The following is a 57671-nucleotide window of genomic DNA, read 5'->3' as shown; positions in this document are numbered from 1 at the left end:
TGTTCCGATCGGTTGGCAAGCAGCAATCGACCAGTCACCGCACGGCCAGAATGTGGCGTGAGGGGCGAGGAATTTCAAGCTGCGGCTTGCCTGAATCAGCCCGGGAATCGCATAAGAGGGCTCCGAACGGGAGTTTCCGATGTCGTTTCCGAGTATGCACGGGCGTCTGCTTGTTCTGATATTGCTGTATCTTGGCGGCTTGGCGGGCATCGCCATTGCGCAGGAAGCTGCGCCCCCGAGCGTCGAGGCAACTGCAGCCTCTGCGCCGCCACCGCTGCTGGATTCGCGGGTGACCGCAACGCAGGACCGGGCGCGCCTGGTGCTCGATCTGGGAACACCTACGGATTTTGCAGTACATACAGAAGCGGATCCTTTGCGGGTGGTCGTGCAATTGCGCGCCCAGGCCGGCGACAGCATCGAAACCCAGCCAGCCGGAGACGGACTGGTCACCGGGTATCTGGTGGAAGCACCCGCACCCGACCGTGTGCAGGTGACACTGACGCTGGCAGGTCCAGCACAGGTGCAACAATCCTATGTTCTCGAAGCCTTCGAAGATCAGCCCGCCCGGCTGGTGATCGATCTCGTGCCGGACACGGCGGAAAATTTTGCCGCCAAATTGCGCGACGCAGCAGCAGAGGAGGCAGACATTGCCTCGTCCGCAGTTCAATCGGAACTGGATAGCCAGCAAACGGCGCCCGGGGAGATAGCAACAGCAAGCGATACGGTGCGGCCATTGGTGGTTATCGACCCCGGCCATGGCGGCGTGGACGGCGGCGCCCGGGCCACCAATGGTCTGGAGGAAAAGACCATAGTTCTGGCATTTGCCTTGAAATTGCAGAGCCTGCTGGTCGAGACAGGCCGCTTCGATGTAGCGCTGACGCGGGATACCGACACCTTTCTAACTCTGTCTGACAGGCTGGCTCTGGCCCGGCAGAACCAGGCTGATCTGTTTATCTCGCTGCATGCGGATTCGTTCGATCAGCCGGATGTACGGGGCGCGTCGATCTATACGCGCGGCGATCTGGCAACCAGCGATCTGGATCGGATCCTGGCGGAGAACGAGAACAAGGTGGACCTGATTGCCGGATTTTCACCGCCCGAGGACGAGGGAGCCATCGACGTGCTGGTGGATTTCCTTTCCCGGGAAACGCGGCGTCAGTCCTATCTTGCCGGGCAGGAATTGATCGAGCAGCTTGAGCCTTCGGTGCAGCTCAGGCGGTTTCCCTTGCGGCAGGCGGATTTTTTCGTCCTCAATTCGCCGGATATCCCCTCTGTTCTGATCGAGCTGGGTTTCCTGTCCAATTCCGACGACACGCAGAACCTGACCACCGACGCGTGGCTGGATCGGGTCGCGGCGGCACTGGCGCGGGGCGTCGCGGTTTATTTTGACGGACGTTCCTGAGTCAGCGACACACGCTTTTGATAGGCGCAACGGCGGTTCCCGCGTACACGTGGCGCGGAGTCTGATAGTTTATCGCAGCGGGATTCGGCGTGAAGCGCTCGGCGCATATCCGTAAGAGAATTGAATGTTTCGACTTTTGAGCTGGCTCTTCGGTTTTGGCGTCTTTTGCGGCGTGATCGTGCTCGGCGTCGTTGGCTATTATGTCTGGCTGCTGAGCGAAGACCTGCCTGATTATACGGTGCTCACCGATTATCAGCCGCCCGTCACCACCCGCGTGCATGCCGCCGATGGCGTGCTGCTGGCAGAATTTGCCCGCGAGCGGCGGCTGTTCCAGCCGGTAGAGACCATCCCTCCGATGGTGATCGAAGCGTTCCTGTCTTCAGAAGACAAGGATTTCTACACCCATTTCGGCATCGATATTTCGGGCGTATTCCGGGCCGTTCGGGACAACGTCCAGCAGATAATTGACGGGAGTTCGGGCAACCTTTCGGGTGCTTCGACCATAACCCAACAGGTCGCGAAGAACTTTCTGCTGACCGCCGATCAGACCTGGGATCGCAAGATCAAGGAAGCCCTGCTGGCGCTCCGGATCGAAAATACCTTTTCCAAGGACAAGATTCTCGAACTTTATCTCAACGAAATCTACTTGGGCCTCAACTCGTATGGGGTTGCAGCGGCCGCGCTCAATTATTTCGACAAAGCGCTATATGAGCTGACCTACGCCGAGGCTGCCTATCTGGCGGCGCTGCCCAAGGGGCCCTCCAACTACCATCCCTTTCGCCGTCCGCAAGCGGCTATCGACCGGCGCAATTGGGTGCTCGATCGGATGGCCGAGAATGGATACATTTCGACAGAGGCCGCCCGAACCTACAAGGCCGAAAATCTCGACGTGATCCCGCGTCAAGGCGGCTCCCAGCTCTACTCGGCGGAATATTTCACCGAGGAAGTCCGGAGACAACTGGCGTCGCTCTATGGCGAGGATACGCTTTATGGCGGCGGCATGTCGGTGCGGACATCCCTTGATCCCCAGATGCAATTGCATGCTCGTAAAGCGCTGATGGACGGGCTGATCGCCTATGACCAGCGGCGGGGCGTTCATGCCGTCGAAACAACCATCGATGTGAGCGAGGATTGGGGGCAGGCGCTGGCAGCCGTTTCGCCCCTGAGCGATGTTCCGGAATGGACACTGGCGGTCGTTCTCGAAATGGAGTCCAACTCCGCGCGCATTGGCCTGCGCCCACTGATCGACATCGATGGGCGGGTGAGTTCAGCCCGGATCACAGGAACGCTGCCCGGATCAGCGGTCTCCTGGGTCAGCCAGCAACTAAGCCAGGTGCTCAGCGTGGGCGATGTAATCTATGTCGAGCCGGTGGCTGGGCAGGAGGGGACTTATATCCTGCGTCAGGTGCCCGATGTCGAAGGGGCGATCGTGGCGATGGACCCGCGAACCGGGCGCGTGCTGGCGCTGGTAGGCGGATTTTCCTTTGCCGAAAGCGAATTCAATCGCGCGACCCAGGCCATGCGCCAGCCGGGCTCCTCGTTCAAGCCGATTGTTTATGCCGCTGCGCTGGACAATGGCTATACGCCAGCGTCGGTCATTCTCGATGCGCCGCTGGAAGTGGTCAATGCCGATGGATCAGTCTGGCGACCTGAGAATTACGCACGGCAGTTCTACGGACCGCAGACCCTTCGACGGGGGATAGAGCTCTCGCGGAACGTCATGACCGTTCGGCTGGCCAAGGATCTAGGCATGCCAATGATCGAGGAATATTCGCGATTGTTCGGTGTTTACGATGACATGCCCCATGTGCTGGCAATGGCGCTGGGGGCCGGCGAGACCACCGTCATGCGCCTCACCGCGGCCTATGCGACAATGGCCAATGGCGGGCGCAAGATCACACCCACGTTGATCGATCGCATTCAGGACCGCTATGGCCAGACCATCTATCGCCACGATGAACGTATCTGCGAGGGATGCCAGCAGGCTGACTGGCATGGACAAGGCGCGCCGACGATCATCGACAGTCGCCCGCAGGTGCTCGATCCCATGACCGCCTATCAGATCACCTCGATGATGGAGGGCGTTGTGCAGCGCGGCACAGGGACGGCAGCGCGCAGGGCAGGGCGGCCGGTGGCGGGCAAGACCGGAACCACCAATGACTACAAGGATGCCTGGTTCGTGGGCTTTACGCCGGAACTAGCGGTCGGGGTCTATGTGGGTTACGACATCCCGCGCAATCTCGGATCGAACTCGACCGGCGGCGAGTTGGCCGCTCCAATCTTTGCCGATTTTGTTTCCGCAGCCCTTGAGGGCGTGCCGCCGACCCAGTTCCGGATGCCTGCAGGGATGCACACCGACTGGGTTGATATTACCACTGGCGTGGCCGGCGGGTCCGGAGTGCTCGAAGCGTTCAAGCCGGGCACTGGCCCTAACCCGATGACGTCGGTGATCGGGCTCAATTCCCAGGCCTTTGACACCATACGCTCTGACCCAGGCCGGCAGCCAATGTTCGGGACCGGCAGCCTTTTCTGACCAGGGCAGTGGTTGATTGTCGCTTTCAATATCGCTAAGTCACCTCGAAAGATCGAATTTGCGGAAAGAACGATGCGCGCAGAAGTTCTGAAGACTGTCGACGAAATCAAGCAGGTCCTAAGCCTGCTGAGGAGGCATCTTTGACTGGGATACAGCAGAAAGACGCCTCGACGAACTGAATGCCCGGACCGAGTCGGGGGAGTTGTGGAACGACCCCGAGGAAGCCCAGAAGGTGATGCGCGAGCGCCAGACGCTCGAATCGGCGATCGCCAACGTGCATTCCCTGGAAACAGGCCTCAATGACAATGTTGACCTGATCGAACTCGGCGAAGCCGAGGGCGATGCGGAAATCGTCACCGAAGCCGAAGAAGCGCTGGGCGCGCTCCAGGCCTCCGCTGCACGCATGCGCGTGGAAACCCTGCTTTCGGGCGAAGCCGACGCGAACGACTGCTATCTCGAAGTCCATTCGGGCGCGGGCGGCACCGAGAGCCAGGACTGGGCTCAGATGCTCTTTCGCATGTACACCCGGTGGGCCGAGCGGCGCGGCTTCAAGGTCGAAACCATCGAGTACAGCGCTGGCGAAGAAGCGGGCATCAAGGGCGCAACCATCGTCATCCGCGGACACAACGCCTATGGCTGGCTCAAGACTGAAAGTGGCGTGCACCGGCTGGTGCGCATCTCGCCCTATGATAGCCAGGCGCGCCGACATACCAGCTTTTCAAGCGTATGGGTCTATCCCGCGATCGACGATACGATCGATATCGATGTCAGCGAATCGGATGTGCGGATCGATACCTACCGGGCGTCGGGTGCGGGCGGGCAGCACGTCAACACGACCGACTCGGCGGTGCGCATAACTCACATTGCAACGGGCATCGTGGTTCAATGCCAGAACGAGCGCAGCCAGCACAAGAACCGGGCACAAGCCTGGGACATGCTGCGCGCCCGCCTGTACGAACTCGAATTGCAAAAGCGCGAGGAAGCGGCCAACGCCGAGGCAGCGTCCAAGACCGAGATCGGTTGGGGACACCAGATCCGCTCCTATGTTCTGCAGCCCTATCAACTGGTCAAGGACCTGCGGACGCAGGTTGAAAGCACATCGCCGTCCGATGTTCTCGATGGCGATCTCGATCAGTTCATGGAGGCCTCGCTGGCCCAGCGGCTCAATACGGAGGCCGCTGAAGGCTAGCCGCGTTCGGGATTTTTTTTCCGATGGTGTCGGATCGATAAAGGGCGGTGCGTCTTTTCTCTGCAGAACACCAGAAGGAGAAACGCCATGGCCTATATCGAAGGGTTTGTTGCTGCGGTGCCAACCGCCAACAAGGACAAGTATCTCAAGCATGTCCAGGAGGCCGCCGCTTACTTCAAGAAGCTGGGGGCAACTCGCTATGTGGAATGCTGGGGCGATGACGTGCCAAAGGGCACGCTCACCGATTTCTACAAGGCCACCCAGGCAAAGGATGACGAAACCCCGATTTTGAGCTGGGTTGAATATCCTGACAAGGCGACCCGGGATGAAGCCAATCGAAAGATGATGGAGGACCCGGACATGGACAACATGACCCTGCCTTTCGATGGTGCCCGCATGTTCTGGGGCGGTTTCATACCGATTCTTGACGAGTAGCGTTTCCGGTCAGGATCGCTCCAGCCAGCGCTGCGGAACGGCAATCAGAGATGGGAAGAGAGCGTCCGTCCGGTAGCGATGAACCGCGACGGATCGATGGCACTGCCGCCCCGGCGCACCTCGAAATGCAGGTGCGGCCCCGTTGACCGGCCGGTCGAGCCGGAGAGTCCGACTCGTTGGCCGCCCAGGATAGATTGGCCTGCCGTAACGCCGATCTGGCTCATATGCGCATAGCGCGTGGTCAGGCCATTGCCGTGGTCGATTTCCACCATTTTTCCATAGCCGCCATTTGTGCCGGCAAATACGACTTTCCCGCCAGCTGCCGCAAAGACCGGTGTGCCGGTGGTGACGCGAAAATCGATTCCCGAATGAAAAGCCGTGCGATTGAGGAAAGGATCCTTGCGGTTTCCGAAGCCCGAACTGAGGACACCGGAGCCCGGAACGGGTATTCTTATCGGTGCCGCGAGCAGCGCAGTTTTTGCCGAATGGTACCGGGCCAGCGCGTCGGCAACGGCGTTTGCTTCGTCGATGATCGATTCGCCGCTGCCACGTGCCGGGATGAATGGTCCGCCGATACCGGTCTCGGCAACCTGTGGCTCAAGACCGACCCCGCGCAGGCCGTCCAGAATTTCATTGGTCGACAGGGTTGCCGCGTCCGAGAGCGACACCAGCGCCATGCGCGTTTCATGCTGCATGGTCGAAATGCTGGCAGCCAGGGCAACGGTGTCGCTTCCGGAAAGATGCGGCTGCGGAGCAATGCTGCCGGTGATCACCGGATCGGTTGGAGTTTGGGGACTGGCAATACCCATGTCGCGGGCCATGTCGGTGAGGGCCCTGACATATTCATGCTGCTCGGACAGAACCTCCTGCTGCTGCACAAGTTCGTGCATTTGCAGGTTCATGTCGCCCATCTGGGCGTATTGGCGCGAATGCAGGCGGTCCACTTCGAGGCGCAACTCGGTAATGCGCTGCTCATAGGCATGGCTGAGCGCTGAATTGTCCTTGCGCATCAGACCGTTGATCTCTGGAGCGAAATAAAGCGCGAGGCCGGTGACTGCGTTAGTGCCGAGCAAAAGGGCGACCGCACCGGTCAGCAGCAGATATGCCGCAGAGCGATGCCGCTGTCGGGGCTGCTGCCGCCCCAGCCCGATCACGCGTTCGTCCGATTTCACCGTCACGCCCCCAGCCTCAACGATCATGTTTATGCGTTTGGGGGAACTATGCGTTTTGTTGGTTAATGGTGCGCTAACCAAGCGCCTTTATGAGTCGATCGACGTGGCCTTTGGCGCGAATGTTGGGCCATATGTGCTCGACATCGCCGTCCGGGCCAACGAGAACCGTGGAGCGGATCAGCCCCTCATAGGTTCGGCCATAATTGCGCTTTTCACCCCAGACACCAAAAGCGCTAATGGCTTTGTGTTCGGGGTCTGAGAGGAGGAGAGGCGAAAGGCCGTAATCAGCCCGGAAACGCGCCAGTTTCTCGACGCTGTCCGGTGAGATGCCAACCAGCACGATATTGCGCTGGGCGAACCAGTCGGCATGAGCGGTGAAAGCCAGATTCTGGTCGTTACACGCTGGGGTGCCAGCCTGGGGATAGAAATAGAGCAGTACCGACTTGCCTTTCTGATCGGAAAGGGTGAACTGCTCGCCTGAATCCGTAAGAAGGGTAAAGTCCGGGGCGGGCCGGCCAACAGCCAGTTCAGTCATGATTATTGCCTTTGTCGTGTATTTCGTTCTCGCCTGTGATCGGGCAGGCTATCTGTGCCATATTCAAGCCGATATGGTCAGCAACAGACAGCGTCAATAGCCGATTCTTGCGCTTTTTTCCGACGCGACTTGCATGGGACCCGCACCTGACTGTGAGTGAAACGACCCGCCCCAGGCAAGCCATTTGGGGGCCGAAGCGGCAACTGGCAATCAAGGCTTTGGCGTGGATCTGTATCGGGATCCTGATGGTCATGGCGCTGCTTTACGTTCGCCTGCTGTTTGGGCCGATCTCGCTCGGCTTCGTATCGGACAGGGTGAAAGAAGCGGTTGCCGGCATCGTCGAAGACAATTTCGCTGTTGACTGGAGCGATTTCGGACTGTCGCTGACCGGGCCGTTCAGTGTCGGATTCCATCTGTCTGCGGTCACGCTGACCGAGCCGCTGACCGATGCGGTCATTGAAATGGAAGCCCTGGAAATCGAACTTTCGCCAATAGGGCTCGCCCTGGGGCGTCCGAATGCGCGGGTCATCCTGATCGAGCCGCGCTTCCAGACGCTGCAAAGCCTGCTGGGGCCCCAACTTACTCGTTTCGAACTGCTCGATGATGAACAGACCGGCGAAGCTGTGGTCCGGATCATGGAAGGCGGAGAGCAGGCGCCGGCGGTCCAGATCGGTGATGAGGGACTGTTGCTGGACGGGCTCGTTGGCGGCGAGATCGGGCTGAAATCGGACAATGACTGGCTGGTTCTCAATGTAGAGGCGCTCAATCAGGTCCTCGCGCAACTGTCGGACCAGGCGATGGCAGGGCAAATTCGGCGGCTCGACATCCGTGACGGGGCGGTCGGGGTGCTCGACACAGTGTATGGGCTCTACAAATCGTTTGAACATGTCGATCTCGCCATAAGAGCAGGGAGGATCGACGGGCGTATCTCTGCGTCGTTTTCAGCCGAAATTGGCGGACAAACCATGGAAGGCGAAATCATACGCCGCCTCACCGGGGACGGGGCAAGCATCACCGCCGATATCCGCAACATCGATTTTTCAACCGTCGCGCCGTTCCTGGACGATGCCAACAGCCTGGCGGCCTTGCGGGGCGCGGGGCGGTTGGGGCTGGCTGTGGATTTCGAATCTGGCGAGGGCGGTGCGTTGAAAGGGGGGCGGTTTACTGTCGACATTGACGGCACCAAACTTCGCCTCAACAACGATCAATTTCGGATCGCGGCCGAACCGTTCGACATCGAATGGCTGCCTGCCCAGTCGCGCTTTAGCGTTTCCGATGTCGATTTCGTCATCGGCCAGAGCCGCGGCACGCTCGACGCCGATATCGTCATGGGATTTGATACACAGTTCGGCCCAACCCTGGGTATGTCTGTGCGCGGACGGGACCTGTGGCTGCATCCCGACGATCTGGATGCGCCTGCCGAGCCGTTCGATGACGTTCATTTCGAAGGGTGGTCCGCCCCGCTCTATGGCGCCATCGGCATCGACCGAATGGTGGTTGCCAAAGATGAAATGGGCATCGTGATGCAGGGACGCATCGATATGGTGCGCGACGGGGTGGGGCTGGACGTCACCCTGAGCGGGCGGGGCGCCTCAGCCGACGACATCAAGCGCCTCTGGCCGTATCTGTTTGCCCGGGAAGGGCGCGAGTGGTTCACATCCTATGTGTCTGATGGACGGGTCAGCGCGGCGGATATGCGTTTCAGGTTTCCTGTGGGCAGTATTTCCCTCGATGGGGAACAGCGCCCCATGCCACAAGGCGCCATGCAGATCGATTTGAAAGGCAGCGACGTTCAATTGCTGCCTCTCGATGGACTGCCGGAATTTCAGGTGGATGGCGAAGCGCAACTGACCATGCGCGACAATCAACTGACCATGGCGTTCGAGCGCGCCAGAGTTCCTGAATTCGGCGCTGCCATCGCGATCGAAAACGCGGCCTATATCAACCAGGATGTATCGGCCACCGAACAGATTTTCGAAGTGTCGGGGGATGTTTCCGGTCCCGTTCCGGCCATTCTGGGCGCGGCCAGCGGCGATTCGATGACTCTGCTGGATGATTTCGATACGGACATCGATCTCGCGCAACTCGCCCGGGACCTGTCGGGGCAGGTAGCGACAACCGTGATCGCCACCATCGCGACAGACGATACCGGGCGGCTGGTAAGCACCGATTATGCGCTCAACGGCGTCATCAGCAACCTGGCCAGTGTAAGGCCCATCCAGGGATTCAGCTTTTCTGATTCCAGCCTTGCCTTCACCGCCTCGCAGGAAGGATTTCGCGTCCTGGGCGACGCCAATGTGGGAACTCAAGGCGTCGGCGAAGCCCGGATCGAGATCGAAGCGGCGCAATCGGGCGATGCGGCCCCGCAATTTGTGATCGGCTCGACGCTGAACGTGGCTGATGCTGCCGCGTTCGGGATAGACCTTTCGGAATTCATGCAAGGCAGCGTGAGGGTTACCGCGCGTCCCGTTGCTGACGGACGCATCGAACTCGCTGCCGATCTGGCCGACACAGCGCTGACCATCAGCGATATCGGCGTTTCCAAACAACGCGGGACCAGCGGGCAACTCGATGCCGTGATAAGGCTCGATGACTCGGAAATATCGGTATCCGACCTGTCTCTGGCATTTGGCACGGTCCGGCTGCAAGGCGATATGCTTTTTGGAACAAGCGGCGATCTGCGCTCCGCCAGTTTTTCCAATTTCCAGATCAGCCCCGGCGACAGCGCCCGCGTCAGCATGAGCCCCATCGATGGGGGATATGCGTTTGCTGTGCAGGGCGAACAGCTCGACATCAAGCCGGTGCTCAAGCGCTTCTTCAACCTGGAAGGCGACACCACGGCGGCGGCGAGCACCGATCTGCAGGACCAGATTTTCAATGTGCGGGTCAATCTGGACCGGGCACTGGGATATTACGGAACGGCAGCCTTCAATGTCGACCTCGATATCTCGGTGCAAGGCGAGCAACTGCGGCGGATCAATTTGGCGGCCCAGTTCGGCGGCGACCGATCCGCTTCCGCAACCACCAATCCGCTGTCTTCAGGACGGGTGATTTCCTACGCCACCAATGATCTGGGGCAGACGCTGCGGTTCATCGGCGTCTATCCACGCCTCGCGGGCGGGGAAGGCAGCATGGTGATGCGCTATAACCCGGCGACCAATACGGACACGGGCGAATTTGCCGTCCGCAATTTTGCCATCGTCGATGAAGGCAATCTCGGGGTGATCATCGGCTCACACGATGAATCGCGGCAGGCGGTCGGCGGCGCATCGGCAATCGAGTTCGATTTCGGCCGGGCGGAATTTGTGCGCTATTCCGACCGCATCGAAGTGGTCGATGCGCTGGTTCACAGTGATATGGTGGGGGGCACCATACGCGGAAATGTACTGACAGAGGCGGGCCGTTACGATCTGGCTGGAACCTATGTGCCGCTGTTCGGGCTGAACAATTTCTTCCAGAAAATCCCGCTGCTCGGACCCTTGTTCGGCGGACGGGAAGGCGAGGGGCTGATCGGAGTGACATTTGCTGTGCGCGGGCCGCTCGACGATCCTCAATTGCTGGTCAATCCGGTGTCCATTCTCGCGCCGGGCGTTTTCCGCACCCTGTTCGAGTATCGGGCCGCCAACCAGGGCGGCCCGTAGATGCTCTAACGGCCGTCACACAGGCTTGAGCAGCACGTGGCGCTTCCGGCCGACCGAGAGCTTGATGACGCCTTCGGCAAGCACGTTGGCTTCACCGAGCGTCATTTTTTCGTCGGTGACAACGTCGTCATTGACCCGAAGTGCCCCGGCCTGAATGTGCCTGCGAGCCTCGCCATTGGAGCCGGCCAGGCCAGCCGTTACCGTGGCTGCAAGAATGCCGAGGCCGCCCCGTAGCGCTGACCAGCCGATCTGGATCGTGGGCAGGGACAGATCGATCTGCCCAGCTTCAAAGACGGCGATGGCTGTGGCGGCGGCGTCATCGGCAGCCTGCCGTCCATGGACCAACGCCGTCACTTCGGTCGCCAGGATCTTCTTGGCCTCATTGATGTCGGTCGCCATGCCGCCGACGATGCGGGCGATCTCGTCGAGGGGGAGAGTCGTGAAGAGTTTCAGGAACTTTTCGACGTCATCGTCCTCGGTGTTGCGCCAGAACTGCCAGAATTCATAGACTGACAGCGCGTCGGCATTCAGCCACACGGCGCCGTTGGCGGTCTTGCCCATCTTCTGGCCGGATGCGGTCGTGAGCAGCGGCGAGGTGAGAGCATAGAACTGGGTGCCAAGCATGCGATGGCCCAGATCAAGGCCATTGACGATGTTGCCCCACTGGTCCGAGCCGCCCATCTGCAACGTGCAGCCATAGCGCTGGTTGAGCTCGACGAAGTCGTAAGCCTGCAGGATCATGTAGTTGAATTCGAGAAAGCTCAGCGACTGTTCGCGGTCCAGCCGTGTCTTGACCGATTCGAAGCTCAGCATGCGGTTGACCGAGAAGTGCCTGCCCACGTCGCGAAGAAATTCGACATAGGAAAGGCCGAGAAGCCAGTCGGCATTGTTGGCCATCACAGCGTGTTGCGGACCGTCGCCGAATTCAAGAAAATTGCTGAACTTGAGCTTGATGCCTTCGATGTTGGCGGCAATGTCGTCAATCGTCAGCAGCTTGCGCGCTTCGTCCTTGAAGGACGGATCGCCAATCATGCCGGTGCCGCCGCCCATCAGGGCGATGGGCCGGTGTCCGGTACGCTGCATCCAGTGCAGCATCATGATCTGCATGAGGTGCCCGACATGGAGACTGGCCGCTGTCGGATCGTAGCCGATATAGCCAGTGACGACCTCGGTCGAAAATTTCTTGTCCAGAGCTTCAGGATCGGAAATCTGGTGGATGAACCCGCGTTCCGACAAGGTGTGGAGGAATTCTGATTTAAACTGCGTCATTGGTCTTGATTCCAGAGCGTTGGGGCTGCCCGGCAAGGCTTGCCGGGCTGGTTGGGCTCGAAATCATCCCGTTTCTCAGGCGCCCTTGCCGCCCAGGATGAGCTTCGCCGGGGTGCTGATCGGCACCCCAATACGATCGCAGGGTATTAGCGTCCGCCGCCGGCGGCGATCTCGGCCCGGCGACGGTCGAGATACTCGCCGCAAGCCCCGATCAGTTCATCGACGCGGTCTTCATAGAAGTGGTTGGCCCCTTCAACGATCTGCTGCTCGATGGTGATACCCTTCTGAAGCTTGAGCTTGTCCACAAGCTTTTGAACGGCCTCGGGCGGAGCCACACGGTCCTTGTCCCCATGGATAATCAGGCCCGAGGACGGGCAGGGGGCCAGAAACGAAAAATCATACAGATTTTCAGGGGGCGACACGGAAATGAAGCCTTCGACTTCGGGCCGCCGCATCAGCAGCTGCATGCCAATCCAGGCGCCGAACGAAAAGCCGGCGATCCAGCAGCCACGGCTTTCGCGATTGAGCGCCTGCAGCCAGTCGAGCGCGGCAGCGGCGTCAGACAACTCGCCAACACCATGATCGAAGATGCCCTGAGAGCGGCCGACGCCGCGCGAATTGAAGCGCAGGACCGCAAAGCCACGCTCAACAAACATATAGAAGAGATTGTACACGATCTGATTGTTCATCGTGCCGCCAAACTGGGGGTGCGGATGAAGCACGATCGCAACGGGCGCGTTGGGCTCCTTGCCCGGCTGATACCGGCCTTCTATGCGCCCTTCGGGTCCGTTGAAAATCACTTCAGGCATCTACTCTTACCTTTACGCTAAAGCCGATCGCTGCCGAATCAGGCAGACTTGGGCTGCTCTTTCCTGTACGGTAGCGCTGCTGAAAAGGAGGCGCTTTCGCCTCCATCTCGCGGCGTTCCGCATGAGCGGGCCGCAAGGGAGCCATGTGACGGCGGACGCTGGCTTGACGAATGGGCCGGGTGTCCATAAAACTGACCGTCATACCAGTTTAGAACTGTTCCAAACGGGTTTTCGAGCCGGCTCCCCGGCGATGTTGAGCGCTCCTTTTACTTAAGGAGTGAGTCGAATTTCAAGGACTGTTTGCTGTAGGGCCCTCCAAACCGGCCTGTTGCAGCCAGGTTGATGGATCGATGAGCACATATCTCGACCATAATGCTTCGGCGCCGCTGTTGCAGCAAGCGGGCGCAGCGATACAGGCCGCGCTTGCGATGACGGGCAATCCGTCGTCGGTGCACGGCCAGGGGCGGGCCCTGCGTGCGCTTATCGACACTGCTCGCGAGACAGTGGCGGCACGGACGGGCGCGGACGCCAAACAGGTTGTGTTCACCGGTTCCGCAACAGAAGCGATCACGCAAGCCATCGTAGGCGGCGTAAAGGCTTTCGGCGTTGACGGTGTCGCGGTCTGCGCGACGGACCACGCCGCTGCACTCCGGGCTGCCGAAGAATGTGGCGTTCCAGTCCACTCGATCGGCGTCGATTCCGAGGGGATCATTGACCTTGCGGCGCTGCTGACCTTGATCGATAGGGCGGATGCCGCCGGGGAAAAGCTGCTGGTGACGATCGCCTGGGTGAACAACGAGACCGGTGTAATCCAGCCCCGGTCGCGCATCGAGGCGATGGTGGGGCCCTCCCCTCATATTCTTGTCATCGATGCAGTGCAGGCTTTGGGGAAACTGGCTCTGGACTTTGCCGCTTCACCTACCGATATGATGGCTATATCAGCCCATAAGATCGGCGGCCCGGCGGGCGTTGGCGCGCTCCTGGTAAAAGGACATGCCGACACCGTCAGGCTTGTGCCGGGTGGCGGGCAGGAACAGGGGCGGCGTGGGGGCACGGAATCGGCAGCATTGATCGCTGGTTTCGGCGCAGCGTGTGATGCTTTCCCTGCAGCCTTTGACGCTGAGCGCGTTGCGGGGCTGGTTTCGGAATTTGAAACGAGATTGCTGGCTGCGGCACCGGATGCGGTGATTTTTTCCCGCGCGGCCGAGCGAATCGGCACCACCGTCAACTTCGCGGTGCCCGGGATCAGAAACACGGTGGCGATGATGGGGCTCGATCTGGCCGGCATCGCCGTTTCGTCAGGCTCGGCGTGTTCGTCGGGCAAGGTAGGACGCTCCCATGTGCTCAGCGCAATGGGTGTGACGCCTGAATTAAGTGAGTGCGGCCTGAGGGCCAGCTTCGGCTGGTCGTCGCGGGCCGAAGATATCGACGCCTTCTTCATGGCGTTTGAAACCGTTCTGAGCCGTCATCACCGCAACGGCGCGGCGGCTTAGTACCAGGAGACCTTTATGTCCGACTATGACATTCCGACCCTCAAGGAAAACATCGACCGTGCCACGGTTGACCAGGTGCTTGCGCTCGATGTCGACAAGTACAAATACGGGTTCGAGACCATTGTAGAGACCGAAAAGGCGCCCAAGGGCCTCGACGAGGACACGGTGCGCTTCATCTCGGCCAAGAAGGGCGAGCCCGAATGGATGCTCGAATGGCGTCTGGAAGCGTTTCGCCGCTGGCAGACGCTCGACGAGCCCACCTGGGCCCGGGTGTCGTATCCCGCGATCGACTTTCAGGATCAGTATTACTACGCCGCGCCCAAGAGCGTAAAAGGGCCGATGAGCCTCGACGAGGTCGATCCCGAGCTTTTGCGGACCTATGAAAAGCTCGGCATTCCGCTCTCGGAGCAGAAGATCCTTGCTGGTGTTCAAGAGCCGGAAGGAACGCCCTTCAGCGGCAACGTCGCCGTGGACGCAGTGTTCGACTCGGTGTCCGTCATCACGACGTTCCGTGAGGAATTGGCCAAGCACGGCATAATCTTCTGTTCGATTTCGGAAGCAATCCGCGAATATCCCGACCTGGTCAAAAAGTACCTCGGCTCGGTGGTTCCGGTAACCGACAACTTCTACGCGACACTCAATTCGGCGGTCTTTACCGACGGGTCCTTCGTGTACATCCCCAAGGGTGTGCGGTGCCCGATGGAGCTTTCGACCTACTTCCGCATCAACGAGCCCAATACCGGCCAGTTCGAGCGCACGCTCATCATCGCCGAGGAAGGCTCCTATGTGAGCTATCTGGAAGGCTGTACCGCGCCGATGCGCGACGAAAACCAGCTTCACGCCGCCGTTGTGGAGCTGGTCGCGCTCGATGATGCCGAAATCAAGTATTCGACGGTTCAGAACTGGTATCCCGGCGACAGCGAAGGCAAGGGCGGAATTTACAATTTCGTGACCAAGCGCGGCGAGTGCCGGGGCAAAAATTCCAAGATCAGCTGGACGCAGGTGGAAACCGGTTCGGCGATCACCTGGAAGTACCCGAGCTGCATCCTCAAGGGTGACGGCTCGCGCGGTGAATTTTATTCCATCGCGATTTCCAACGGCAAGCAGCAGATCGACTCGGGCACCAAGATGGTCCACCTGGGCAAGAACACCTCGTCGCGCATCATCTCCAAAGGGATCGCGGCCGGTCGTTCGGAAAACACCTATCGCGGCCAGGTCTCGTCCCACCGCAAGGCGACCAATGCGCGAAACTTCACCCAGTGTGACAGCCTGTTGATCGGCGATCGCTGCGGGGCGCATACGATTCCCTATATCGAGAGCCGGAATTCCTCGACGGTCTTCGAGCACGAAGCGACGACGTCCAAGATTTCCGACGATCAGATGTTCTACTGCACCCAGCGCGGTCTGTCGGAAGAGGAGGCCGTGGCGCTGATCGTCAATGGGTTCGTCCGCGACGTGCTGCAACATCTACCCATGGAATTCATGGTGGAGACGCAGAAGCTTATCGGGATTTCGCTGGAAGGCAGCGTGGGCTGACCCAACCGGCGCGGCGCAAATATCGGCCCTTGCAGCAAGCGGCCGGTATCGGCGCACGAACATCCCGTCTGGACCTATATGGGTCGTGACGCTGCAAGACGGCGTCTATTGAATTGAAAAGAACACAGACCGTCTCGATCCGTTCGAAGACGAAGAAATCGGAGAAGCCAAATGAGCACCCCGTTGCTTGAGATCAAGAACCTGCACGTGCGTGTCGAGGACAATGAAATCCTCAAAGGCGTCAATCTGACGCTCAATCCCGGTGAGGTTCACGCCATCATGGGCCGCAACGGCTCGGGCAAGTCGACATTGTCGTATGTTCTCGCCGGCAAGGATGATTATGAGATCACCGAGGGCCAGATTCTGTTCGGCGGCGAAGACCTGCTGGAGATGGATTCGTCCGAACGGGCCGTGGCCGGCCTGTTCCTCGCCTTCCAGTACCCGATCGAAATTCCTGGCGTTTCGACCATGACCTTCCTCAAGGCGGCAATGAATGCGCAGCGCAAGGGCCGCGGCGAAAGCGAACTGACCACGCCCGAGTTCATGAAGGCGATCAAGGACGCGTCAGCTCTGCTCGAATTCAAGCAGGACATGCTGCGCCGCCCGCTCAATGTCGGCTTTTCCGGTGGTGAGAAAAAGCGCGCCGAAATTCTCCAGATGGCGCTGCTTCAGCCGAGCCTGTGCATTCTCGACGAAACCGATTCCGGGCTCGACATCGACGCACTCAAGGTGGTTTCCGATGGCGTGAACAAGCTGCGTTCGCCCGAACGTTCGATGTTGATCATCACCCACTACCAGCGTCTGCTCAACTACATCGTGCCTGACGTGGTGCACGTGTTCTCCGATGGCCGTATCGTGGAAACGGGCGACAAGGATCTTGCCTTGCAGCTTGAAGCCAAGGGCTATGCCGATTTCGATGAGACCAACGCAGCCTGAGGATTGATGCCGTGAATATTCAAACGCCGGTTCGTCTGAGCGGCGCCGAGGAGAGTCTCGTCGCCCAACTCGAAAGCGTCGGGGCGACCGATGCTGCCGAGCGCCTGCGGGGTATCGGCTTGCCGACCCGCAGGATAGAAACCTATCACTATACCGATCTCAAGACGCTGCTTGGGAAGATTCCGCCGCTGGCCGGGGCCGCTGAGGCAATGAGCGCACCTGCAATCGATATTCCGGGATCGTACCGGATTGTCGTTGCCAATGGCGTCGTGCAGTCGGCCTCGACCGCGCCTGCGGGCATCATCGTGGGCAAGGTCGCTGGATCGGTGCTCACCACCCGGGACGATGCCCTGGTGCGCCTCAATGCTGCACTTGCTTCGGAATCGCTCAATCTGGAACTTTCCGGTTCCGTCGATCCGGTCATCCATGTGGATCATCGCATGGAAGGCGACGCCGTCCATGTGCAGTCTGGCACCAAGATTCACGTAGCGAGCGGCTCAACCGCAACCATCATCGAGACGGTTTCCGGGAGCAATGCCGCCCATATGGGCAATCTTGGCAGCTACGTATCGCTCGGCGACCATGCGGAAGTGACTCATATCCTGGTCGATCTTTCGGCAGAGGCTGCCACCCATTTCGCAACTGTGGAATACAGGCTCGCCGGGAGCGCGCAACTGCGGTCCGTCGTCATCAATGCCGGCGCGCATCTGGCCCGCACCAATGTTTACGCCGAATTCGCCGGCGAATTGGCCCATGGTGACTTTTTCGGCCTCAACGCCGTCGACACCGATGAGCACAAGGACATCACCATCGACATCACCCACGCGGTGCCCAACACCACATCCACCGAGTTGTACAAGCAGGTGGCGCGTGGCCGGGGCAGGGCGGTCTTCCAGGGCAAGATCAACGTGGCCCAGGATGCACAGAAGACCGACGCCAAGATGATGACGCAAGGGCTGATGCTCTCGGAGGAATCCGAGATTCTCACCAAGCCCGAACTGGAAATCTTCGCCGACGACGTTGTGTGCGGACACGGGGCTACCTGTGGCGACCTCAACGAGGACTGGCTGTTTTATCTCATCAGCCGAGGCATTCCGCGGGACGAAGCGGAAACCATCCTCATTCGTGCTTTTCTTGAGGAAATCGTTGAAGCAGTGGAAAACGAATACGTCGCCGAAGCCCTTTCTGGTGTCGTTGAAGGCTGGCTGAAAAAGGACGTCTGATGGCTTTGGATCTTGCAGCGGTACGTGCAGACTTTCCCATTCTCAAGGAAATGATCCACGATCGACGACTGGTGTATCTCGACTCCGGCGCGTCGGCACAAAAACCGCTGCGGGTCCTGGAGCGTATGGATCATGCCTATCGGCATGAATACGCCAACGTCCATCGCGGGCTGCATACGCTGGCCAATCGGGCGACTGACGGGTTTGAGGGCGCGCGGGAAAAAGTGCGCGCGTTCCTCAATGCGGAGCGGGTTGAGGAAATCATCTTCACCCGCTCGGCGACGGAAGCCATCAATCTGGTTGCCTCGTCCTTTGTCGGCCCCAGCATCGGCGAAGGGGATGAAATCGTCATTTCGATTGCCGAGCATCACTCCAACATCGTTCCTTGGCACTTTCACCGGGAACGCAAGGGTGCGGTGATCAAATGGGTCGATGTCGCCGATGATGGCAGCTTTGACCTCGACGCCTTTGCTGCATCGCTGACAGACCGGACAAAGTTTGTCGCCATAACCCATATGTCCAACGTTCTGGGCACCATCACCCCTGCCAAACAGATCGTCGAGGTCGCCCATGCAAAAGGCATCCCGGTGTTGATCGACGGCACTCAGGCCGTGGTTCACAGCAAGGTCGACATACAGGACATCGGTGCAGACTTTTACGTCTTTACCGGGCACAAGCTCTACGGTCCGACCGGGATCGGGGTTCTGTACGGAAAATATGACCTTTTGGCCGAGATGCAGCCCTTCCTGGGGGGCGGGGAAATGATCGAGGAGGTGACGATGGAAACCGTCACCTACAACGAGCCCCCGCATCGACTGGAGGCAGGAACGCCGCCAATCGTGGAAGCCATAGGCCTGGGTGCAGCCATCGATTACGTCGAGGCGCTGGGCCGCGATGCCATCGTGGCGCACGAGCAGGACGTGGTTGCATACGCTGCAGAACAACTGTCCCGCATCAACACCTTGCGTATGATCGGCACGGCGCCGGGCAAGGGCGGGATATTTTCGTTTGTTATGGAAGGCGCTCACGCCCACGATGTATCGACCATCCTCGACCGGTATGGGGTAGCGGTGCGGGCCGGCACCCATTGCGCCATGCCTCTGCTCCAGAGATTTGGGGCGACCTCTACATGTCGGGCTTCTTTTGCCCTATATAATGGCAAGGACGACGTGGACGTGCTTGTCGAGGCGATCGAAAAGGCCCGTTCCTTCTTTTAAGGCTGGATAGTCATGACTGAAAGCGCATCGAAAAATAATCAGGTCGAAACTCCACAGACGGTCAGCGCTCTTCCGCCCGAAGAGGTCGAGCGCATCACCAGTGACCTGATCGCGGCGATCAAGACCGTTTATGATCCAGAAATCCCCGTCGACATCTACGAACTGGGGCTGATTTACCGGATCGATCTCGATGATGATCGCAAGCTGACCATCGACATGACGCTGACGGCTCCCGGCTGTCCGGTAGCGGGGGAAATGCCCGGCTGGGTTGAGAACGCCGCGCGGACGGTCGAGGGCATTCAGGACGTCGAGGTGAACATGGTCTTTGATCCCCCATGGGGGCCCGATCGCATGAGTGAGGAAGCGCAGGTTGCGCTCAACTGGTGGTAAACATGCCGTTTGCGATTCTGCAGCTCACTGAAAATGCAGCTGAGCGCATCAAGGAAATCATCGAAGACAGCGACAAGCCGGTGATCGGCGTGCGCGTCGGCGTGCGCAATTCCGGCTGCGCCGGCATGGCCTATACGCTCGACTATGTAACCGAAGCGATTGCCGGTGACGATCATATCGCCGCCAAAGGCGTCGAGGTCTGGATAGACCCCAAGGCCACGCTGTTCCTGCTCGGAACCGTGATGGATTTTGAAGAAACCAAGATGTCCTCAGGGTTCACCTTCAACAATCCCAATCAGGAAGGGGCCTGTGGCTGTGGCGAAAGCGTTCAGCTAAAGCCTGCTGATCTGGCCGAACTGGCAAAGGCCCGGTCTTCGATCGCCGTATAACTGCGATCTGGTTCGGTCAGGCCTCTGATCGCCGTTTATCGGCGGCTCTCACTTCGTTCCAATAGCTATCGAGGCGGACCAGCCCCGCCTCGGCAATCTTGATGTCATCTTCGCGGCAACGGGCTTCAACATGCTCGAACCTGCGGACAAATTTTCCGTTGGCATCGCGCAAAGCTGCCTCTGGATCGATCCCCGCGTGGCGGGCGAGATTGGCGACGGCGAACAGCAAATCGCCAATCTCTTCGGCTTGGGAAGCTGCATCGTCACCGCTCAAAGCCCCTTCAGTCTCGGTGAGTTCTTCCCGGACTTTTTCGAGAACGGAAGCGGTGTCGGGCCAGTCAAACCCCACCCGCGCAGCGCGTTTGGCGAGCTTGCCGGCGCGTGTCAGCGCGGGAAGACCTACCGGAACATCATCAAGCAGGGACGGGGGCTTTTCTCCACCGCGTTGGCGGGCCTTATTGGCGCGTTCGCCAGCCTTGATGGCCTCCCAGCGCTGCTCGCTGGTTGCGGATGTGCCCGCTTCATCCTCACCGAAAACATGGGGATGGCGCCGGATAAGCTTTTCCGTCACCGCATAAATCACATCACCGATGTCAAACAGCCCCGCTTCGGCTGCCATCTGCGCGTGATAGACAGGCTGCAAGAGCAGATCGCCGAGTTCATCACGCAAATCCTCGTAATCCTCACGCTCTATGGCGTCCGCCACCTCGTAGGCCTCCTCAATGGTATAGTGGCGGATCGATCGGAAATCCTGCTCGATATCCCACGGGCAGCCGGTTTCAGGATCACGCAGGCGCGCCATGATTTCGATGAGATGAGAAATATCGCGAGAGGGCTGCATGGCGTAACTTTCGAAAAATGGGGCTTCTTGACTTCGGACAGTCGGATCATCCCGCCTTGATAAGCGGGATCGCAAGGTCTTTGCGGAAAACGTAGAGGAGGGTCCGTATGGCCTCACCTTCGGGGCCTTTGAGCCCCGGATTGCGCTCCAGCGCCGAGCGGGCATCCTCGTGCGCCATTTCGAGGAGATGGCGGTGAACGTCCGGGACGGCGATGCGATATCCAGGCATCCCGGACTGACGGGTCCCGAGCAGATCGCCCTGTCCCCGCAGTTCGAGGTCTTTTTCTGCGATTTCGAAGCCGTCATCAGTCTTGCGGATGGTTTCCAGGCGTTGCTGGGCGGTTTCGCTCAACGGATCGGAATACAGCAGCAGACAAGCCGACCGGGCCGATCCGCGCCCCACGCGTCCGCGCAGCTGGTGCAATTGGGCAAGGCCGAACCGCTCGGAATGTTCAATAATGATGATGGTTGCATTGGGAACGTCGACGCCAACTTCGATCACAGTGGTCGCGACGAGTATCTGGGCTTCTCCCGATTGGAAGCGGTCCATGGCCGCTTGTTTATCAGCAGCGCTCATTCGCCCGTGAACGAGCGCCACCTGATCACCGAAGGTCGTCTTCAGGTCGGCAAACCGGTCTTCGGCGGCGACCACATCGAGAATTTCACTCTCTTCAACGAGCGGGCACACCCAATAGGCCTGCGCTCCCTCTTCAAGCCGCGCCATGAGCCGGGCGATCACCCGGTCATACTCGGAAATGGGCAGGATCGCCGTGTCGATAGGCTGGCGTCCGACGGGCTTTTCGCGCAATACTGAGACATCCATGTCGCCAAAATGGGTCAGCACGAGCGTGCGGGGAATGGGGGTGGCGGTCATCACGAGCAGATCGGACCGGACACCTTTGTCTGAGAGAGCCAGCCGTTGGTGGACCCCGAAGCGATGCTGCTCGTCAACCACCGTGAGCCCAAGATTGTGGAAATCCACGCCGCCCTGGAACAGGGCATGGGTGCCCACGGCAATCGAAATGGAGCCATCCGCCAGCCCGGCCAGCGCTTCCCGCCGCTCGGCGGCCCGCATCTTGCCCGTGATCAGCGCTATACCGAGCCCCGCCTTTGCGGCCAATGGCTGGAGCGTGCGAAAATGCTGGGTCGCCAGCAGTTCGGTCGGGGCCATCAGCGCCGATTGCGCCCCGTCTTCCGCCATCATGGCCATGGCCATCAGCGCAACAACGGTTTTGCCCGACCCCACATCTCCCTGAAGCAACCGCGACATTCGCGTCGGTTTTTCCAGATCGGCACGAATGTCTGCAATCGCCGCGGATTGCCCCTCGGTAAGCGCAAAGGGAAGCGCCGCCTGTACGCGAGGAACGATTTCCCCGGTGAACGCGCGGGCCACTCCTGTGGCCTTGGTCATCGAGGCCCGGATGAGATTGAGCGCAAGCTGTCCCGCAAGATATTCGTCATAGGCCAACCGCATGCGCGAGGGGGAGACAATATCGCCCTCGCTCGGGCGCTGCGGCGCGTGGATGTGCCCCAATGCCTGCGCAAAACCGGGCCAGTTCATGATGGCGAGGCGGTCGCGAGGGATCCACTCGGGGATAATCGGGACGCTATCGAGTGCCTCCGCTATCACCTTACGCAGGATTTTGGACGAAAGCCCATGGGTGAGCGGATAGACCGGCTCGACCATCGGCAGACTGGAAAGCTTGTCGGGCTCGACTATATAGTCGGGATGGGTCATCTGCTTTTCCCGCCCGAAAAACCCGATCTCTCCGGACACATAACGAATTTCCCCCAAGGGGAGTTGACGTTCAACCCAGCCACCACGGGCGCCAAAAAAGATAAGCGTGATGTCTCCGGTTTCGTCGTGCGCCCGGATGCGCAATGGCGAACGGCTGTTGCGCGGCGGCACGATGTGCTCATCGATATGGAGCTTGAGTGTCGCAATCGACCCCACCTCCGCGTAGGCGATCCCGTTCTGGGCCCGCCGGTCAATCACCCCGGAGGGCATGTGCATGAGCACATCGAGTACGATGGCATCCTGTCCCTCAGGAGCACCGAAAAACTTCGCAAACAGCGCGCCAAGCTGCGGCCCGACGCCTTTGGTCGATTTGAGAGATTTGAATAGGGGGGTAAGCAGATCGGGACGTGGCACGACTCGAAACCGGCAAGTATGAACGGAAACAGAACGATAACCGCTTCAGTGCGCGGGCAAAAGGCTGACAGGCGCGCCGAATGCATCTATTAACGGCCATCTCCAACCCGATTAAGCGAATAATGACCGAAAAACACGATCTCGAAACGCGGCGCAAGCGCGCGCTGTACCGCGCCCAGCATCGCGGCACACAGGAAATGGACATCCTGATTGGTGGCTATGTCGCCGCACATCTGTCCGGTCTCGATGCAGCCATGCTGGATCGGCTGGAGACGCTGATGGATCACGAGGAAACCGATCTACAGGCCTGGTTGATGGGACAGCGCGATATCCCCGGCGATGTCGACCGGGGGTTGATCGACGCAATCCGCGACCACAAGCTCGGACAGGTATAGTTTTATGGACTCGATGCGCGACAGACCGCAGCGGATACTGGCCAACCTGCCGGACGGGATGCAGCCAGCCGTTTTGGCCAAGGAAATCGAAAAGCGATTGAAGGAGGCGCCGGAAGCGCCTGTTTCGATTGCGTTTGTTGCGCGCGATGGACGGCGGCTTCTGCGGCTGGGTGAAATCCTGGAGGCCATGCTTCCCGGCCATCCTGTGCTGGTTTTTCCCGCCTGGGACTGTCTGCCCTACGACCGCGTGTCACCAAACTCAGTGACGATTTCCTCGCGCATGTCGACACTGGCCCAATTGGTCGATCCCCAGATCAAGGGCGCCGTGGTGCTCACGGCGGTCAATGCGCTCATCCAGCGTGTCGTGCCGCGCGATGTGGTCGAGGCAATGACGTTTTCGGCAGCGGCGGGACGCGTCATCGATAGCGACCGTCTGGTCGCATGGGCGAGCGATAATGGCTATCTGCGCGTTCCAACCGTGCGCGAAACCGGTGAATTTGCGGTGCGCGGTGGCTTGATCGACCTGTTTCCGGCAGGGAACAATCAACCGCTCAGGTTTGATTTTTTCGGGCAGCAGCTTGAAACCATTCGCACTTTCGACCCGGAAACGCAGAGAACCACGGGAAACATCCGCAAGGTGACGCTGGTGCCGATGAGCGAGGCCCTGCTGACCGAGGACACGATCCCCCGTTTCCGTCGCAACTATACGACAACCTTTGGCGGCAACACCGCCGATGATCCGCTCTATGGTGCGATCAGTGCCGGGCAGCGCTTTGCCGGCATGGAACACTGGCTGCCATTCTTTTACGAACAGATGGGGACATTTGCCTCCTATATCGGCGATGCGCCCGTGTTCTTCGATGAGCAAGTAAGCGAAGCCTATGGGGAACGGCGCGATCAAATCCTCGACTATTATTCCGCGCGCAAGGAGGCTCGCGACCAGGGCTCGACGGCGGGGGCGCCCTATAAGCCCATCGATCCGGAACTGCTCTATCACGTGGGCCAATCGCCCTATGACTTGATGCACGGCCACGATGTCACCGAACTGACCCCGTTCCTCCCGGCGGGCGAAAGCCTCCCGGTGATCGATTGTTCGGGCAATCTTGCACCCAGCTTTGCCGCCGAACGGCAGGCTACCGACGTCAACCTTTTCGAGGCGGTGATCAGCCGGATCAAGACTGAGGCGAGGGCAGGGCGCAAGACCGTTATCACCTGTTGGACCGAAGGCACCCGTGATCGAATGGGGCAGGTGCTCAAGGATCACGGCCTCAAGGCTATCCGCCGGCTGGAGAACTGGAACCAGATTGCCCAGCTCAAAGTCGGGCAATTGGGCCTGGCGGTGCTGCCGCTGGAGTCGGGATATATCACCGACGATATCGCCGTGCTCTCCGAACAGGACATTCTGGGCGAGCGCATCATCCGCCAGACCCGACGCAGGAAAGCCTCGGACGCCCTGACTGAGGCCACGAGCCTGTCTGCGGGTGATCTGGTCGTGCATGTGGACCACGGCATCGGGCGGTTTATCGGCCTCAAGGCCATCGAGGCGGCGGGAGCGCCCCACGATTGCGTCGAGATCGAATATGCAAAGGGTGACAAGCTCTACCTGCCCGTAGAAAACATCGAACTGCTGACCCGTTACGGCTCGGAAGGCGCAGAACTCGACAGACTTGGCGGCGTCGCCTGGCAGGCCAAGAAGTCACGGCTCAAACAGCGCATCCGCGAAATGGCCGGGCAGCTCATCAAGATCGCCGCCGCGCGGGAGATGGCCTCAACCGACCCGATCGAAGTACAGACGGGCGCTTACGACGAGTTCTGCGCGCGCTTTCCCTATGAGGAAACCGAGGACCAGCTTGCCACCATCGATGCGGTGTTCGACGATCTGACGTCCGGTCGGATCATGGATCGGCTGGTCTGTGGGGACGTCGGCTTCGGCAAGACCGAGGTGGCCCTGCGGGCGGCCTTCGTCATGGCCATGAGCGGCAGACAGGTGGCCGTGGTGGTCCCCACGACGCTTCTGTCACGCCAGCACTTCAAGACATTCTCCGAGCGCTTTGCCGGCTTGCCGGTTCGGGTCAGGCAGGCCTCACGATTGGTGCCGGCTGCTGAACTGAAGGCGACCAAAGAAGGGCTCAAGGACGGCAGCGTGGATATCGTCATCGGGACCCACGCATTGCTTTCCAAATCCATCGGCTTTCGCGATCTCGGGCTGTTGATCGTGGACGAGGAACAGCATTTTGGCGTGGGCCATAAAGAGCGCCTCAAGGAACTCAAGCACAACGTCCACGTCCTGACTCTTTCCGCGACACCAATCCCCCGCACGCTGCAAATGGCGCTAACCGGAGTGCGCGACCTGTCGCTGCTGGCAACGCCACCGGTGGACCGACTGGCCATCCGTACCTTCGTGTCACCTTTCGACCCGCTGGTGGTGCGCGAGGCTTTGCTGCGCGAGAAGTATCGCGGCGGCCAGGCCTTTTACGTCTGCCCACGCATTTCCGACCAGCCTGATATCGCGCAATTTCTCACGGACCATGTGCCTGAGGTCAGCTTCGTGGTGGCCAATGGACAGATGGCGCCAACCCAGCTCGATGATACGATGACCGCCTTTTATGACGGCAAGTTCGACGTTCTGGTCGCCACCACTATCGTGGAATCCGGGCTCGACGTGCCGACAGCCAATACCCTGATCGTGCACCGCGCCGATCGGTTCGGGCTGGCCCAGCTGTATCAGATCCGGGGCCGTATCGGCCGCTCCAAGACGCGGGCCTATGCCATTTTCACTGTCCCCGCGGACCGAAAGCTCAACGAACAGGCGCAGCGCAGGCTGCAAGTGCTGCAGTCGCTCGAATCGCTGGGTGCTGGGTTCCAGCTCGCCAGCCATGACCTCGACATTCGCGGGGCGGGAAATCTATTGGGCGACGAGCAGTCGGGTCATATCCGCGAAGTGGGCTTCGAACTTTATCAATCCATGCTGGAAGAAGCTGTGGCTTCGCTGCGCGCCGGAGAGACGGCCGAGCAGGCTGAAAATGGCCAGTGGTCGCCACAAATTTCTCTGGGAATGCCGGTGATGATCCCGGAAAGCTACGTGCCCGACCTTCAGGTGCGGATGCAACTCTATCGCCGGCTGGGTGACCTCGCCGAGCCGCGTGAAATCGATGCGCTTGGCGCAGAAATGATAGATCGTTTCGGGCCTTTGCCGGAAGAAGTTGAAGCCTTGCTCAAGGTCGTCCTGATCAAATCCCTGTGCCGGACGGCCAATGTGGAAAAAGTCGATGCCGGCCCCAAGGGCGCACTTGTCACATTGAGGAACGCGGTTTTCCCAAATCCTGCCGGATTGGTGCGCCATATCGCTGATCCGGGTCAGGCTGCAAAGTTGCGACCCGATCAGAAGATCATGTTCGCGCGCAACTGGCCGACTGCCGAGCAGCGTCTCAAGGGCAGTGCTGCAATTCTGTCGCGGCTGGCCGCTCTTGCCCAAGATCGGTGAAGCCTTTGAGATACAGCACACGAGCAACCGCATTGGCAGGAGGCAGGGGTCATGTTATTGCCCGAATTCGCCGCTCTTGAAGTATCTGATCCGTTTGATTCCGGCGGGGACAACCTGCCCAGAGCAACAGGAATTTCCATGAAGATTTTAAACGCGATACTTGCTGGCGCTGTTGCCACGGGACTGGCTCTTTCAATGGCCGGGGCCGCATCTGCACAGTCCGCAGACGCGGGAATGGTCGACCTTGCCGAAGCCACCGAGGGTGCGGCGCCAGAAAACAACTGGCTTAAGGTCTGCAGTGAACTTGATGATGGCGGCAAGGCCTGCATCATGCGCCAGGTCGTGACCAACACCGGCGTGTTCACCGGTTCGTTCCTGCTGCGCGACGACCCCAGCCAGGAAAGCCGTCTGTTGGCTGTGGCCTCCGTACCCATCGGCGTGCTGCTGCCTTTCGGGCTGACCTGGCAGATCGATAGCGGAAAGCCGGTGCGTGTGCCATTCATGCTGTGCGATCCGCAGGCCTGTTCAGCCCAACTCGTGGTCAACGAATCCTATATCCAGAGCCTCAAGCGGGGCGCTTCGCTCAAGCTGATCGCCAAGAACCGCCAGAACGAGGACATCACGATCAACATTACCCTCGCCGGGTTCACCGCCGTTTACGACAATCCGGAAGGCATCTCCATTGAGGAACTGAACCAGGCGAGCTCCACGGAGAACGTGCTGGAACAGGTTCTGCAGGATCGCGCCAATCAGCTGCGTGAGCAAATGGAATCCGGCGCAGAAGCTCCTGCCGAGAGCGCTCCGGCCCAGTAAGGCGCACAAACCTGATAGCTACAAAAAAGGCGGGCCGCTGTGCCCGCCTTTTTTTAAATCTGCGATCACACGCAGAGAAGTTACCGGCCCAGGCCAAACTCCACGGCCCGGCGACGCAGGCCTGGAAAGGTCTTCAGTCCCCACAATCCTGCGCCGCGGAGCACTTGTGCGGGCAGGTGAGGGGAGATCAGCGTTCCGAACAACCCATCAACGAACGATCCGGTGCGCATAAGGTCAGGGCTGCGGTCCGCGCCATAGCGCCGGGCAACCGTATCGGCCCAGCCATAGGCACCCGGATTGGCTGCCCTCAGGCAGGCATCGAGTCCGGCCACATCACGCAAGCCAAGATTGAGCCCCTGCGCCCCGATGGGCGGGAAAGCATGAGCGGCCTCGCCGACGAGAACCGCGCCGTCGCGCCCGGCGACGCTGACGGAAAGCGTCGACAGCGGGAAGACGAAGCTCGGCGTCACCGGTTCGATCTCCCCGAACAGATGGCTGGATTTTTCGTTGAGAGCCGCCTTGAAAATTTCAGGGTCTCGCCGCGCCTGCTCAAGCGTTTCCAGTCGGTCAATCCATACCAGGTTGGCGCGTGTTCTGCCGGCAGGGACCAGAGTGAATGGGCCATTGGCATAGTGGAATTCAACTGATTCGCCATCAAGGCCCCGGCCCAGTTGCAGGTCGCAAACCAGCGCCGCCTGATCGAATTTCCGCTCTCGCACCTGGATACCGGCGGCTTTGCGAACTCCCGAATTCTTGCCGTCAGCTCCGATAAGCAGGTCAACGGTCGCCACCGATCCGTCTCCAAGCGCCAAATGCCAGACGTCCTCCCGGCGATGGGCCGAAACAAGCGTGGTGGCCTTATGGGCAAGGCTCTCAAATGCGGCTCCCGCCCGCGCAAAGCTCTCGCCGAGCGCGATATTGGGAAAATTCCAGCCAAATGTCGCGTAACCGAATTCGGAGGCTGCGAAGGCCACCTCGGGCCCTCGCAGGAATCGCTCGGTCGCATCGATTATGCGGATGCGGGTGAGGGGGGTGCCGAGGGAAGCGGGATCTCCAATCAGCCCGGTCTCGATCATATAGTCAACTGACGGGCCCATCAGTGCGGTCGTCCTGCGATCGGGAGCAACGTCCGGGGCGACATGCAGCGTTGAAAACCCGGCCCTTGCCGCTGCGACCGCTGAGGCCTTGCCGGTCAATCCGCCGCCAATCACCGCAACCTGATTATGTGTGCCCATGGTTCATCTCCTGATTGGCCTACAGATAGGCTTGCGCGTATCGTGCCGCAAGCAGCGCGCGTGCTCTGCCGCTTTATTGCCGTTGTTGCCCGCAAATGTGCAGCACTCGTGCGCCGGGGCGGTCGCCGATCATCCCCGCGGGCGTTGTCATGCCACCACCAATGACAGCGTTCTGCCTCCAGATTGAGGGCATCACATGCTGGAATTCGTTTTCGAACCGGCCTTTTGGGCCAGCCTTTTCCTGCTGATCGGCATGGAGGTGGCGCTCGGCGCCGACAACGTCGTTTTCATTTCAACACTGGCCGCAAAACTGCCCGAACGCCACCGCCAGCGCATCTTGCAAATCGGCCTGGCGATGGCGGCAGTGTTTCGATTGCTTCTGCTGGCCGCCATTGTCTGGGTGCTGGGCCTGCAACGAACGGCCTTCACCCTTGCAGGGTGGTCCCCAAGCTGGCGTGATCTGATCCTTCTCGGCGGTGGGTTCTTTCTGGTCTATAAGGCGGTCACCGAACTGCATCTGCTGGTGGAGCCAGTGCCGAGGCAAGCTGCAGCCCGATCCGCCGCGAGCAGCCCGGCGCTCGCCATTGTCCAGATCATTTTCATCAATGCGGTATTTTCGGTCGATTCGATCATCACGGCGATTGGGCTCACCTCCTATGTCGAAGCGATGGCCGTCGCTGTGGTCGTTTCCATCATAATTCTTTATTTCGCCGCCAGTGCCGCGGGAGCTCTGATTGCCCGTCACCCATCCATCAAGGCGCTGGCGCTGGGATTTCTGTTCATGATCGGTGCCGTGTTGATCGCCGATGGTCTGGGGCTCGATGTGGCGCGGCCCTATCTCTATGCCGCCATGGGGTTCGCGGTGCTGGTGCTGGCGGTGACCACGCTGATGCGGAGGGAGTTTTCGGCCTCTGGCGCAAAAGCGGCAACGCCCGGTTCGCGCGGCCTGCAAGGCCGCACCGAGCCAACGCTTGAGCCCGCTATCGATCCAATCCAGACAGCTCCCGAACTGCGCGTTGAACCCGTTCTGCCGGCCGAGCGAGCGGAAGATTCCGAAACTGGTGCAGACCCGGCGCTGGCGATGGCCGGGGAGGGGGGCGTTGACCAGCCCGACGCCGAGAATGACGTTTTCGATGGCAATAGCGACGTTGCGCCACTTGGCGAAGGCGATATGCCTGTGCAAAGGTCGCGCCGGAAACGACCCGTTCTCCGTCGCCGCCCTGAACGGCTGCGTACGGCCAGAAGAAGAGAGTAACGAGAAACATGAAAGCTATCGTCGTCGACCATTTTGGCGGACCGGAAGCCATGAATTTCCGGGATGTCGAGATTGGAGAGCCGGGTTCGGGAGAAATCCATGTCCGGCACCATGCGATTGGCGTCAATTTCATCGATACCTATCATCGGAGCGGCCTGTATCCTCTGCCTTTGCCACTGATTCCCGGCTCGGAAGGGGCTGGCGAAGTGCTCGCCGTGGGTGCTGGTGTTTCCAGCTTCAAGCCCGGCGACCGCATCGCCTATCAGGGAACGCCAGGCGCATATTGCCAGGAGCGGATCATGCCTGCATCCAAGGCCGTCCTGCTGCCCGACGCGATCGACTACGAGACTGCGGCTGCAATCATGCTCAAGGGGCTGACGGCATACTATCTGCTGTTTCTCACCTGGCCGGTGCGCGCTGATGAAACCATCCTGTTCCAGGCTGCCGCGGGCGGCATGGGCCTTATTGCCTGCCAATGGGCCAAATCAATTGGCGCTCGCGTGATCGGAACCGCGGGCAGCGCGGAAAAGGTCGAGTTGGCGCTCGCCAATGGATGCGATGCGGTCATCAACTATTCCGAAGAGGATTTCCCGCAGAAAGTTCGCGAGTTGACCAATGGCAAGGGCGTGGACGTCGTCTATGACGGGGTAGGGCAGGCGACGTTCGAAAAATCTCTCGACTGCCTGCGGCCTATGGGCCTGATGGTGAGCTACGGCAATGCGACCGGTCCTGTCAGCGTGCCTGACCTGGGCATTCTCTCCCGCAAGGGCTCCCTGTTTCTCACCCGACCGACCGGCGCAGACTATTTCGCCGAGCGCCCCGCGTTGCTGGCCGGAGCCAAGGCATTGTTCGCTGCCGTCGAATCGGGCGCCATTAAGCCCCATATCGGCCAGCGTTTTGCACTTGCGGATACCGCTGAAGCGCACCGCGCTTTGGAAAGCCGCCAGACGGTCGGTTCGACAATTCTTCTGCCCTGACATTTGAGAGCGGGTTGGCGCAAAGCCTCCTGATCCTCTGGACAGACACGTCATGAACCGCTAAACCGCGAGCCATCGACCGGGCCCTTCAAGGGGCCCTAGCGTCCCTCGGGTGGGTGGCAGAGTGGTTGATTGCACCGGTCTTGAAAACCGGCGGGCGTGCAAGCGTCTCGGGAGTTCGAATCTCCCCCCACCCGCCACTTGCCTTTGGCAAGAGCAGCGTGCATCGTGATGCGGTGCGCCCACGCCCATATCCAAGGTATTTGGGTGACAATTGAACCCATCCAGCGTTTTCATCGCTGCCATCCGCGCACAGCCTAGGCTCAAACTGTGTTTCCTCAGCGCTTGCCAGGCTTGCAAGCGCCGAGAACAAAAACGGCAATACCCCATCGTCACCGATGCCCCCAACGTTCATCTGGCGGCTTGGCAATTGCAGGATGCCGTTAGCAAATCACATTCGCATAATATATATTATGGAACTTATGCGCATCTGAAAGCATGCCCGGACCGGCAATCTACCTCCTGTAGCAACAGCGCCCAAACACTGTTCCGCCTGCTATTCCACGGTGACGGATTTTGCCAGGTTGCGTGGCTGATCGACATCGGTGCCCATAAAGACTGCCGTGTGATAAGCCAGAAGCTGCACCGGCAGTGCCATAAGGACCGGGGCAGCGAAAGAATGAACCCGCGGCATTTCGATGATCTCGGAAATGTCCGGTCCAGCCTTGCTCCGTCCTTCGGCATCGGTAATCAGAATGATTTTTCCGCCGCGCGCCGCCACTTCGTGCATGTTCGAGAGCGTCTTTTCCAACAGTTCGTCACCCGGAGCAATCACGACAACGGGCATTTGCTCGTTCACGAGCGCGATAGGCCCATGTTTGAGTTCGCCGGCGGCAAAGCCTTCCGCGTGGATATAGGAAATTTCCTTGAGCTTGAGCGCGCCTTCGAGCGCCAGAGGAAACATATGGCCGCGACCGAGATAAAGAACGTCGCTCGCTCGCGCCAACTGGCGGGAAATTGCCTCGATCTGCGCTTCCTGCCGCAGAGCTTGGGAAATCGCGCTGGGCAACTCACTGAGTGCGCGAACGAGAGCTCGCGCATCGTCGGGCCTAAGTACGCCCCGCGCCTGCCCGGCCGCGATACTCAGGCTGGCCAAGGCGGTCAATTGCGCTGTAAACGCCTTGGTCGACGCAACGCCAATTTCCGGGCCGCACAAGGTGGGAAACGCCACATGGCTTTCGCGGGCAATCGTCGATTCCCGGACATTGACCAGCGCCGCGACATGCTGGCGGGACCGCACCGCATAGCGCAGTGCCGCCAACGTATCGGCGGTCTCGCCCGATTGAGAGATAACCAGGGTCAATCCGTTTTCGGGCAACGGCGGTTCGCGATAGCGGAATTCCGACGCGACATCGACATCAACCGGCAATCTTGCATAACGCTCGAACCAGTATCTAGCGACCAGAGCGGCATAATAGGCCGTGCCGCAAGCGGTGATCGTCAATCGGGAAAGCGCAGCAAAATCAAAGGGTAAGGACTCCCTTAGGCTGACACGCTCTTCGGCCAGATCAACATAATGCGCCAGGGTGTGCGACACGGTTTCGGGCTGCTCGAACATTTCTTTGGCCATAAAATGGCGATGATTGCCCTTGTCAGCCAGCACTGCTGACGCGGCAGAAATCTGCCGCCTGCGTTCGGCGGGCTTGCCATCGAAGTCGAAAATCTCAGCCCCAGCTCGTGTCAGAACCGCCCAGTCGCCCTCTTCCAGATAGGTAATCTTGTCGGTGAACGGAGCCAGCGCGAACGCATCGGACCCCAGATACATCTCGTCTTCGCCGTGACCAATGGCGAGCGGTGATCCTTGTCGGGCAGCGATCAGAAGATCGCCAGCTCCGGCAAACAGAAACACGAGACCAAACGTCCCGCGCAGCTTTGGCAGTGTCCTGGCTACCGCCTCGCGCGGTGTCGCACCGCGGGCCATTTCACGCGCCACCAACAGCGCGACCACCTCCGTGTCGGTCTCACTTTTGGGAAAATATCCATCTTCCCCAAGCTCTTTAATAAATTCCCTGAAGTTTTCGATGATGCCGTTGTGAACGACAGCCACCGGCCCCGCCATGTGCGGGTGAGCATTGAGCTCGGTTGCCCCGCCATGAGTTGCCCAGCGAGTGTGACCAATGCCGATCGTCCCGCCGAGCGGCTGATTGACGAGCGTTTGCTCCAAATTGTCGAGCTTGCCTTTTGCGCGCCTCCGGTCGAGGCCAGAGGTGGAAAGAGTTGCAATTCCGGCACTGTCGTAGCCGCGATATTCCAGCCGTCGCAAGGCATGCACAAGGCGGTCGGCGACGGGTTCAGTCCCTATGATGCCGACAATTCCGCACATGTGCCGTCTCCTACTTGCTTTCCCTGATGGCCTTGAAGCGCTGGTTGAGCGCCTTGCCGTAGCCGGATTTGTTCACCTGCCGCGAGCGTCCGATCCCCAAGGCATCGGATGGAACAGGCTCGGTGATCACGGAACCGGAAGCAACATAGGCTCCATCGCCGATCTCGACGGGGGCAACGAGGGCTGAATTGGAGCCGATGAAAGCGTTTTCGCCGATCACCGTACGCGCCTTGTTATAGCCATCGTAATTACAGGTGACGGTGCCCGCCCCGATATTGGATTTGGCACCGATTTCGGCATCGCCGATATACGTGAGGTGGTTGACCTTGCTCCCCTCGCCTAGCGTCGCATTCTTGACCTCGACGAAATTGCCGACCCGCGCCGCGCTCGCCAGTTGGGCGCCCGGGCGCAAGCGGGCAAACGGGCCCACGCTGGCATGGGGCCCGATATGGGCACCCTCGATATGGGAGAAGGCATGAATCACCGCGCCGGATTCGATCCGCACGCCCGGGCCGAAGACCACATGAGGTTCGATTTCTACATCAGGTTCGATTTCGGTATCGAAGGAAAAATAGACGCTGTCCGGATCGTGCAAGGTCACCCCTGCCCGCATGAAATCCTCGCGCTGCATCGCCTGGAACACGCCCTCTGCCCGGGCAAGCTGGGCGCGATCATTGACGCCCATCACGCTTTCTTCCGGCGCGACAGCATAACCGACCGATTTTCCGGCGCGGTTGGCCAGTTCCACGAGGTCGGTGAGATAATATTCGCCCTGGGCGTTGTCGGTGCCAACCTCGTCGATCAAGGCTTCGAACACCTCGGCGCGAAAGGCAAGGATGCACGCATTGCAGAGCCCGATCCGGCGCTCATCCTCGCTGGCGTCCTTATGCTCGCGGATGGCAAGCAACCGATCTCCTTCGGTGATCAAACGTCCATAACCCGTGGGGTCGGCTGGCTCAAAGCCAAGGATCGCCACATCCAGCCCGGCATCGAGCCGCGCGGTGACGCGGCGGAAATCCTCGCCGCGCAGCAATGGATGGTCCCCATAGACGACCGCAACATAGCCGGTTGCACCGGAAAAAACCGGACGAGCCATCGAGGCGGCGTGTGCGGTCCCTTTTCTCTCGGTCTGCTCGAAGAAGACGACCTGCGGGTCGATCGCGCTCATGGCCTCGCGCACGGCGCCATGGCCGGGCCCCGTGACCATCGCCACGGTCTGGGCACCAGCATCGCGGGCCGCCTTGAGAACATGGCCGACGATTGGACGTCCCCCGATCTTATGGAGAACTTTTGGCAGGGCGGACTTCATGCGGGTGCCCTCCCCCGCTGCCAGAACGATTACCCTAAGATCGGACATCTCAACTCCCCAAGCCTTTTCCGGGCCGTTTCGCCCATCTTTATGGCAGCACGGTGTTGCCTTGTGCCAGTCCTCCGCAATTTTCAGGACGGCAAAGTGCGAATAGCGGCTCCGTTTACGTTTGCATCGCTAATGTGTGTTTTGATCTGATTCGTCAGTAAAGCGGGATATGCAAAGGTGCAAAAAACCAAACGATTTTTCCTGCCGGTCGAACGAACCGATATTTCCTGTTGGGGCATAGCGGCACTGGCGTGCGGCGCTGTCGCGGTTCTTGCTGCCAACCTGTCCTTTCTCCTGCCAGCGCAGACTTTGGGCGGCCTGCATACGCCATATCGCGAAAACGGCAGCTTCAGTCACATCCGCACGCAACTGGCCGAACTCGAACAGGACCGGAACCGTATTGCGGGCGACTATCGCAGACTCGTTACGCGCTTTAACATGTTGCACGACGACAGCAACGAGGCGATCCGTCGTCTGGCTGCCGTGGAAATGAGCCTGCCGCTGCTCATCGAGGCGCTGCCGCTAGAAAGCGATATCGATCGCTCCCTGCTGACCGCCTCGATCACCGAAACCGCTGGTGAGATCTATGAACTGGCAGGCGGTGCCATGGTGGTTCGCTACAGTGCGCTGTTCGACGACGCCCTGCCCCTGCCTAGACAGCCCCTGCCCCCGCCGCTCGCACCAGAAATCGTTGCAGAGCCCGAGCCCGAAACTCAATTGTTGGGAATCGCTGTGGGCGATCCGGTGCGGCGGGAGACAGCCCAAACTGCCTACACCGCCGTTCGGGCAATTGCGGGCTCATTGCTGCTCGACACCGCTCCCCTACTGGCCGATTCGGAACAAACCGAGTTGACCCGCATCGTTTTCGGCCCGTTTCCCGGTCCATCCTCCGCCCAGGCGCTGTGTTCACGGCTCATACGACTGGACCTGCCCTGCGAGATCACACCTTATCGCGGTCGCCCCTTGCCCCTTTGATATCCACGCGATAAACGATGTTTCGATCACTCCAACAAACGGGTTGACTCGACGAAGTCAGCCACTATGTTCCGCGCATCATCGGCGGTCACCTCTCGACCGCATTCAACAGGGCTCGTAGCTCAGCTGGTAGAGCACTCGACTTTTAATCGAGCCGTCGCGGGTTCGAATCCCGCCGAGCCCACCATTTTCCGAACCTCTCCCCTCACATGAAGTGAAAATGCCGCTTTTTGCGGCCCGTCCCCGTTGCTCACATTGTCATGATCTCCACGCGACCGCCGGACTCAGAGTTCGGTAACCTTACCCGCGTATAGATCGGTCCAGACTACCGGACCGTGCCGGCAAGCTTAGGAGAGCAACCTGTCATGCGACTGATTGCCGGAACAATCATCATCTTCCTCTCTGTCCTTGGTGGTTTTGCCGCCATGGGTGGTCATCTGGGGGTGCTCTGGCAACCGTTTGAGGCGGTTATCATCCTCGGCGCCGCGCTGGGTGCCTTTATCATCGGCAACCCGAAGGCGGTTCTCAAACAATCGCTTGGCGTATTCGGCACCCTCTTCCGCGGGCCGCGCTACAACAAGCAGTCTTATGTCGACCTGCTCGGGCTGCAATTTTCGATCTTCAAGCTGGTGCAATCCAAGGGCCTGCTCGCTTTGGAACAGCACATCGAAAATCCGGTCCAATCGGATCTTTTCGCGCGCTTTCCCACCTTTGCCAGCAACCATCGCGCCGTGGAGTTCCTGTGCGATTATCTGCGGATGATCACGCTGGGCACTTATGCGGTGCACGAGCTGGAATCCCTGATCGACGAGGAACTTGAAACCCACCACCAGGAAAATGACCGGGTGGTGCAGGCCGTGCAGTCTCTGGCCGACGCCACGCCCGCACTGGGCATCGTGGCCGCCGTGCTTGGTGTGATCAAGACCATGGGTTCGATCACCGAACCGCCGGAAGTGCTTGGTCAGCTGATCGGTGGCGCGCTGGTCGGAACGTTTCTGGGCGTTTTCTGTGCGTATGGCTTTTTCGGGCCGATGGCACAGGCGCTGCGCAACACCAATGAAGCGGAAGCCAAGTATTTCCTCTCCATGAAGGCTGGGCTGCTCGCGCATGTGGCCGGCTATCCGCCCGTCATCGCCGTCGAATTTGCCCGCAAGGCCGTCATGTCCGAAGATCGCCCCTCATTTTCTGAAGTCGATCAGGCGACCGCCGACCTCAAGCTGGCCCGCTAGAGGAGTTCGTCCCAATGGCGCGTCAGCAAGGCCCCGTTATCATCAAGCGGATTAAAAAGGCGGCCCATACCCATCACGGGGGCGCGTGGAAAATCGCCTATGCCGACTTTGTTACGGCAATGATGGCGTTTTTCCTCCTGCTCTGGCTGATCAACATGACCACACCGGAGCAAAAGGAAGGGCTGGCCAACTATTTCGCTCCTCCCAACGTCAGCGAAAGCCAAAGCGGCTCGGGTGGCGTCCTTTCGGGGCGGTCCCTCGATGTTGCCGGAGCGCTGACCGACGCCACACGCTCGGACGGCATCGCCATAGCCGGTTCGGTCGCAGACGCCATTCTCGAAGCCGCGCCGGGCAGCACTGCCGAAGCCCAGAGCGAAGGCAAGGATTCCGCCACCGACCTTTTGGCGCAGGATTCGCAGCGCTTCCACAGTGCGGCAGCCAGCATTCGACAGGCATGGGAATCCATGCCTGAGATCATGGAAATGGCCGACAACCTGATTGTCGAAGCCAGTGAGACCGGCCTTGATATCCAGATCGTCGACCAGCGCGGTCGCCCCATGTTCCAGGAAGGCTCCAAATACCCCTACGAATGGATGCGGGCCTCGCTGGCGGCCATTGCGCCCGTTTTGGAGCGGTTACCCAACCAGGTGCGCATCTCCGGCCACACGGCGGCTGGAGTGCAGTATTCCGACCCGTCCTATGGCGCTTGGGAGTTGTCGTCTGACCGCGCCAATGCGGTGCGCTCTATTCTGGGGGAATTCGGCCTCTCCGACGATCGTATTCATTCCGTCGTCGGCAGGGCGACCAGCGAGCCGTTCTTCGTCAATGATCCTTATCTGGCGGCCAACGCCCGTATCCGGGTCACGGTCGTCAACCAGGCCTCGCCTATTCCCCTCGATATGGCGCCATAGTCTTGTCGCGCATCCGAACCCGACAACCCGCTTGCCGTTCCTATGGCCGCCCGATATTGCCTGTTCAATCTCTCAACCATGCGGGGGGCGCATTCGTGGTTTTCGCGCGTCGTATAATCGCTGCCGTTCTGTTCGCCGGGGTCGCTTTTCCCGCGCTGGCGCAGAATAGCTATGTTTCCCGGCTGTACGAGCAAGTTCTTGAAAATATGGAGTATGCCCAATCCGGCTATACACTTGATACGTTCGGTATCGTTCGGATCAACAGCGGCGAGACCGCCACTATCGAACTGGACGTTCCCGCCAAAACGGCCGTTCAGATCATGGGCGATTGCGACGAGGATTGTTACGATCTCGATCTGGTTGTCCGCAACGCCTCCGGCAAGCTGCTCGGCGAGGACCGGCTCGACGACTATTATCCGATCGTCTCGATCGTGTCCGACGGCAGCGGGCGAATCGCACTGGAATTCGACCTCGCCGATTGCGCCGCTTCTTACTGCTACGCGGCCTATTCAGTGTTCATCGATCGGGCGGACTGACCGATGAACCCGGTATCGAGCAGGCTTAAAGCCGTCGGCGTCACAGCCGCGTTCTTTGCTCTGAGCGCGCTGTTGCTGCTTGCTCTTGTGTGGGGATTGAACGCCCAGCCGCTGCCCTTCCCCGGCAAGCCGCTGCTGAGTGCCTACCGGCCTCACGATACGATCGCCATGTTATCCGACCTGAGGCTGCCCGTGGCCCTCACCGCGGCTTTTCTGGTGGCTTTCGCAGTGGTCCTCGTTTTCGCAAGCGCCTATCTCGATCGCATGATCGCCATTTTTGCCGATGTCCTGCTCATGCTGATGGCTGCGCTGGCGGGGTTTGTCGCGGGGTACTGGCTTTTGCTCCGCCTGGCCGGATTCAGCAATTTTCTCGCTCTGGATTTCCTGCAAGCGGCCATCATCTGTCCGGTGATCGTTTTTGGCGTTTCCCTGCTATCGCCAGCGTGGCTGCGGTCATCCCTGCCCATTCGCCTGATCACCATAGCCCTGCTGGTCGTCGCTGCACCCCTGATGCTGGTGCTCCTGCCCTAGTTGACTATGGAACCTGCGCCCATTTCATTGCGTTCATGCCCCAGTGAACCGGAACCCGATCCCGCTTTCTGATCGGGCAAGAAAACCAAAAGGATGAAGCGGCTCAAACGCTTTATCGAGTGCTTGTCATGAAACCTTTGCTTGTGGCGGTGATGCTGGTCGCCGCAGCGATGCCCGCCTATTCCCAATCGACAGAGTCCGAGAGCCTTCAGCAGCGCGATCAGAAACTATTTGTGATGGGCGGACGTATGGGCCAGTCCGACATGGGCGAGATGTTCAACCCATTCACGGCAACATACGAAGATACCCTCGTCTTCGGCGCTGGCTACCAACGCTATTTTTTCGAACCGTTTGACGATTTCAAGGTCGGACTGGAAGTGGGGGCAGCCCTGCGGGTCGATGAGCAGATCACGGGCGAGGGCTGGGCCGGGATCGTGGGCCGATATGACGGATGGGTGCTGGCCGATCGCCTGCGATTGTCACCCTCACTGGTGTTTGGCGGCAGCGTCGTAACCCAAACCATTGGCGTCGAAGCCGAAAGGGAAGCCAATGACGGGTTGCCCGGCGATATCCTGTTCTATCTGAGCCCGGAAATCAGTCTTTCGACGCTCGATAACCCCAATTCAGAGGTCTTTTGGCGTCTCCAGCACCGCTCCGGCGCGTGGAACACGTTTGGTGGCGGTGGCACAGCCAACGCCACCATGTTGGGCATCAGGACCAGCTTCTAGGCCGCCAGCGTCACGACCACAGCCCCGCGCCGCGTGGCGACGAGTGTATGTTCATATTGAACGCATAGCGCTGCCGGCACACTCACCAGCGTCCAGGGATCGTCAGACGACTTTTCCTCAGCCATCTTGCCCCCCAGCGACAGAAACGGCTCAACGGTGAACACCAGCCCGTCAGCGATCTTTCGGCGCTCGGACCGGTCCGGCCAGGTCGGAATCTGGTCTGGCTCATCGTGGAGCCCGTGACCGATACCGTGGCTGGCCAGATTGCGAATGAGGGTATAGCCATTGCGGCCCGCGAACTTGCCGATCGCATCCCCGATATCGCCCAGTCTGCCCCCTGCCCTCACAGCGCGGATCCCCGCCCACATGGCCTTCTTGCCATCCCGGCACAGCTTTTCGATTTTCGGCGTTCCGGGAGGCACTATGTAGGACGCCCCGGTATCAGCGAAAATCCCGCCCTTTTCCGCCGAAACGTCGATATTGACCAGATCGCCTGCAGCGATGACCCGATCTCCGGGAATACCGTGCGCCACTTCCTCGTTGACCGAAATGCACGTCGCACCTGGGAAATTGTAGGTGATTTCCGGGGCCGAGCGGGCGCCGTGATCTTCGAGCACCTTGCGCCCGATATCATCGAGCTCGCGCGTGGTCATTCCCGGTTCGAGGGCATTGGCCATCGTATCGCGCGCGATGGCGCAGATGCGGCCAATGACCCGCAAACGTTCCAGGTCCTCTTCAGATGTAATCGTCATGCTCTGAGATCGTGAAAATGCGCCAACAGGCCCTGCGTCGAGCTGTCGTGACCTTCAGCATTTTCGCCTTCAACCTTGGGCAGCAACGCCTTGGCCAACTGCTTGCCAAGCTCGACGCCCCACTGATCAAACGAATTGACGTTCCAGATGACGCCCTGCACGAACACCTTGTGCTCATAAAGCGCAATCAGCTTGCCCAGTGTCGCCGGATCGAGCTTTGAATACACAATGGTGTTGGACGGTCGATTGCCGGGGAAAACCTTGTGGGGAAGCAAGGCCTTGATCTCATCTTTGCTCAAACCGTCAGCACTTAGCTCGGCGTGAACTTCGTCTTCCGTCTTGCCCAGCATCAGGGCTTCCGATTGCGCAAAGCAATTGGCGACGAGCTTGGCGTGATGGGGTGGAAGGCTCTCGTGCGGGTTGGCCGCCACCAGGAAATCGCACGGAATCACGCTCGTGCCCTGATGGATCAACTGGTAGAAAGCGTGCTGGCCGTTGGTGCCGGGCTCGCCCCAGATGATCGGCCCTGTTTCCCACGCGACGTCTTTGCCCTTGAGGGTCACGGACTTGCCATTGGATTCCATGTCCTGCTGCTGCAGATACGCCGGAAAGCGTGACAGACGCTGGTCATAGGGCAGCACCGCGTGGGTCGAAAAATTCCACGCATTGCGATACCAGACGCCCAACAGACCCATGATGACGGGCAGGTTTTCTTCCAACGGTTCCGTGAGGAAATGGAGGTCCATTTCCCCCGCCCCGCGCAACATGGCTTCGAAATTCTCAAACCCGATCGCAATTGCGACCGGCAATCCGATAGCCGACCAGATCGAATAACGGCCACCGACCCAGTCCCAGAACCCGAAGATGCGATCTTCTTTGATTCCGAAGGCCTTACAGCCTTCGATATTGGTGGAGACGGCGGCAAAATGATCGGCAACTGCGGCCTCGCCCAACGCTTCTGCCACCCAGTTGCGGGCGGTGTGCGCATTGGTCATCGTCTCGTCTGTGGTGAAGGTCTTCGACGCCACAATGAACAAGGTCTTCGCCGGGTCCAGCCCCTTGAGCGTATCAGCGATATGAGCGCCGTCCACGTTGGACACGTAATGGGCGCGTAGATCCGGGCGCGTGTAGGGTGCAAGCGCCAGCGTCACCATGGCCGGGCCCAGATCGGACCCACCAATGCCGATGTTGACGATATCGGTGAACTGGTCGCCACGCCCGCCCCGAATATCGCCATTGCGAATGGCATCCGAGAAAACCTTCATGCGAGCGAGCACGTCCCGGACGTCAGGCATGACATCGGCGCCATCGACCAGCACCGGCTCATCGCCGAAATGCCGCAAGGCCATATGCAGCACGGCACGGTGCTCGGTGATGTTGATCGGCTGCCCCGCCCACATGGCGTCCCGCCTGCCTTCGACGTCCACCTCGCGGGCCATCTCGAACAGCGCGGCCATCGACTGGCTATCGATCCGGTTCTTGGAATAGTCGAGCAGGATATCATCCAGCCGGGCCGAATAGCTCGAAAAACGCTCCGAGTCGTGGGCGAACAGCTCACGCATCGTGGTCTCCGAAAGGCGCTTCTTATGCGCCCGCAGCCGCTCGAATGCAGCTTTGCGAACCTTGTTGGACATGAAAATGGCCCCTTATCCCAGCGCCGGCAGATCGCCTCGGGCCCAGCCGTCGCGGACCGCCATGCTGTATTGGTCGAAAGTCGCACTCTCAATCGCATTTCGCATGCCGTCCATCAACTCCTGATAATAGGAAAGATTGATCTGGCTCAGCACCATCGCGCCCAAAATCTCCTCGCTGCGCACGAGGTGATGCAGGTAGGCGCGGGAGAACCGGCGGGCGTTAGGGTTCGGTGAGGTCTCATCGAGCGGACGCGGATCGTCCTTGTGGCGGGCATTCTTGAGGTTGATCACGCCGAACCGTGTGTAGGCGTGACCATGGCGGCCCGCCCGCGTAGGATGCACGCAATCGAACATATCGATGCCACGCTCGACCGCGCCCAGCAAATCATCGGGCTTGCCTACGCCCATGAGATAGCGCGGCTTTTCCTCTGGAAGCTCGGGCAGGATATCATCGAGAACCTTGAACATCACGGCCTGTGGCTCCCCTACGGCGAGCCCGCCCACCGAGTAGCCATCAAAGCCGATATCGACCAGACCCGCCGCGGACCGTGAGCGCAATTGCGGATCGTCGCCGCCCTGCACAATACCGAACAGCGCCCGCCCCTTTGCATCATCGAAGGCCTTCTTCGAGCGCTCAGCCCAGCGGATGGAGAGCTCCATGGCGCGTTCGAGCTCGGCGGTCTCCGCTGGCAATGCAACGCATTCATCAAGCTGCATGATGATATCGGAATCGAGCAGCTTCTGAATCTCGATCGAGCGCTCGGGAGTCAGGGTGTGACTGGAGCCATCGATATGCGAGCGGAAGGTGACTCCATTTTCGTCCAGCTTGCGCAGCTTGGCGAGGCTCATCACCTGGAAACCGCCGGAATCCGTGAGGATTGGCCGTTGCCAGTCCATGAAATCATGCAGGCCGCCCAACCGCGCAACGCGTTCGGCACCGGGGCGCAGCATCAGATGATAGGTGTTGCCCAAAAGGATATCGGCACCGGTTTCGCGCACTTGCTCGGGATAGAGCGCCTTGACCGTCCCCGCCGTGCCAACGGGCATGAATGCGGGCGTGCGGACTTCGCCACGCGGCGTATCGATCTGCCCGCGACGGGCCTTGCCATCAGTTTTGTGAAGGGTGAACTGAAAATTCTCGGTCATGGGTCAGCCCGGAACAGCAGGGAAGAATCCCCATAAGAATAAAAGCGATAGTGGGAATCGATCGCGTGCTTGTAGGCCCCGTGCATGGTCTCCAGGCCTGAGAAAGCCGAGACCAGCATGAACAGGGTGGAGCGGGGCAAATGGAAATTGGTCATCAGCATATCGACCACCCGGAACTGAAATCCGGGGGTGATGAAAATATCGGTTTCGCCTTCGAACGGTTCGAGTTCGCCGGTTCGGCGGGCGGCGCTTTCGAGGAGGCGCAGGCTGGTGGTGCCGACCGCGATGACGCGTCCGCCCGCGGCCTTTGCCGCCTTGATGTGCTCGACGGTTTGCGCGGAAACCGTACCCCATTCGGCATGCATGACGTGATCTTCTGTGTCGCCCGCCTTCATCGGCAGGAAGGTGCCAGCGCCCACATGCAAGGTAACGCGCTCGATTAAAACGCCTTTGTTTTCAAGGGTCTCTATCAATTCAGGCGTAAAATGCAGGCCCGCCGTGGGAGCGGCGACGGCACCATCATGACGCGCATAAACGGTCTGATAATCGGTCTTGTCGCGCTCTTCTAGATCGCGTTTGGACCCGATATAGGGCGGCAGCGGCATGGCCCCGCGCGCCTTGATGGCTTCATCGAGAAAAGCATCGGAAAAATCGAACGCAAGAGTCGCCTGCCCGGCCTCGATTGCGGTGACGGTAGCGGACAGCTCATCGAGCATGCAGACGTCGGACGTCGCTCCAAAAATCACCCGGTCCCCAACGGCTAAGCGCTTGGCCGGCCTTGCAAAAGCAAGCCAGTGATTGCCGTCGATCCGCTTGTGCAGATTGAACGAAACGCGGGCGACAGTATCGCCGCGATGGCGCAGGCCGGACAGTTCTGCGGGGATGACACGGGTGTCGTTGACGACCAGAACGTCGCCCGCCTTGAGCAACTCGCCAAGATCGGTGACGATGCGATCTGACAGCGCTCCATCAGCCCCCACCACCAGCATTTTTGCGCTGTCGCGGGGGCTTGCCGGGTGGAGGGCGATCCGGTCCTCGGGCAAGTCGAAATCGAACAATTCGACTTTCATATCAATGCCTTCCGAGAACCGGCTGATTCATCAGGCGACGTCGGCAGCGACGCGCATGGTGATGATGTTGTCGGGATTGCGGACCGGCTCGCCGCGCTCCAGCGTATCGACGACGTCCATGCCTTCGATCACTTTTCCGAACACCGAGTACTGGCCATTGAGCCAGGGAGCTTCGTCAAAGCAGATGAAAAACTGCGAATTTGCCGAGTCCGGATTGGCCGAGCGGGCAGCGGAAACCGTGCCGCGAACGTGCTTCTCCTGGGAAAATTCTGCTTTAAGATCAGGCTTGTCGGATCCACCGGTGCCATTGCCCTTGGGGCAGCCGACCTGGGCCATGAAGCCGTCGATCACGCGGTGAAAGACGATGTTGTCATAGAAGCCTTCGCGGGCCAGTTCCTTCATGCGCTGAGCATGATTGGGGGCCAGGTCAGGGCGCAATTCGATGACGATCTTGCCCTTGGTGGTTTCCATGATGATGGTGTTTTCGGGATCGGCGTAAGCAGCCATGAGCTTGTTTCCTTATGCGGTTGCCGGGCGGTTTTTAGGCCAAACCTGTGACAAACATTGAGTGAAAAATGTATGGAGTTGCGCACATTCAAGATGGGAAATGCGCAAAAAATCGAAGCTAGGGTTGGGCGACGCGCAGCGACACCATGATATCGGGATTTTCGACCACTCCATTGGTGCGCGGATCACCCTTTTCCAAGCCATCTACCAGCTCCATGCCGTCGATGACATTACCGAACAGGGTGTAATCGCCATTGAGGTGCGGCGCGTCCGCCGTGACGATGAAAAACTGCGAATTGGCGGAGTTGGGATTCATCGAGCGGGCCATGCCGACGGTGCCACGGACGAACGGAGTGTTGGTGAACTCGGCGGCGAGGTCGGGCAGATCGGAACCACCGGTGCCATTGCCGCGCGGATCGCCGGTCTGGGCCATGAAGCCATCGATCACCCGATGGAACTTCAACCCATCATAAAAACCGGAATTGGCCAGCTCGGTGATGCGGGCCACATGCTCGGGCGCGAGATCGGGACGCAGCGCGATGGTGACGTCACCGCTTTCCAGCGTGAGGGTCGCGATGGGAGCATCGGCGGGAATGTCCGCCGCCGGGGCCTGAGCCACTGCCGGGGTCTGCCCGAACGGCAGATAGGGCCAGGCGACCATGGCACCGAACAGGGCGACGAAGGAAAAGACAAGGGTGCCAACCACACGGTTGACCGGCTTTGCAGCAGGACCAGACATCATTTCTCCAGAAGTTTGAGCACGGCGCGCGGCACGAACGGGGCGATATCGCCATCCATCTGGGCAATCTGGCGGACCAGCGTTGCCGAAATATGGCGGACATAGGGGCTTGAGGGCACGAACACCGTCTGGATGTCGGGCGCCATCTGGGCATTCATGCCCACCATCTGCATTTCGTAATTGTAGTCGGTGGTATCGCGCAGACCGCGAATGACGATCCCTGCCCCGCAGCTTTGCGCCGCACGCACCATCAGGCCATCAAATTCGATGATCTCTATCGAAACGCCGGTGCGTGTGCCGATCGGGCCAGCGGTCTCGGCCAGCAGATCGCGCCGCTGGGCGGCGCTGAGCATGGGCTGTTTGGCAGCGTGAACCCCGATGCCGACCACCAGGCGGTCGACAAGACGGCAGGCCCGCTCGATCACGTCGAGATGGCCATTGGTGATCGGGTCGAAAGATCCGGGATAGAATCCCACGCGCTCAGTCATGGCTGCGTTTTGTCACGACCGCCACCCAAGCGCAAGCCGGATGCGCTTCCATGGGAGAAACGGAAGGTAGGAAAGGGCCGGTGCGGCACCACACGGGCACCGCACCGGAAATGCTCTATTCGTCGGCCTGCGGGGTCTCTTCGCCGTTCCCCTCTTCGCCGTCGCCGTCTTCATCGTCATCGCCATTTTCAGGCTCGATGATGCGCTCGACGGACACGACCTTTTCATCAGCCGCAGTGCGGAAGATGGTCACGCCCTGGCTGGAGCGGCCAACGATGCGGATACCCTCGACAGGAACCCGGATCACCTGCCCGCCATCGGTCACCAGCATGAGCTGGTTTTCATCCTCAACCGGGAAGGAACCGACCAGAGTACCGTTGCGCTCATTGACCACCATGGCGACGATGCCCTTACCGCCGCGTCCGGTGGTGCGGTATTCGTAGGACGAAGTCCGCTTGCCGAACCCGTTCTCGGACACGGTGAGCACGAACTGTTCTGCCGCGCTCATTTCGACGTAGCGGTCCTGCCCCAGATGGGAATCGCCCGCGACCTCTTCATCGCTATCGATGGCACCATCCTCGGCTTCGCCGCGCACCGCACGGCTCATCTTGAGATAGGCAGCACGTTCGTCCGGAGTGGCTGCGAAATGGCGCAGGATCGACATGGCGATGACGTCATCGCCTTCGGCCAGATTGATGCCGCGCACACCGGTGGAATCGCGGCCCTTGAACACCCGGACATCGGTGATCGAGAAGCGGATACACTGGCCCTTGGCCGTGGTGATGAGGATATCGTCGGTCTCGCTGGCGGTCTCGACGCCAATGATGCCATCGCCCTCATCGAGCTTCATGGCGATCTTGCCGTTCTGGCGGACTTCGACGAAATCGGACAGCTTGTTGCGGCGGACATTGCCCGACCGCGTGACGAACATCACGTCGAGATTGTCCCAGCTGTCCTCGTCCTCGGGCAATGGCATGATCGAGGTGATCCGCTCACCCGCTTCGAGCGGCAGCATGTTGATCAGCGCCCGGCCCCGGGCATTGGGCGCGGCCATGGGCAAGCGCCAGACCTTGGTCTTGTAAACGATGCCGCGCGACGAAAAGAACAGGACCGGGGTGTGGGTGTTGGCCACGAACAGGCGCGCGACGAAATCCTCGTCCCGCGTCGACATGCCCGAACGCCCCTTCCCGCCCCGGCGCTGGGCACGGTAGGTCGAGAGCGGCACCCGCTTGATGTAGCCCTGATGGCTGACGGTGACGACCATGTCCTCACGGGCGATCAGGTCCTCGTCATCAAGGTCGCCGGCGAATTCGTCGATCCGGGTCAGGCGCGGGGTCGAAAACTGCTCTTTGATCTCGATGAGTTCGTCGCGGATGATGCCCAGGATGCGGTCGCGGGAGCGCAGGATATCGAGATAATCCTTGATCTGCTCGCCAAGCGCATTGAGTTCATCGCCGATCTCGTTGCGGCCAAGAGCGGTGAGGCGCGACAGGGTGAGCGCCAGAATGGCGCGGGCCTGTTCGTCCGACAGCTGGAAGGTGCCATCATCATTGACCTTGTGGCGCGGGTCGTCGATCAGCTGGATCAGATCGACCACGTCCGAGGCCGGCCAGCTGCGAGCGAGCAGGCGCTCGCGAGCCGTGGCCGGATCCGGCGAGGACCGGATCAGGGCAATCACTTCATCGACGTTGTTGACGGCGACCAGGAGGCCCACCAGCACGTGGGCACGATCGCGAGCCTTGTTGAGCAGGAACCGCGTGCGCCGCGTGATGACCTCTTCGCGGAATTCAAGGAACGCTTCGAGGATCGACTTGAGCGGCATCAGCTCGGGCTTGCCGCCATTGAGCGCAACGAAGTTGCAACCGAACGAGGTTTGCAGCATCGAATAGCGATAAAGCTGATTGAGCACGACATCGGCGACCGCATCGCGCTTCAATTCGATGACGACGCGCATACCCTGACGGTCGGACTCGTCGCGGATATCGGAGATGCCTTCGATGCGCTTGTCGCGCACCATCTCGGCGATCTTCTCGATCATCGTCGCCTTGTTCACCTGATAGGGAATCTCGTGAACGATGAGCGCCTCGCGCTCCTTGCGGACCTCTTCGACGGTGACGAGCCCGCGCATGAGCACCGAGCCGCGCCCGGTTTCATAGGCCGAGCGGATGCCAGACTTGCCGATGATGATGCCGGCGGTGGGAAAATCCGGGCCGGGAATGATTTCCATCAGCTGATCGACAGTGAGGGCTGAATTTTCCATCAGCGCCAGACAGGCATCGACCACTTCACCCAGATTGTGGCTGGGAATATTGGTGGCCATGCCGACGGCAATACCGCCGCCGCCATTGACGAGCAGGTTGGGGAACCGCGCGGGCAGAACCGTGGGCTCGCGCTCGCTGGCGTCATAGTTGTCGCGGAAATCGACGGTGTCCTTGTCGAGATCGTCGAGCAGGGAATCGGTGACCTTTTCCATGCGCGCTTCGGTGTAGCGCATGGCCGCCGGCATATCGCCATCGACCGAACCGAAGTTGCCCTGCCCGTCGATGAGCGGCACGCGCATGGAAAAACTCTGCGCCATGCGGACCAGCGACATGTAAACGGCATCGTCCGAGTGCGGGTGGTATTTACCGATAACGTCACCGACGACACGCGCCGATTTACGGTAGGGCTTGTTATATTCGTAGCCCTGCTCGTGCATCGAAAAGAGAATACGGCGATGCACCGGCTTGAGGCCGTCACGGACGTCAGGCAGGGCCCGGCTCACGATCACGCTCATGGCGTAATCGAGATAGGACTTGCGCATCTCGTCGGTTATCGAGATCGGGTTGATGCCGGTGGCCGGCACGCCGCCCGTGTCATCTTCTGGCGTATCTGTCACGATGCTCGTTCTGAAATGATTCTGCTGCCATTGGGTTTATGCGATTCCGGCTCCAGATGCCAGTTTCGCACGGTCGCAGGCATAATTGACACTTTCCCGGCCTCGCGGCTGGGGTATTGTCGGACCACGATAGAAGAGAATTAGCGCCGCCCAAAACGTTTTGTTGAGGGTGGAGGCCCAAAGTTCATTCAAGCCTTGTTGGAGTTCCATGTCCGGTTCGACGACTTCTGCTTCAACGCCCCTCTATTTCGGCATGCGCGCCGACCGCATCGCGATTTCGGTGCTGTTCCTGATCAACGGATTTCTCGTCGGAAGCTGGGCACCGAAAATCCCCGTGCTGATGGCGCGGCTGGACATTTCCGAATCGATCATGGGGCTGCTGATCCTGTTTTTCGGGCTGGGGTCGATCACCGTCATGCCGGTGTTCGGCACACTGGCGGCACGCAACGGCTCAGCCCCGATCCTCAAATTCGCTGCACTGGCGCTGATCCCGCTATTGCTGCTGATCTCGCTGGCACCCGAACTGGTGTCCACATCGGTGGCGGTGTTCGTGTTCGGGGGCATCATCGGCGGCATGGACGTGGTGATGAACACCAATGCCGTGGCCGTGGAAAAGCGCATGGGCCGGGCGATCATGTCGTCCTGCCACGGGTTCTGGAGCCTTGGCGGGCTGCTGGGCGCGACGCTGGGCGGAATCCTGCTGGGCACGATCGGCGAGTTGGGCCATGCGCTGGCGGTGACCGCAATCGCGGCCCTTGTCATCGTGCCCGTGCTGCCGCTGGTGGCGCGCGACGACCCGACAGCCGGGGCGAAAGCGGCGGAAAAGCTGCGGTTTCCCAAGTCACCCCTGCCCTATCTGGTCGGCATCATGGCGCTGTTTTCCATGATCCCCGAGGGGGCGATCCTCGACTGGAGCGCGGTGTATCTGCAAACCGACCACGGCGCGAGCATCGAACTGGCAGCGCTGGGCTTTGCGGCGTTTTCCGCGACCATGGCGGTGATGCGGTTTGCCGGAGACATCATCCGCCAGCGGCTGGGCGCGGTGACCACAATGCGCATTTGCGGCGGGCTGGCGCTGCTGGGCATGGTGATCGGGGCGCGGGCCGGATCGGCGGAAATCGCCATCCTGGGCTTTGCCATTGCAGGGATCGGGATTTCCAACATGGTGCCGATCGCATTTTCGGCGGCAGGAAATCTGCCGGGCGTACCGGCGGGGATCGGGCTTTCGATCGTGACGGTGACCGGATATTCGGGCATTCTGTTCGCACCCTCGATCATCGGGTTCATCGCCGAGCGCACGGGGTTTTCGCCGGTGCTGCTGGGCACCGCGTTCCTGCTGGTGGTGGCGCTGGGGCTGTCGGGGCTGGCGCGGCACGCGGATTTCAGCGTCGAATGAAGACGGCGGAACTCCATTCGAGATTGACCCGTTCCCATGAGGACCGGACACAGGGAGCACTCTCATGCAACAGATGGATTTCAGGGTCGACAACAAGGTCTGGGTACTGGTTGCCGACGGCGAGAAGGCTTTGTTTTTCGAAAATGCCGGGACGAGACATGCCCCTGATTTCAAGGTCGTGCGCGAAATGGAGCAGGACAATCCGCCCAACCGGGAACAGGGCACCGACGCGCCGGGCCGCACCTATGATTCCGGCCCCGGCCCCAAAAGCGCGATGGAGCCGACCGACTGGCACCGGCTGGCGCAGGAGCGCTTCGCCAGGGATGCGGCTGAACTGCTGCGCAAATACGCGCTCAACAACCGCTTCAGGCAGATCGTCCTATGCGCCTCCCCCCGCGTATTGGGGGAGTTGCGCAAGGAACTGCACCAGGAGGTCGCCGACCGCGTTATCGGGGAAGTCGCCAAGAATCTCACCAACCATCCGGTCGACAAGATCGAGCGCATCCTCAGCGCGGGCTGACCGGTGACGGCTTTCGGCAGCGAACCGCAAGCGCTTGCGGACCTTGGCTGGCGCGGCTGGCGGCGGGTGGTGTTTCGCACGGCCCGCACCATGGTCAACATGGAGACCTCGCTGCGCTGTGCCGGTGTCGCCTTTTTCGGGCTGCTGTCGATCTTTCCCTCCATCGCCATCGTCGTCCTGCTGGTAGGGCTGCTGGGCAGCCGCCCGTTTCTTGTCGAACAAATGGCGCGGCTGTCGATGTTCATGCCCGAAATCGCGTTTACCGTGATCATGGGCCAGCTCGACAAATTGCTCAGCCAGCCGCCGCGCGGACTGGGGATCGGGCTCGCCATATCGGTGATCATCGCGCTGTGGAGCGGGTCGCGTGGCGTGCATGCGCTGATCTATGCCGCCTCTGCCGCCTATTATGAATCGGTGCAGCGCAATTTCATCATCGCGTCGCTGCTGTCGCTGCTGGTGACGGTGCTGAGCGCGGTTTTCCTGATCGTGGTGATGGCCGTGATCGCGGCCATTCCCATTGCCATCAGCTATTTTCCGGTACCCGAGGGCGTCGAGCGCATCCTGATCGGGCTCCGCTGGCCGCTGCTGACCGGGCTGGCGATCACCGCCTTTTCGCTTTTGTACAGATTTGCCATCCCCAGACCCCCGGGGTGCCGACGGCAGGTGCTGCCCGGAGCTATCCTCGCCTCGCTCCTCTGGCTGACCGTCTGTATGGCATTTTCGCTCTATGTCGAAAGTTTCGGCCAGTTCGAAGCCAGCTTCGGGTCGCTGGCCGCCGCGGTGGTGCTGCTGTTCTGGCTGTATATCTCGGCGCAGGTGTTCGTGCTCGGCGCGGCCTTCAACGCCGAAATCGAACTGCGGCTGTCCCACGACTGACCCCGCTCAGGGATGGTCGCCCAGCACCGCCTCAAACGCGCCCATCGCGTCATCGATCTGGGCTTTGGTGATGACCAGCGGCGGGGCAATGCGAATAGTGTCGGTGTGGGTATCCTTGGCAAGCACGCCCCTGTCGCGCAGGCGGTAGCAAAAATCCCGCGCGCCACCGGCTTCGGGGTGCAGATCGATAGCCAGCATCAGCCCACGCCCGCGCACCGCCTTGATATGATTGGAGCGGATGGAGGTGAGCTGATCGAGAAAATAGGTGCCCAGGCGCTCGGCATTGCCGATCATGTCTTCTTCAACCAGCACTTTAAGCGCCATACGCGCCACGGCGCAGGCCAGGGGATTGCCGCCAAAGGTCGAGCCGTGCTGGCCGGGCTGGAGAACACCCAGCACCTCCGAATTGGAGAGCACCGCCGAAACCGGATAAAATCCGCCCGAAAGCGCCTTGCCCAAGAGGGTCACATCGGCCTCGATGCCCTCATGCTCTTCGGCCAGAAGCTTGCCGGTGCGGCCGAGGCCCGTCTGGATTTCGTCGAGAATAAGCACGACATTATGCGCCGTGCACAGCTCGCGCACCCGGGCGAAATAGCCCGGCGGCGGGATCAGCACACCGGCTTCACCCTGAATGGGCTCGACGAGAAACCCGGCAGTGTTGGGGGTGATGGCCTGTTCCAGCGCCTCGGCGTCGCCAAACGGGATCACGCGGAAGCCCGGCGCAAACGGCCCGAACCCGCCACGCGCATCCGGATCGGTGGAAAAGCCGACAATGCCGATGGTGCGCCCGTGGAAATTGTTGGCGCACACGATGATCTCTGCCTGATCATCGGGGATGCCCTTCACCTCATAGCCCCATTTGCGCACCGCCTTGATGGCGCTTTCAACGGCCTCGGCACCGGTGTTCATCGGCAACACCTTGTGCGAACCGGTCAGCGCGGCAATTTCCTCGTAAAACAGCCCCAACTGGTCATTGTGAAAAGCGCGTGAGGTGAGCGTAAGCTTGCCAGCCTGCTCGACCAACGCCTGGAGGATTTTGGGGTGGCAATGGCCCTGATTGACGGCGGAATAGGCCGAGAGGCAATCGAGATAGCGGGTGCCGTCCACATCATAGACATAGACGCCCTCGCCGCGCGCCAGCGCCACATCGAGGGGCCGGTAATTATGCGCGCCAAGACGATCCTCCAGCGCAATCAATGTCTTGGTTGTGGTCATGATATCCCCCTTGGGTCAGCCCGGCTGCGTAGGCCGGTCGAAAATGCGGCGTCCGAAGGCGCTGGCGGCCAGATCGACCATCAACCGGGCACTGCGGCCGCGATCGTCCAGAAACGGATTGAGTTCGACGAGATCGAGACTGACCATGCGCTGGCAGCGCCCGACCATCTCCATGGCCAGATGCGCCTCGCGAAGGGTGGCTCCGCCCGGAACCGTGGTTCCGACGCCCGGGGCGATTTCGGGATCGAGAAAATCAACGTCGAGACTGACATGGAGCAGCGCGTCGTCTTCCACCACTTGCTCCAGAATGCGGCGGACAATGGGACCGATGCCGTGTTCGTCGATCTCGGCCATGTCGTTGACATCGACCCCACGCACCTCAAGCAAATCGGCTTCCGCCGGATCGATCGAGCGCGCGCCAAGCAGATGGAGCCGATGCGGCGGCATTTTGGGGCAATCGACGAGGCCGTCAAAGCCGGGTTCGCCGCAAAAGAAGGCGGCGGGCATGCCGTGCATGTTCCCCGAGGTGGTAGTGTGCGGCGTGTTGAAATCGGCGTGGGCGTCGAGCCACAGGACATGCAACGGGCGGCCCCTGCGCTCGGCATGGCGCAGCGCGGCGGCAACCGACCCGAACGACAACGCATGATCGCCGCCCAGATAGACCACGGTACCCTCGCCCAGCGCCGCCTCGCCCGCATCGGCCAGCGCACGGGAAAAACCGGTGACCGCAACAAGGTTTCGGGCGTTGCCGGGGAGCGAAAGACTGGCTTTGACCGGCGCGACATCGCCGCGATCGGCAACACTGTGACCCAGATCGGCGAGCGCCTGTTCAAGCCCGGCAAGGCGCAGCGCCTTGGGGCCCATGGAACAGCCCTGCCGCCCCGCGCCCTCCTCGATGGGCGCGCCGATCAGCGTGATGGTTCTCGATACCGGTCTGCGCATACCTGTTGTCTCCCCCACAGACAGAAGGATGCCCAACCGATCGGGTGGCGGTAAGTTGCTATTGTGGCCAATCCGGCGCAAAATCTATCCAGTGTGAGAAGCACTGCTGTGCAAAGTGGCGCTAATGGACGATCTCGACCGGAAATTGCTGTCCCTGCTGCGCGACAATGCCCGCCTGCCGGTGGCAAGCCTGGCCGCCGCGCTGGGGGTTTCACGCACCACGGCGCGGGTGCGCATGGAGCGGCTGGAGGCCAATGGCATCATCGCCGGATATGGGGTGCGGCTGGGCCGGGCGGACGAGCACGACGGCGTGCGCGCCATCGCCATGATCGAGGTAGAAGGCCGGGTGACCGACCGGGTGGCCCGGGCCATGGCCGGCCTGCCGCAGGTACGCTCGGTTTACAGCACCAATGGGCGCTGGGACCTCGTAGCCGAAATCGAAAGCGCCTCGCTGCCCGAGTTCGACGAAGTGCTGCGCGCCATCCGGCTGATCGAAGGGGTGACGCTCACCGAAACCAGCCTGCTGCTGGCGGCGCGGTTTCGGCGCTAGAGCCAATTCTGATATCGAGGATATTCCTGCTATATCAATACTATACAGATATTATATAATTTATACTGTTAACTGCAATTGCAGATGAAAAAAGGGCGCCGTGGGGCGCCCTTTGCGATGGAGCATGCGAGACGCGACCGTAGATGGCGCGCCTGCAAAAACCGATCAGAACGGGATGTCGTCATCCATTCCGCCCGGCTCGAAGGCCGGTGCGCTGGACGGGCGCGACCGGTTTTCGACCTGACGGCTGCCGCCGCCATAGCCGCCACCAGATCCGCCATAGCCGCCGCCGGAGCTGTCACCCTCGCCGCGGCTGTCGAGCATGGTCAGGGTCGAATTGAAGCCCTGCAACACGATCTCGGTGGTGTACTGGTCCTGCCCGTCCTTTTCCCACTTCCGGGTCTGGAGCTGGCCTTCGATATACACCTTGGAGCCCTTGCGCAGGTAATTCTGCGCGACCTTGGCGAGGCCTTCGCTGAAAATCACCACGCGGTGCCATTCGGTCCGCTCACGCGGCTCACCTGTGTTGCGATCGCGCCAGCGCTCGGAGGTGGCAATGCGCAGATTGACCACGGGGCTGCCGCTGGGCAGCGACCGCACCTCGGGATCGGCGCCCAGATTGCCTATCAAAATGACCTTGTTCACGCTTCCCGACATGTCATGCCTTCCTGTCTCTTGTCCGCCGGACGATGGGCCCGGCCAGTCACGTTGGGCGCACACTACAGCCGGTCGCGCGATTTCGTAACTGTCGAGAGCCGTCTATCAACAGCTTGCTGCCAGCGTCCCGCACAAATTTGTTCTTAATTTGTTCACGCCCCTCGCCGCAAGTCAAGCACAGTTTTCGGGTTGACTTGCCCGCACTGTTCTTACTATGTTCTCATGCAGCAGTAAACTTGGGACCCCATATCTTGCAGCAGGCCGGTGATGCGCTTAAGTGAGGCGTGTGCCCCCATACCTCCCTTTCAGCGACGGAGCCGGCTTTGCGGCGCGGCCCCCTTTGGATAGTGCGACAGAATGAACGACATCCCCAATCCGAACCGCGATATCGTCATTCGTGGCGCCAGGGAACACAATCTCAAGAATGTCGATGTCCGTCTGCCGCGTGACAAGCTGATCGTGATGACCGGGCTGTCGGGCTCGGGGAAATCCTCGCTGGCGTTTGACACCATTTATGCCGAGGGGCAGCGGCGCTATGTGGAGAGCCTGTCGGCCTATGCGCGGCAGTTTCTCGAAATGATGCAAAAGCCCGATGTCGAGCAGATCGACGGGCTGTCGCCGGCTATTTCCATCGAGCAGAAGACCACCTCGCGCAATCCGCGTTCGACGGTGGGGACCGTGACGGAAATCTACGACTATCTGCGACTGCTGTTCGCGCGGGTCGGCATTCCCTATTCGCCCGCGACCGGGCTGCCGATCGAAAGCCAGACCATTTCGCAAATGGTGGACAAGGTGCTGGCCCTCGATGAAGGCACGCGGCTGTATCTGCTGGCGCCGATTGTGCGCGGGCGCAAGGGCGAGTACCGCAAGGAACTGGCCGAGCTGATGAAAAAGGGATTCCAGCGGGTCAAGATCGACGGCGAATTCCACGAAATCGAAGAGGCCCCTGCCCTCGATAAAAACCTCAAGCACGATATCGAAGTGGTCGTCGACCGGCTCGTGGTCAGCCCTGACATCGCCAGCCGACTGGCCGAAAGCTTTGAAACCGCGCTGCGGCTGACGGATGGCATCGCACTGGCCGAATTCGCCGACCGCACCGAAGCCGATGGCAGCCCGAGCCGCATGACGTTCTCGGAGAAATTCGCCTGCCCGGTGTCCGGTTTCACCATCGCGGAAATCGAGCCGAGGCTGTTTTCGTTCAACAATCCGTTCGGTGCCTGCCCGGTCTGTTCGGGACTGGGCACCGAGGCCAAGATCGACCCCGATCTGGTGGTGCCCGATGGCGCGCTGTCGCTGCGCGACGGGGCGATCCTGCCCTGGTCGCGAACCTCCTCGCCCTATTACCAACAGACGCTGCAGGCGGTTGTGCGCCATTATGGCGGCACCATGAGCGCGGCCTGGGTGGACCTGCCGTTTGAAGTGCAGCACGCCGTGCTGTTTGGCACCGACAAGACCAAGATTGAATTCGTCTATGATGACGGATTGCGCAAATATACGACCCAAAAGCCGTTCGAAGGCGTGATCGGCAATCTGGAGCGGCGCTACCGCGAGACGGAATCCTCGGCGGCGCGCGAGGATATCGAGCGCTACATGTCGGACGCGGCCTGCCCGGCCTGCAAGGGCTATCGGCTCAAGCCCGAGGCGCTGGCCGTCAAGATCGATGGCTGGCATATCGGCGAGGTGACCGCGCTCTCGATCAAGAATGCGGCCAAATGGTTTGCCGACCTGCCGGAACGGCTCAACGAAACGCAACTGGCCATCGGCGAGCGGATACTGAAAGAAATCCGCGACAGGCTGGAGTTCCTCAATGATGTGGGACTGGATTATCTGACGCTGGCGCGCAATTCAGGCTCGCTGTCGGGCGGCGAAAGCCAGCGCATCCGGCTGGCCAGCCAGATCGGCTCGGGACTGACCGGTGTACTCTATGTGCTCGACGAACCCTCGATCGGGCTGCACCAGCGCGACAATGCGCGGCTGCTCGATACCCTGCGCCGCCTGCGCGATCTGGGCAATACGGTGATTGTCGTCGAGCACGACGAGGACGCGATTCTCACGGCGGACCACGTGGTCGATATCGGCCCCGGTGCGGGCGTGCATGGCGGCCATATCGTGGCCGAGGGCACACCGCAGGACATTCTGGCCGACCCCGACAGCCTCACCGGGCAATATCTTTCCGGGCGCATGGGTATTCCGGTGCCGCCCGAACGGCGCAAGGCGAAAAAAGGCCGCCAGCTGTCGCTGCGCGGCGCGACCGGCAACAACCTCAAGAATGTCTCGGTGGATATTCCTCTGGGCATGTTCGTGGCCATCACCGGAGTGTCGGGGGGCGG

General features: G+C 60.4%; 48 protein-coding genes and 2 tRNA genes. 30 read left to right on the top strand and 20 right to left on the bottom strand.

From position 1 onward, the window contains the following. The first annotated feature begins 139 nt into the window (after nucleotides 1–139). The 4 genes from VNS12_RS01865 (at nucleotide 140) to VNS12_RS01850 (ending at nucleotide 5559) form a co-directional block, all read left to right on the top strand. The gene (locus VNS12_RS01865) at nucleotides 140–1402 is read left to right on the top strand and encodes an N-acetylmuramoyl-L-alanine amidase (protein ID WP_325486141.1); all 1263 of its coding nucleotides are present in this window, start codon (nucleotides 140–142) and stop codon (nucleotides 1400–1402) included. A gap of 124 nt (nucleotides 1403–1526) precedes the next feature. Further along, nucleotides 1527–3935 (top strand): penicillin-binding protein 1A, encoded by a 2409-nt coding sequence (locus VNS12_RS01860; RefSeq protein ID WP_325486140.1) that lies wholly within the window; start codon nucleotides 1527–1529, stop codon nucleotides 3933–3935. Between the two features lie 72 nt (nucleotides 3936–4007). Further along, a protein-coding gene (prfB, locus tag VNS12_RS01855) for a peptide chain release factor 2 (protein ID WP_325486139.1) occupies nucleotides 4008–5124 on the top strand; the annotation gives its coding sequence in 2 pieces (ribosomal slippage) (nucleotides 4008–4076 and nucleotides 4078–5124; 1116 coding nt in all). Nucleotides 5125–5211: 87 nt separating this feature from the next. Next, nucleotides 5212–5559, top strand: a complete 348-nt coding sequence (locus VNS12_RS01850; RefSeq protein WP_325486138.1) for a DUF1428 domain-containing protein — start codon at nucleotides 5212–5214, stop codon at nucleotides 5557–5559. Nucleotides 5560–5603: 44 nt separating this feature from the next. Here the strand turns inward: VNS12_RS01850 and VNS12_RS01845 are convergent, their stop codons facing one another. Beyond that, the gene (locus VNS12_RS01845) at nucleotides 5604–6758 is read right to left on the bottom strand and encodes a peptidoglycan DD-metalloendopeptidase family protein (RefSeq protein WP_325486137.1); all 1155 of its coding nucleotides are present in this window, start codon (nucleotides 6756–6758) and stop codon (nucleotides 5604–5606) included. Nucleotides 6759–6804: 46 nt separating this feature from the next. Beyond that, nucleotides 6805–7266, bottom strand: coding sequence for a peroxiredoxin (locus VNS12_RS01840; RefSeq protein ID WP_325486136.1), 462 nt, complete (start codon nucleotides 7264–7266; stop codon nucleotides 6805–6807). A 251-nt stretch (nucleotides 7267–7517) separates the two neighbouring features. On the opposite strand from VNS12_RS01840, the gene VNS12_RS01835 reads away from it, so the two are divergent. Then, nucleotides 7518–10907, top strand: coding sequence for a hypothetical protein (locus VNS12_RS01835; protein ID WP_325486135.1), 3390 nt, complete (start codon nucleotides 7518–7520; stop codon nucleotides 10905–10907). Between the two features lie 15 nt (nucleotides 10908–10922). On the opposite strand, the gene tyrS is transcribed toward VNS12_RS01835, so the two are convergent. After that, complete coding sequence (tyrS, locus tag VNS12_RS01830) at nucleotides 10923–12176, bottom strand: tyrosine--tRNA ligase (RefSeq protein WP_325486134.1); 1254 nt, start codon at nucleotides 12174–12176, stop codon at nucleotides 10923–10925. Nucleotides 12177–12322: 146 nt separating this feature from the next. Further along, complete coding sequence (locus VNS12_RS01825) at nucleotides 12323–12985, bottom strand: alpha/beta hydrolase (protein ID WP_325486133.1); 663 nt, start codon at nucleotides 12983–12985, stop codon at nucleotides 12323–12325. A 350-nt stretch (nucleotides 12986–13335) separates the two neighbouring features. On the opposite strand from VNS12_RS01825, the gene VNS12_RS01820 reads away from it, so the two are divergent. From VNS12_RS01820 to VNS12_RS01790, 7 genes are all read left to right on the top strand, one after another. Further along, nucleotides 13336–14478: a cysteine desulfurase family protein gene (locus VNS12_RS01820; RefSeq protein ID WP_325486132.1), complete on the top strand. Its 1143-nt coding sequence runs from the start codon at nucleotides 13336–13338 to the stop codon at nucleotides 14476–14478. A gap of 15 nt (nucleotides 14479–14493) precedes the next feature. Then, complete coding sequence (sufB, locus tag VNS12_RS01815; protein WP_325486131.1) at nucleotides 14494–16014, top strand: Fe-S cluster assembly protein SufB; 1521 nt, start codon at nucleotides 14494–14496, stop codon at nucleotides 16012–16014. A 183-nt stretch (nucleotides 16015–16197) separates the two neighbouring features. Next, nucleotides 16198–16950, top strand: coding sequence for a Fe-S cluster assembly ATPase SufC (sufC, locus tag VNS12_RS01810; protein ID WP_325486145.1), 753 nt, complete (start codon nucleotides 16198–16200; stop codon nucleotides 16948–16950). 11 nt (nucleotides 16951–16961) lie between these two features. Next, nucleotides 16962–18173: a Fe-S cluster assembly protein SufD gene (gene sufD, locus VNS12_RS01805; RefSeq protein WP_325486130.1), complete on the top strand. Its 1212-nt coding sequence runs from the start codon at nucleotides 16962–16964 to the stop codon at nucleotides 18171–18173. Continuing rightward, nucleotides 18152–19390: a cysteine desulfurase gene (locus VNS12_RS01800; RefSeq protein ID WP_325486144.1), complete on the top strand. Its 1239-nt coding sequence runs from the start codon at nucleotides 18152–18154 to the stop codon at nucleotides 19388–19390. Before sufD ends, VNS12_RS01800 begins: the two co-directional genes overlap by 22 nt. Before the next feature lie 12 nt (nucleotides 19391–19402). After that, nucleotides 19403–19780: an SUF system Fe-S cluster assembly protein gene (locus VNS12_RS01795; RefSeq protein ID WP_325486129.1), complete on the top strand. Its 378-nt coding sequence runs from the start codon at nucleotides 19403–19405 to the stop codon at nucleotides 19778–19780. 2 nt (nucleotides 19781–19782) lie between these two features. Beyond that, complete coding sequence (locus VNS12_RS01790) at nucleotides 19783–20169, top strand: HesB/IscA family protein (protein ID WP_325486128.1); 387 nt, start codon at nucleotides 19783–19785, stop codon at nucleotides 20167–20169. A 16-nt stretch (nucleotides 20170–20185) separates the two neighbouring features. Here VNS12_RS01790 and mazG read toward each other — a convergent pair whose 3' ends face one another. Both mazG and recG read right to left on the bottom strand, forming a co-directional pair. Beyond that, a complete protein-coding gene (gene mazG, locus VNS12_RS01785) occupies nucleotides 20186–21010 on the bottom strand; it encodes a nucleoside triphosphate pyrophosphohydrolase (protein WP_325486127.1) in 825 nt (274 codons plus the stop codon). Nucleotides 21011–21056: 46 nt separating this feature from the next. Next, a complete protein-coding gene (gene recG, locus VNS12_RS01780; protein WP_325486126.1) occupies nucleotides 21057–23162 on the bottom strand; it encodes an ATP-dependent DNA helicase RecG in 2106 nt (701 codons plus the stop codon). A 122-nt stretch (nucleotides 23163–23284) separates the two neighbouring features. Between recG and VNS12_RS01775 the strand changes: the two genes are divergently transcribed. From VNS12_RS01775 to VNS12_RS01765, 3 genes are all read left to right on the top strand, one after another. Then, entirely contained in the window at nucleotides 23285–23557 is a 273-nt protein-coding gene (locus VNS12_RS01775) for an FAD assembly factor SdhE (RefSeq protein WP_325486125.1), read from the top strand. A 13-nt stretch (nucleotides 23558–23570) separates the two neighbouring features. Then, nucleotides 23571–27041, top strand: a complete 3471-nt coding sequence (mfd, locus tag VNS12_RS01770; protein WP_325486124.1) for a transcription-repair coupling factor — start codon at nucleotides 23571–23573, stop codon at nucleotides 27039–27041. Between the two features lie 138 nt (nucleotides 27042–27179). Next, on the top strand, nucleotides 27180–27854 hold the full coding sequence (locus VNS12_RS01765; protein ID WP_325486123.1) for an invasion associated locus B family protein: 675 nt from the start codon (nucleotides 27180–27182) through the stop codon (nucleotides 27852–27854). 80 nt (nucleotides 27855–27934) lie between these two features. Here the strand turns inward: VNS12_RS01765 and VNS12_RS01760 are convergent, their stop codons facing one another. Continuing rightward, complete coding sequence (locus VNS12_RS01760; RefSeq protein ID WP_325486122.1) at nucleotides 27935–29089, bottom strand: FAD-dependent monooxygenase; 1155 nt, start codon at nucleotides 29087–29089, stop codon at nucleotides 27935–27937. Between the two features lie 196 nt (nucleotides 29090–29285). On the opposite strand from VNS12_RS01760, the gene VNS12_RS01755 reads away from it, so the two are divergent. The 3 genes from VNS12_RS01755 to VNS12_RS01745 all read left to right on the top strand — a co-directional run bounded on the left by VNS12_RS01755 (nucleotide 29286) and on the right by VNS12_RS01745 (nucleotide 31521). Beyond that, the gene (locus VNS12_RS01755; RefSeq protein ID WP_325486121.1) at nucleotides 29286–30344 is read left to right on the top strand and encodes a TerC family protein; all 1059 of its coding nucleotides are present in this window, start codon (nucleotides 29286–29288) and stop codon (nucleotides 30342–30344) included. 8 nt (nucleotides 30345–30352) lie between these two features. Then, entirely contained in the window at nucleotides 30353–31321 is a 969-nt protein-coding gene (locus VNS12_RS01750) for a quinone oxidoreductase family protein (RefSeq protein ID WP_325486120.1), read from the top strand. A 110-nt stretch (nucleotides 31322–31431) separates the two neighbouring features. After that, a tRNA-Ser gene (locus VNS12_RS01745) sits at nucleotides 31432–31521 on the top strand. Nucleotides 31522–31877: 356 nt separating this feature from the next. On the opposite strand, the gene glmS is transcribed toward VNS12_RS01745, so the two are convergent. Beyond that, entirely contained in the window at nucleotides 31878–33704 is a 1827-nt protein-coding gene (glmS, locus tag VNS12_RS01740; RefSeq protein ID WP_325486119.1) for a glutamine--fructose-6-phosphate transaminase (isomerizing), read from the bottom strand. Between the two features lie 10 nt (nucleotides 33705–33714). Further along, a complete protein-coding gene (glmU, locus tag VNS12_RS01735) occupies nucleotides 33715–35061 on the bottom strand; it encodes a bifunctional UDP-N-acetylglucosamine diphosphorylase/glucosamine-1-phosphate N-acetyltransferase GlmU (RefSeq protein ID WP_325486118.1) in 1347 nt (448 codons plus the stop codon). A gap of 177 nt (nucleotides 35062–35238) precedes the next feature. Between glmU and VNS12_RS01730 the strand changes: the two genes are divergently transcribed. From VNS12_RS01730 to VNS12_RS01700, 7 genes are all read left to right on the top strand, one after another. Continuing rightward, complete coding sequence (locus VNS12_RS01730; protein WP_325486117.1) at nucleotides 35239–36036, top strand: hypothetical protein; 798 nt, start codon at nucleotides 35239–35241, stop codon at nucleotides 36034–36036. Between the two features lie 111 nt (nucleotides 36037–36147). Continuing rightward, a tRNA-Lys gene (locus VNS12_RS01725) sits at nucleotides 36148–36223 on the top strand. 178 nt (nucleotides 36224–36401) lie between these two features. Then, complete coding sequence (motA, locus tag VNS12_RS01720) at nucleotides 36402–37265, top strand: flagellar motor stator protein MotA (protein WP_325486116.1); 864 nt, start codon at nucleotides 36402–36404, stop codon at nucleotides 37263–37265. Nucleotides 37266–37279: 14 nt separating this feature from the next. Then, complete coding sequence (locus tag VNS12_RS01715) at nucleotides 37280–38176, top strand: flagellar motor protein MotB (protein ID WP_325486115.1); 897 nt, start codon at nucleotides 37280–37282, stop codon at nucleotides 38174–38176. Between the two features lie 95 nt (nucleotides 38177–38271). Beyond that, nucleotides 38272–38712, top strand: coding sequence for a hypothetical protein (locus tag VNS12_RS01710; RefSeq protein ID WP_325486114.1), 441 nt, complete (start codon nucleotides 38272–38274; stop codon nucleotides 38710–38712). 3 nt (nucleotides 38713–38715) lie between these two features. Beyond that, nucleotides 38716–39243, top strand: a complete 528-nt coding sequence (locus tag VNS12_RS01705) for a hypothetical protein (protein WP_325486113.1) — start codon at nucleotides 38716–38718, stop codon at nucleotides 39241–39243. A 128-nt stretch (nucleotides 39244–39371) separates the two neighbouring features. Then, nucleotides 39372–39971 carry a hypothetical protein gene (locus tag VNS12_RS01700; protein ID WP_325486112.1) on the top strand — a complete coding sequence of 200 codons (600 nt, stop codon included), beginning with the start codon at nucleotides 39372–39374 and terminating at the stop codon, nucleotides 39969–39971. Here VNS12_RS01700 and map read toward each other — a convergent pair. The 8 genes from map to gyrA all read right to left on the bottom strand — a co-directional run bounded on the left by map (nucleotide 39968) and on the right by gyrA (nucleotide 49185). Continuing rightward, nucleotides 39968–40723: a type I methionyl aminopeptidase gene (gene map, locus VNS12_RS01695; protein WP_325486111.1), complete on the bottom strand. Its 756-nt coding sequence runs from the start codon at nucleotides 40721–40723 to the stop codon at nucleotides 39968–39970. The genes VNS12_RS01700 and map overlap by 4 nt on opposite strands. Continuing rightward, nucleotides 40720–42357 (bottom strand): glucose-6-phosphate isomerase, encoded by a 1638-nt coding sequence (pgi, locus tag VNS12_RS01690; RefSeq protein WP_325486110.1) that lies wholly within the window; start codon nucleotides 42355–42357, stop codon nucleotides 40720–40722. The genes map and pgi overlap by 4 nt, the downstream gene beginning before the upstream one ends. Before the next feature lie 12 nt (nucleotides 42358–42369). Continuing rightward, on the bottom strand, nucleotides 42370–43503 hold the full coding sequence (gene tgt, locus VNS12_RS01685) for a tRNA guanosine(34) transglycosylase Tgt (RefSeq protein WP_325486109.1): 1134 nt from the start codon (nucleotides 43501–43503) through the stop codon (nucleotides 42370–42372). Continuing rightward, the gene (gene queA, locus VNS12_RS01680; RefSeq protein ID WP_325486108.1) at nucleotides 43500–44573 is read right to left on the bottom strand and encodes a tRNA preQ1(34) S-adenosylmethionine ribosyltransferase-isomerase QueA; all 1074 of its coding nucleotides are present in this window, start codon (nucleotides 44571–44573) and stop codon (nucleotides 43500–43502) included. The genes tgt and queA overlap by 4 nt, the downstream gene beginning before the upstream one ends. Before the next feature lie 30 nt (nucleotides 44574–44603). Beyond that, on the bottom strand, nucleotides 44604–45080 hold the full coding sequence (locus VNS12_RS01675) for a peptidylprolyl isomerase (protein WP_325486107.1): 477 nt from the start codon (nucleotides 45078–45080) through the stop codon (nucleotides 44604–44606). A 118-nt stretch (nucleotides 45081–45198) separates the two neighbouring features. Then, entirely contained in the window at nucleotides 45199–45741 is a 543-nt protein-coding gene (locus VNS12_RS01670) for a peptidylprolyl isomerase (RefSeq protein ID WP_325486143.1), read from the bottom strand. Nucleotides 45742–45818: 77 nt separating this feature from the next. Then, a complete protein-coding gene (coaD, locus tag VNS12_RS01665) occupies nucleotides 45819–46307 on the bottom strand; it encodes a pantetheine-phosphate adenylyltransferase (protein ID WP_325486106.1) in 489 nt (162 codons plus the stop codon). Between the two features lie 115 nt (nucleotides 46308–46422). After that, nucleotides 46423–49185 (bottom strand): DNA gyrase subunit A, encoded by a 2763-nt coding sequence (gyrA, locus tag VNS12_RS01660; RefSeq protein ID WP_325486105.1) that lies wholly within the window; start codon nucleotides 49183–49185, stop codon nucleotides 46423–46425. A 208-nt stretch (nucleotides 49186–49393) separates the two neighbouring features. On the opposite strand from gyrA, the gene VNS12_RS01655 reads away from it, so the two are divergent. From VNS12_RS01655 to VNS12_RS01645, 3 genes are all read left to right on the top strand, one after another. Further along, a complete protein-coding gene (locus VNS12_RS01655; protein ID WP_325486104.1) occupies nucleotides 49394–50581 on the top strand; it encodes an MFS transporter in 1188 nt (395 codons plus the stop codon). 64 nt (nucleotides 50582–50645) lie between these two features. Beyond that, a complete protein-coding gene (locus VNS12_RS01650; RefSeq protein WP_325486103.1) occupies nucleotides 50646–51101 on the top strand; it encodes a host attachment family protein in 456 nt (151 codons plus the stop codon). Between the two features lie 3 nt (nucleotides 51102–51104). Continuing rightward, complete coding sequence (locus tag VNS12_RS01645) at nucleotides 51105–51977, top strand: YihY/virulence factor BrkB family protein (protein WP_325486102.1); 873 nt, start codon at nucleotides 51105–51107, stop codon at nucleotides 51975–51977. A 6-nt stretch (nucleotides 51978–51983) separates the two neighbouring features. Here the strand turns inward: VNS12_RS01645 and rocD are convergent, their stop codons facing one another. Further along, nucleotides 51984–53192, bottom strand: a complete 1209-nt coding sequence (rocD, locus tag VNS12_RS01640) for an ornithine--oxo-acid transaminase (protein ID WP_325486101.1) — start codon at nucleotides 53190–53192, stop codon at nucleotides 51984–51986. 15 nt (nucleotides 53193–53207) lie between these two features. Further along, entirely contained in the window at nucleotides 53208–54134 is a 927-nt protein-coding gene (gene rocF, locus VNS12_RS01635; protein WP_325486100.1) for an arginase, read from the bottom strand. A 124-nt stretch (nucleotides 54135–54258) separates the two neighbouring features. On the opposite strand from rocF, the gene VNS12_RS01630 reads away from it, so the two are divergent. Continuing rightward, a complete protein-coding gene (locus VNS12_RS01630) occupies nucleotides 54259–54684 on the top strand; it encodes an Lrp/AsnC family transcriptional regulator (protein WP_325486099.1) in 426 nt (141 codons plus the stop codon). Nucleotides 54685–54849: 165 nt separating this feature from the next. On the opposite strand, the gene ssb is transcribed toward VNS12_RS01630, so the two are convergent. Next, on the bottom strand, nucleotides 54850–55341 hold the full coding sequence (gene ssb / locus VNS12_RS01625) for a single-stranded DNA-binding protein (protein WP_325486098.1): 492 nt from the start codon (nucleotides 55339–55341) through the stop codon (nucleotides 54850–54852). A 357-nt stretch (nucleotides 55342–55698) separates the two neighbouring features. Between ssb and uvrA the strand changes: the two genes are divergently transcribed. Further along, on the top strand, nucleotides 55699–57671 hold a 1973-nt coding region (uvrA, locus tag VNS12_RS01620; protein ID WP_325486097.1), incomplete at its 3' end, for an excinuclease ABC subunit UvrA.

Origin of the sequence: Pelagibacterium sp., from assembly GCF_035555455.1 — a bacterium.
Classification (GTDB): domain Bacteria; phylum Pseudomonadota; class Alphaproteobacteria; order Rhizobiales; family Devosiaceae; genus Pelagibacterium.
This window is presented reverse-complemented; position numbering and strand designations above follow the sequence as displayed.

Excerpts from the sequence above, each read along its gene's own strand:
- VNS12_RS01865 (WP_325486141.1), top strand. The coding sequence starts at position 140 with ATGTCGTTTCCGAGTATGCACGGGCGTCTGCTTGTTCTGATATTGCTG.
- VNS12_RS01860 (WP_325486140.1), top strand. The coding sequence starts at position 1,527 with ATGTTTCGACTTTTGAGCTGGCTCTTCGGTTTTGGCGTCTTTTGCGGC.
- VNS12_RS01850 (WP_325486138.1), top strand. The coding sequence starts at position 5,212 with ATGGCCTATATCGAAGGGTTTGTTGCTGCGGTGCCAACCGCCAACAAG.
- VNS12_RS01845 (WP_325486137.1), bottom strand. The coding sequence starts at position 6,758 with ATGATCGTTGAGGCTGGGGGCGTGACGGTGAAATCGGACGAACGCGTG.
- VNS12_RS01840 (WP_325486136.1), bottom strand. The coding sequence starts at position 7,266 with ATGACTGAACTGGCTGTTGGCCGGCCCGCCCCGGACTTTACCCTTCTT.
- VNS12_RS01835 (WP_325486135.1), top strand. The coding sequence starts at position 7,518 with ATGGCGCTGCTTTACGTTCGCCTGCTGTTTGGGCCGATCTCGCTCGGC.
- tyrS (WP_325486134.1), bottom strand. The coding sequence starts at position 12,176 with ATGACGCAGTTTAAATCAGAATTCCTCCACACCTTGTCGGAACGCGGG.
- VNS12_RS01825 (WP_325486133.1), bottom strand. The coding sequence starts at position 12,985 with ATGCCTGAAGTGATTTTCAACGGACCCGAAGGGCGCATAGAAGGCCGG.
- VNS12_RS01820 (WP_325486132.1), top strand. The coding sequence starts at position 13,336 with ATGAGCACATATCTCGACCATAATGCTTCGGCGCCGCTGTTGCAGCAA.
- sufB (WP_325486131.1), top strand. The coding sequence starts at position 14,494 with ATGTCCGACTATGACATTCCGACCCTCAAGGAAAACATCGACCGTGCC.
- VNS12_RS01795 (WP_325486129.1), top strand. The coding sequence starts at position 19,403 with ATGACTGAAAGCGCATCGAAAAATAATCAGGTCGAAACTCCACAGACG.
- VNS12_RS01790 (WP_325486128.1), top strand. The coding sequence starts at position 19,783 with ATGCCGTTTGCGATTCTGCAGCTCACTGAAAATGCAGCTGAGCGCATC.
- mazG (WP_325486127.1), bottom strand. The coding sequence starts at position 21,010 with ATGCAGCCCTCTCGCGATATTTCTCATCTCATCGAAATCATGGCGCGC.
- VNS12_RS01775 (WP_325486125.1), top strand. The coding sequence starts at position 23,285 with ATGACCGAAAAACACGATCTCGAAACGCGGCGCAAGCGCGCGCTGTAC.
- mfd (WP_325486124.1), top strand. The coding sequence starts at position 23,571 with ATGCGCGACAGACCGCAGCGGATACTGGCCAACCTGCCGGACGGGATG.
- VNS12_RS01765 (WP_325486123.1), top strand. The coding sequence starts at position 27,180 with ATGAAGATTTTAAACGCGATACTTGCTGGCGCTGTTGCCACGGGACTG.
- VNS12_RS01760 (WP_325486122.1), bottom strand. The coding sequence starts at position 29,089 with ATGGGCACACATAATCAGGTTGCGGTGATTGGCGGCGGATTGACCGGC.
- VNS12_RS01755 (WP_325486121.1), top strand. The coding sequence starts at position 29,286 with ATGCTGGAATTCGTTTTCGAACCGGCCTTTTGGGCCAGCCTTTTCCTG.
- VNS12_RS01750 (WP_325486120.1), top strand. The coding sequence starts at position 30,353 with ATGAAAGCTATCGTCGTCGACCATTTTGGCGGACCGGAAGCCATGAAT.
- glmS (WP_325486119.1), bottom strand. The coding sequence starts at position 33,704 with ATGTGCGGAATTGTCGGCATCATAGGGACTGAACCCGTCGCCGACCGC.
- glmU (WP_325486118.1), bottom strand. The coding sequence starts at position 35,061 with ATGTCCGATCTTAGGGTAATCGTTCTGGCAGCGGGGGAGGGCACCCGC.
- motA (WP_325486116.1), top strand. The coding sequence starts at position 36,402 with ATGCGACTGATTGCCGGAACAATCATCATCTTCCTCTCTGTCCTTGGT.
- VNS12_RS01715 (WP_325486115.1), top strand. The coding sequence starts at position 37,280 with ATGGCGCGTCAGCAAGGCCCCGTTATCATCAAGCGGATTAAAAAGGCG.
- VNS12_RS01705 (WP_325486113.1), top strand. The coding sequence starts at position 38,716 with ATGAACCCGGTATCGAGCAGGCTTAAAGCCGTCGGCGTCACAGCCGCG.
- VNS12_RS01700 (WP_325486112.1), top strand. The coding sequence starts at position 39,372 with ATGAAACCTTTGCTTGTGGCGGTGATGCTGGTCGCCGCAGCGATGCCC.
- map (WP_325486111.1), bottom strand. The coding sequence starts at position 40,723 with ATGACGATTACATCTGAAGAGGACCTGGAACGTTTGCGGGTCATTGGC.
- pgi (WP_325486110.1), bottom strand. The coding sequence starts at position 42,357 with ATGTCCAACAAGGTTCGCAAAGCTGCATTCGAGCGGCTGCGGGCGCAT.
- tgt (WP_325486109.1), bottom strand. The coding sequence starts at position 43,503 with ATGACCGAGAATTTTCAGTTCACCCTTCACAAAACTGATGGCAAGGCC.
- queA (WP_325486108.1), bottom strand. The coding sequence starts at position 44,573 with ATGAAAGTCGAATTGTTCGATTTCGACTTGCCCGAGGACCGGATCGCC.
- VNS12_RS01675 (WP_325486107.1), bottom strand. The coding sequence starts at position 45,080 with ATGGCTGCTTACGCCGATCCCGAAAACACCATCATCATGGAAACCACC.
- VNS12_RS01670 (WP_325486143.1), bottom strand. The coding sequence starts at position 45,741 with ATGGTCGCCTGGCCCTATCTGCCGTTCGGGCAGACCCCGGCAGTGGCT.
- coaD (WP_325486106.1), bottom strand. The coding sequence starts at position 46,307 with ATGACTGAGCGCGTGGGATTCTATCCCGGATCTTTCGACCCGATCACC.
- VNS12_RS01655 (WP_325486104.1), top strand. The coding sequence starts at position 49,394 with ATGTCCGGTTCGACGACTTCTGCTTCAACGCCCCTCTATTTCGGCATG.
- VNS12_RS01650 (WP_325486103.1), top strand. The coding sequence starts at position 50,646 with ATGCAACAGATGGATTTCAGGGTCGACAACAAGGTCTGGGTACTGGTT.
- rocD (WP_325486101.1), bottom strand. The coding sequence starts at position 53,192 with ATGACCACAACCAAGACATTGATTGCGCTGGAGGATCGTCTTGGCGCG.
- rocF (WP_325486100.1), bottom strand. The coding sequence starts at position 54,134 with ATGCGCAGACCGGTATCGAGAACCATCACGCTGATCGGCGCGCCCATC.
- VNS12_RS01630 (WP_325486099.1), top strand. The coding sequence starts at position 54,259 with ATGGACGATCTCGACCGGAAATTGCTGTCCCTGCTGCGCGACAATGCC.
- ssb (WP_325486098.1), bottom strand. The coding sequence starts at position 55,341 with ATGTCGGGAAGCGTGAACAAGGTCATTTTGATAGGCAATCTGGGCGCC.